The sequence below is a fragment of the Streptomyces sp. TSRI0281 genome (assembly GCF_001905125.1).
Taxonomy (GTDB): Bacteria; Actinomycetota; Actinomycetes; order Streptomycetales; family Streptomycetaceae; genus Streptomyces.
Window position 1 is genome coordinate 1 of record NZ_LWLE01000018.1, and the last position, 56152, is coordinate 56152.

55 protein-coding genes and 5 pseudogenes (1 of these 60 cut by a window edge) are annotated in these 56152 nt (G+C 67.4%); 17 read left to right on the top strand and 43 right to left on the bottom strand.

Going from position 1 to position 56152, the window contains the following annotated elements; all coding sequences use genetic code 11:
* The 17 genes from A6A29_RS23420 to A6A29_RS44215 form a co-directional block, all read right to left on the bottom strand.
* On the bottom strand, window positions 1–1240 hold a 1240-nt coding region (locus A6A29_RS23420; protein WP_198953158.1), incomplete at its 3' end, for a class I tRNA ligase family protein.
* Window positions 1241–1388: 148 nt separating this feature from the next.
* On the bottom strand, window positions 1389–2393 hold the full coding sequence (locus A6A29_RS23425; protein WP_073722565.1) for a GNAT family N-acetyltransferase: 1005 nt from the start codon (window positions 2391–2393) through the stop codon (window positions 1389–1391).
* The gene (locus A6A29_RS23430; protein ID WP_079182967.1) at window positions 2374–3105 is read right to left on the bottom strand and encodes a PIG-L deacetylase family protein; all 732 of its coding nucleotides are present in this window, start codon (window positions 3103–3105) and stop codon (window positions 2374–2376) included. The genes A6A29_RS23425 and A6A29_RS23430 overlap by 20 nt, the downstream gene beginning before the upstream one ends.
* Entirely contained in the window at window positions 3102–4259 is a 1158-nt protein-coding gene (locus A6A29_RS23435) for a diaminopimelate decarboxylase family protein (protein ID WP_073722567.1), read from the bottom strand. Before A6A29_RS23435 ends, A6A29_RS23430 begins: the two co-directional genes overlap by 4 nt.
* Window positions 4260–4263: 4 nt before the next feature.
* On the bottom strand, window positions 4264–6240 hold the full coding sequence (locus A6A29_RS23440) for a hypothetical protein (protein WP_073722568.1): 1977 nt from the start codon (window positions 6238–6240) through the stop codon (window positions 4264–4266).
* Window positions 6237–7478, bottom strand: coding sequence for a class I SAM-dependent methyltransferase (locus tag A6A29_RS23445; protein ID WP_143197053.1), 1242 nt, complete (start codon window positions 7476–7478; stop codon window positions 6237–6239). The genes A6A29_RS23440 and A6A29_RS23445 overlap by 4 nt, the downstream gene beginning before the upstream one ends.
* 22 nt (window positions 7479–7500) lie before the next feature.
* On the bottom strand, window positions 7501–9000 hold the full coding sequence (locus A6A29_RS23450) for a hypothetical protein (protein WP_073722570.1): 1500 nt from the start codon (window positions 8998–9000) through the stop codon (window positions 7501–7503).
* Between the two features lie 145 nt (window positions 9001–9145).
* The gene (locus tag A6A29_RS23455; RefSeq protein ID WP_073722571.1) at window positions 9146–10129 is read right to left on the bottom strand and encodes an NAD-dependent epimerase/dehydratase family protein; all 984 of its coding nucleotides are present in this window, start codon (window positions 10127–10129) and stop codon (window positions 9146–9148) included.
* Window positions 10126–10467: a Rieske (2Fe-2S) protein gene (locus A6A29_RS23460; protein ID WP_073722572.1), complete on the bottom strand. Its 342-nt coding sequence runs from the start codon at window positions 10465–10467 to the stop codon at window positions 10126–10128. The genes A6A29_RS23455 and A6A29_RS23460 overlap by 4 nt, the downstream gene beginning before the upstream one ends.
* Entirely contained in the window at window positions 10464–11510 is a 1047-nt protein-coding gene (locus A6A29_RS23465; RefSeq protein ID WP_073722573.1) for a DUF6687 family protein, read from the bottom strand. The genes A6A29_RS23460 and A6A29_RS23465 overlap by 4 nt, the downstream gene beginning before the upstream one ends.
* A gap of 21 nt (window positions 11511–11531) precedes the next feature.
* On the bottom strand, window positions 11532–12299 hold the full coding sequence (locus tag A6A29_RS23470; RefSeq protein ID WP_143197055.1) for an ABC-2 family transporter protein: 768 nt from the start codon (window positions 12297–12299) through the stop codon (window positions 11532–11534).
* Between the two features lie 62 nt (window positions 12300–12361).
* Complete coding sequence (locus A6A29_RS23475; protein ID WP_073722575.1) at window positions 12362–13189, bottom strand: ABC-2 family transporter protein; 828 nt, start codon at window positions 13187–13189, stop codon at window positions 12362–12364.
* On the bottom strand, window positions 13186–14172 hold the full coding sequence (locus A6A29_RS23480) for an ABC transporter ATP-binding protein (protein ID WP_073722576.1): 987 nt from the start codon (window positions 14170–14172) through the stop codon (window positions 13186–13188). The genes A6A29_RS23475 and A6A29_RS23480 overlap by 4 nt, the downstream gene beginning before the upstream one ends.
* Window positions 14160–14918 carry a sugar phosphate nucleotidyltransferase gene (locus tag A6A29_RS23485; protein ID WP_073722577.1) on the bottom strand — a complete coding sequence of 253 codons (759 nt, stop codon included), beginning with the start codon at window positions 14916–14918 and terminating at the stop codon, window positions 14160–14162. The genes A6A29_RS23480 and A6A29_RS23485 overlap by 13 nt, the downstream gene beginning before the upstream one ends.
* A gap of 52 nt (window positions 14919–14970) precedes the next feature.
* Window positions 14971–15831: a radical SAM protein gene (locus A6A29_RS23490; protein WP_073722578.1), complete on the bottom strand. Its 861-nt coding sequence runs from the start codon at window positions 15829–15831 to the stop codon at window positions 14971–14973.
* 55 nt (window positions 15832–15886) lie between these two features.
* Window positions 15887–17611 carry an AMP-binding protein gene (locus tag A6A29_RS23495; RefSeq protein ID WP_073722579.1) on the bottom strand — a complete coding sequence of 575 codons (1725 nt, stop codon included), beginning with the start codon at window positions 17609–17611 and terminating at the stop codon, window positions 15887–15889.
* A 128-nt stretch (window positions 17612–17739) separates the two neighbouring features.
* A complete protein-coding gene (locus A6A29_RS44215; RefSeq protein WP_107468299.1) occupies window positions 17740–19056 on the bottom strand; it encodes a condensation domain-containing protein in 1317 nt (438 codons plus the stop codon).
* An 856-nt stretch (window positions 19057–19912) separates the two neighbouring features.
* Between A6A29_RS44215 and A6A29_RS23505 the strand changes: the two genes are divergently transcribed.
* The gene (locus A6A29_RS23505) at window positions 19913–20410 is read left to right on the top strand and encodes a hypothetical protein (RefSeq protein ID WP_073722581.1); all 498 of its coding nucleotides are present in this window, start codon (window positions 19913–19915) and stop codon (window positions 20408–20410) included.
* A 599-nt stretch (window positions 20411–21009) separates the two neighbouring features.
* Here A6A29_RS23505 and A6A29_RS23510 read toward each other — a convergent pair.
* Window positions 21010–21186 (bottom strand): hypothetical protein, encoded by a 177-nt coding sequence (locus A6A29_RS23510; protein ID WP_241838621.1) that lies wholly within the window; start codon window positions 21184–21186, stop codon window positions 21010–21012.
* A 1074-nt stretch (window positions 21187–22260) separates the two neighbouring features.
* Between A6A29_RS23510 and A6A29_RS23520 the strand changes: the two genes are divergently transcribed.
* The 6 genes from A6A29_RS23520 (at window position 22261) to A6A29_RS23545 (ending at window position 26431) form a co-directional block, all read left to right on the top strand.
* A complete protein-coding gene (locus A6A29_RS23520; protein WP_241838622.1) occupies window positions 22261–23160 on the top strand; it encodes a CPBP family glutamic-type intramembrane protease in 900 nt (299 codons plus the stop codon).
* A gap of 394 nt (window positions 23161–23554) precedes the next feature.
* The gene (locus tag A6A29_RS23525) at window positions 23555–24016 is read left to right on the top strand and encodes a hypothetical protein (RefSeq protein ID WP_073722584.1); all 462 of its coding nucleotides are present in this window, start codon (window positions 23555–23557) and stop codon (window positions 24014–24016) included.
* 246 nt (window positions 24017–24262) lie between these two features.
* Window positions 24263–24880, top strand: a complete 618-nt coding sequence (locus A6A29_RS23530) for a hypothetical protein (RefSeq protein WP_241838623.1) — start codon at window positions 24263–24265, stop codon at window positions 24878–24880.
* Between the two features lie 49 nt (window positions 24881–24929).
* Window positions 24930–25142, top strand: a complete 213-nt coding sequence (locus A6A29_RS46820; RefSeq protein ID WP_079182971.1) for a hypothetical protein — start codon at window positions 24930–24932, stop codon at window positions 25140–25142.
* Entirely contained in the window at window positions 25142–25384 is a 243-nt protein-coding gene (locus A6A29_RS46825) for a hypothetical protein (protein ID WP_241838624.1), read from the top strand. The genes A6A29_RS46820 and A6A29_RS46825 overlap by 1 nt, the downstream gene beginning before the upstream one ends.
* Window positions 25385–25456: 72 nt before the next feature.
* The gene (locus A6A29_RS23545) at window positions 25457–26431 is read left to right on the top strand and encodes a transposase family protein (protein ID WP_241838625.1); all 975 of its coding nucleotides are present in this window, start codon (window positions 25457–25459) and stop codon (window positions 26429–26431) included.
* Between the two features lie 65 nt (window positions 26432–26496).
* Here A6A29_RS23545 and A6A29_RS23550 read toward each other — a convergent pair whose 3' ends face one another.
* Together A6A29_RS23550 and A6A29_RS23555 are read right to left on the bottom strand one after the other, a co-directional pair.
* Window positions 26497–26706, bottom strand: a complete 210-nt coding sequence (locus A6A29_RS23550; RefSeq protein WP_073722648.1) for a hypothetical protein — start codon at window positions 26704–26706, stop codon at window positions 26497–26499.
* A 138-nt stretch (window positions 26707–26844) separates the two neighbouring features.
* The gene (locus A6A29_RS23555) at window positions 26845–27333 is read right to left on the bottom strand and encodes a hypothetical protein (protein ID WP_241838626.1); all 489 of its coding nucleotides are present in this window, start codon (window positions 27331–27333) and stop codon (window positions 26845–26847) included.
* Window positions 27334–28017: 684 nt separating this feature from the next.
* On the opposite strand from A6A29_RS23555, the gene A6A29_RS23565 reads away from it, so the two are divergent.
* Window positions 28018–28371 (top strand): sel1 repeat family protein, encoded by a 354-nt coding sequence (locus tag A6A29_RS23565; RefSeq protein WP_241838627.1) that lies wholly within the window; start codon window positions 28018–28020, stop codon window positions 28369–28371.
* A gap of 120 nt (window positions 28372–28491) precedes the next feature.
* Window positions 28492–28678 (top strand): annotated as a pseudogene (locus A6A29_RS44220) (hypothetical protein); the annotation flags it as partial.
* 195 nt (window positions 28679–28873) lie between these two features.
* Here the strand turns inward: A6A29_RS44220 and A6A29_RS44905 are convergent.
* Both A6A29_RS44905 and A6A29_RS46830 read right to left on the bottom strand, forming a co-directional pair.
* Window positions 28874–29143 (bottom strand): phiSA1p31-related protein, encoded by a 270-nt coding sequence (locus A6A29_RS44905; protein WP_073722590.1) that lies wholly within the window; start codon window positions 29141–29143, stop codon window positions 28874–28876.
* 11 nt (window positions 29144–29154) lie between these two features.
* The gene (locus tag A6A29_RS46830; protein WP_241838628.1) at window positions 29155–29475 is read right to left on the bottom strand and encodes a hypothetical protein; all 321 of its coding nucleotides are present in this window, start codon (window positions 29473–29475) and stop codon (window positions 29155–29157) included.
* A 389-nt stretch (window positions 29476–29864) separates the two neighbouring features.
* Between A6A29_RS46830 and A6A29_RS46835 the strand changes: the two are divergent.
* A pseudogene (locus A6A29_RS46835) lies at window positions 29865–30167 on the top strand (HNH endonuclease family protein); the annotation flags it as partial.
* Window positions 30168–30225: 58 nt separating this feature from the next.
* On the opposite strand, the pseudogene A6A29_RS23585 reads toward A6A29_RS46835, so the two are convergent.
* The 3 genes and pseudogenes from A6A29_RS23585 to A6A29_RS45390 form a co-directional block, all read right to left on the bottom strand.
* Window positions 30226–30773: pseudogene (locus tag A6A29_RS23585) on the bottom strand (DUF5753 domain-containing protein); the annotation flags it as partial.
* Window positions 30774–31228: 455 nt separating this feature from the next.
* The gene (locus A6A29_RS23590) at window positions 31229–31882 is read right to left on the bottom strand and encodes a cutinase family protein (RefSeq protein WP_073722594.1); all 654 of its coding nucleotides are present in this window, start codon (window positions 31880–31882) and stop codon (window positions 31229–31231) included.
* A 40-nt stretch (window positions 31883–31922) separates the two neighbouring features.
* Entirely contained in the window at window positions 31923–32084 is a 162-nt protein-coding gene (locus tag A6A29_RS45390; RefSeq protein ID WP_158074454.1) for a hypothetical protein, read from the bottom strand.
* A 1158-nt stretch (window positions 32085–33242) separates the two neighbouring features.
* On the opposite strand from A6A29_RS45390, the gene A6A29_RS46840 reads away from it, so the two are divergent.
* Both A6A29_RS46840 and A6A29_RS23600 read left to right on the top strand, forming a co-directional pair.
* Window positions 33243–33428 carry a hypothetical protein gene (locus A6A29_RS46840; RefSeq protein ID WP_241838629.1) on the top strand — a complete coding sequence of 62 codons (186 nt, stop codon included), beginning with the start codon at window positions 33243–33245 and terminating at the stop codon, window positions 33426–33428.
* Window positions 33429–33520: 92 nt separating this feature from the next.
* Window positions 33521–34246 (top strand): dienelactone hydrolase family protein, encoded by a 726-nt coding sequence (locus A6A29_RS23600; RefSeq protein WP_073722596.1) that lies wholly within the window; start codon window positions 33521–33523, stop codon window positions 34244–34246.
* Between the two features lie 150 nt (window positions 34247–34396).
* Here the strand turns inward: A6A29_RS23600 and A6A29_RS23605 are convergent, their stop codons facing one another.
* Window positions 34397–34792, bottom strand: a complete 396-nt coding sequence (locus A6A29_RS23605; RefSeq protein ID WP_073722598.1) for a DUF3307 domain-containing protein — start codon at window positions 34790–34792, stop codon at window positions 34397–34399.
* 413 nt (window positions 34793–35205) lie between these two features.
* Here A6A29_RS23605 and A6A29_RS23615 point away from each other — a divergent pair, with 413 nt between their 5' ends.
* Both A6A29_RS23615 and A6A29_RS46845 read left to right on the top strand, forming a co-directional pair.
* The gene (locus tag A6A29_RS23615) at window positions 35206–35769 is read left to right on the top strand and encodes a DUF4158 domain-containing protein (RefSeq protein ID WP_274535826.1); all 564 of its coding nucleotides are present in this window, start codon (window positions 35206–35208) and stop codon (window positions 35767–35769) included.
* A complete protein-coding gene (locus A6A29_RS46845) occupies window positions 35766–36023 on the top strand; it encodes a hypothetical protein (protein WP_241838631.1) in 258 nt (85 codons plus the stop codon). Before A6A29_RS23615 ends, A6A29_RS46845 begins: the two co-directional genes overlap by 4 nt.
* A 53-nt stretch (window positions 36024–36076) precedes the next feature.
* Here the strand turns inward: A6A29_RS46845 and A6A29_RS48160 are convergent.
* From A6A29_RS48160 to A6A29_RS23630, 3 genes and pseudogenes are all read right to left on the bottom strand, one after another.
* Window positions 36077–36640, bottom strand: a pseudogene (locus A6A29_RS48160) (MFS transporter); the annotation flags it as partial.
* Window positions 36526–36855, bottom strand: a complete 330-nt coding sequence (locus tag A6A29_RS44910) for an MFS transporter (protein ID WP_143197056.1) — start codon at window positions 36853–36855, stop codon at window positions 36526–36528. The gene A6A29_RS44910 and the pseudogene A6A29_RS48160, both read right to left, overlap by 115 nt.
* A 118-nt stretch (window positions 36856–36973) precedes the next feature.
* On the bottom strand, window positions 36974–37825 hold the full coding sequence (locus A6A29_RS23630; RefSeq protein ID WP_073722606.1) for a recombinase family protein: 852 nt from the start codon (window positions 37823–37825) through the stop codon (window positions 36974–36976).
* 380 nt (window positions 37826–38205) lie between these two features.
* On the opposite strand from A6A29_RS23630, the gene A6A29_RS23635 reads away from it, so the two are divergent.
* Together A6A29_RS23635 and A6A29_RS48165 are read left to right on the top strand one after the other, a co-directional pair.
* Entirely contained in the window at window positions 38206–38895 is a 690-nt protein-coding gene (locus A6A29_RS23635) for an SMI1/KNR4 family protein (protein WP_073722608.1), read from the top strand.
* Between the two features lie 237 nt (window positions 38896–39132).
* The gene (locus A6A29_RS48165) at window positions 39133–39813 is read left to right on the top strand and encodes a transposase (protein WP_079182974.1); all 681 of its coding nucleotides are present in this window, start codon (window positions 39133–39135) and stop codon (window positions 39811–39813) included.
* A 23-nt stretch (window positions 39814–39836) separates the two neighbouring features.
* On the opposite strand, the pseudogene A6A29_RS23650 reads toward A6A29_RS48165, so the two are convergent.
* The 8 genes and pseudogenes from A6A29_RS23650 to A6A29_RS23685 all read right to left on the bottom strand — a co-directional run.
* Window positions 39837–40453: pseudogene (locus tag A6A29_RS23650) on the bottom strand (transposase); the annotation flags it as partial.
* 479 nt (window positions 40454–40932) lie between these two features.
* Complete coding sequence (locus A6A29_RS23655) at window positions 40933–41739, bottom strand: SDR family NAD(P)-dependent oxidoreductase (protein ID WP_073722610.1); 807 nt, start codon at window positions 41737–41739, stop codon at window positions 40933–40935.
* A gap of 44 nt (window positions 41740–41783) precedes the next feature.
* On the bottom strand, window positions 41784–42473 hold the full coding sequence (locus A6A29_RS23660) for a GntR family transcriptional regulator (RefSeq protein WP_158074456.1): 690 nt from the start codon (window positions 42471–42473) through the stop codon (window positions 41784–41786).
* 72 nt (window positions 42474–42545) lie between these two features.
* Window positions 42546–43331: an acetoacetate decarboxylase family protein gene (locus A6A29_RS23665; RefSeq protein WP_073722613.1), complete on the bottom strand. Its 786-nt coding sequence runs from the start codon at window positions 43329–43331 to the stop codon at window positions 42546–42548.
* A gap of 237 nt (window positions 43332–43568) precedes the next feature.
* Window positions 43569–44321 (bottom strand): amino acid ABC transporter ATP-binding protein, encoded by a 753-nt coding sequence (locus A6A29_RS23670; RefSeq protein WP_073722615.1) that lies wholly within the window; start codon window positions 44319–44321, stop codon window positions 43569–43571.
* A gap of 3 nt (window positions 44322–44324) precedes the next feature.
* Window positions 44325–45425, bottom strand: coding sequence for an amino acid ABC transporter permease (locus A6A29_RS23675; RefSeq protein WP_079182977.1), 1101 nt, complete (start codon window positions 45423–45425; stop codon window positions 44325–44327).
* 2 nt (window positions 45426–45427) lie between these two features.
* Window positions 45428–46300: an ABC transporter substrate-binding protein gene (locus A6A29_RS23680; protein WP_073722617.1), complete on the bottom strand. Its 873-nt coding sequence runs from the start codon at window positions 46298–46300 to the stop codon at window positions 45428–45430.
* A gap of 860 nt (window positions 46301–47160) precedes the next feature.
* A complete protein-coding gene (locus A6A29_RS23685; RefSeq protein WP_079182981.1) occupies window positions 47161–48774 on the bottom strand; it encodes an MFS transporter in 1614 nt (537 codons plus the stop codon).
* A gap of 231 nt (window positions 48775–49005) precedes the next feature.
* Here A6A29_RS23685 and A6A29_RS23690 point away from each other — a divergent pair, with 231 nt between their 5' ends.
* The gene (locus A6A29_RS23690; protein WP_073722621.1) at window positions 49006–49866 is read left to right on the top strand and encodes a TetR/AcrR family transcriptional regulator; all 861 of its coding nucleotides are present in this window, start codon (window positions 49006–49008) and stop codon (window positions 49864–49866) included.
* Between the two features lie 963 nt (window positions 49867–50829).
* Here the strand turns inward: A6A29_RS23690 and A6A29_RS23695 are convergent.
* The 6 genes in view from A6A29_RS23695 to A6A29_RS23725 are tightly spaced (at most 46 nt apart) and all read right to left on the bottom strand, a layout consistent with a single transcriptional unit that may run on beyond the window.
* Complete coding sequence (locus A6A29_RS23695; RefSeq protein ID WP_073722623.1) at window positions 50830–52182, bottom strand: serine hydrolase domain-containing protein; 1353 nt, start codon at window positions 52180–52182, stop codon at window positions 50830–50832.
* A 46-nt stretch (window positions 52183–52228) separates the two neighbouring features.
* Window positions 52229–53143 (bottom strand): ABC transporter permease, encoded by a 915-nt coding sequence (locus A6A29_RS23700; RefSeq protein WP_079182978.1) that lies wholly within the window; start codon window positions 53141–53143, stop codon window positions 52229–52231.
* 9 nt (window positions 53144–53152) lie between these two features.
* Window positions 53153–54100, bottom strand: a complete 948-nt coding sequence (locus A6A29_RS23705) for an ABC transporter permease (protein WP_073722627.1) — start codon at window positions 54098–54100, stop codon at window positions 53153–53155.
* Window positions 54097–55116 carry an oligopeptide/dipeptide ABC transporter ATP-binding protein gene (locus A6A29_RS23710; RefSeq protein ID WP_073722629.1) on the bottom strand — a complete coding sequence of 340 codons (1020 nt, stop codon included), beginning with the start codon at window positions 55114–55116 and terminating at the stop codon, window positions 54097–54099. The genes A6A29_RS23705 and A6A29_RS23710 overlap by 4 nt, the downstream gene beginning before the upstream one ends.
* Window positions 55113–55967 carry an ABC transporter ATP-binding protein gene (locus A6A29_RS43280; protein ID WP_079182979.1) on the bottom strand — a complete coding sequence of 285 codons (855 nt, stop codon included), beginning with the start codon at window positions 55965–55967 and terminating at the stop codon, window positions 55113–55115. The genes A6A29_RS23710 and A6A29_RS43280 overlap by 4 nt, the downstream gene beginning before the upstream one ends.
* Window positions 55964–56152, bottom strand: partial view of an ABC transporter substrate-binding protein gene (locus tag A6A29_RS23725; RefSeq protein ID WP_158074457.1) — the 3' end only. Its footprint extends 1224 nt past the window's final position; 189 of the gene's 1413 nt are visible here — the last part of the coding sequence; its start codon lies beyond the right edge, outside the window; its stop codon occupies window positions 55964–55966. The genes A6A29_RS43280 and A6A29_RS23725 overlap by 4 nt, the downstream gene beginning before the upstream one ends.

The following is a 56152-nucleotide window of genomic DNA, read 5'->3' on the forward strand; positions in this document are numbered from 1 at the left end:
CCATCAGGACGTAGTCGGCGATGAAGACGGGCACCTTCTCGCCGCTGACCGGGTTGGTCGCGTACGCGCCGGTGAAGACGCCGGTCTTGTCCTTGGCCTCGGCCTGCCGCTCGACTTCGGACTTGGCCGCGGCCTGCTTGCGGTACGCGGTGACGGCCTCGGCCGGAGTCGCGTGGCCGCCGGTCCACACCGGGTGGGTGCCCTCGGGCCAGGCGGCCGGGATGATCCGCTCGATCAGGTCGTGCTCGGGAGCCAGCACCATGTACGTCGCGCCGAACAGGGTGTCCTGGCGGGTGGTGAACACGGTGATGCTGCCCGCGCCGTCGACCGGGAAGTCGACCCGCGCGCCCTCGGACCGGCCGATCCAGTTCCGCTGCTGCAGCTTGATCGCCTCGGGCCAGTCCAGCGGGTCCAGGTCGTCCAGCAGCCGGTCCGCGTAGGCGGTGATGCGCATGTTCCACTGGCGCAGCTTGGCCTTGAACACGGGGAAGTTGCCGCGCTCGGAACGCCCGTCGGCGGTGACCTCTTCGTTGGCCAGGACGGTACCCAGGCCCGGCGACCAGTTGACGGGCGCGTCGGAGGCGTACGCCAGGCGGTACTCGCCCAGGACCTCGGCGCGCTCGGCGGCGCTCAGCGCGCTCCACTCACGGCCGTCGGGAGTCGCACGCGACCCGCTCTCGAACTGCGCGACCAGGTCGGCGATCGGCCGCGCCTTGTCGGCCTCGGTGTCGTACCAGGAGTTGAAGATCTGCAGGAAGATCCACTGGGTCCACTTGTAGTACTGCAGATCCGTGGTGGAGAAGGAGCGGCGGGTGTCGTAGGACATGCCGAGAAGGCGGAGCTGCTTCCGATAGCGAGCGATGTTGGCCTCGGTGGACACCCGCGGGTGCGTGCCGGTCTGCACGGCGTACTGCTCCGCCGGCAGCCCGAAGGCGTCGAAACCCATCGTGTAGAGCACATGGTGGCCGGTCATCCGCAGATAGCGGCTGTACACGTCGGTGGCTATGAAGCCCAAGGGGTGGCCGACGTGCAAACCCGAACCCGAGGGGTACGGGAACATGTCCATGATGAACTTCTTCGGCTTGGCGGCCAGCTCCGGGTTGCCCGCCAGATCGCCGGTCGGGTTGGACGCCTCATACGTGCCTTCGGCCTCCCAGAAGTCCTGCCAGCGTGCCTCGGTCTCCGTCGCCATGGCGGCGCGGTAGCGATGCGGTTTGACGGTCTCGGTGGACTCGCTCATGTCTTTCTGAGCTCCATATGGTCGTAGCAGGATAAATGTCCCCCGCACGGGAATCATGCGGCGGGACGACGGCGGCAGGACGGCGAGAGCGGCGGGCAGCGGCGCGCCTTGCTCGGGCACGCTGTTCACGCAGGTGTGTGACGGCGGGTCACAGGACGAGGTGCCACTCCGTCCAGCGCCTGCTGACGGTGAACCCGAGCGAGCCGTTGACCCGCCGGATGCCGTCGTTCGGTTCGGCGTTCCATGTCGCGATCGAGTGCACGGAGGGCTCCTTCTCCCTCAGCCATGTCATGAGGTCCTTCTTCACTCCCAGGCTCAGCCGTCTGCCGCGGTGCTCGCCGAGGACGACCGTGTCCCCCTGACTCGCCCAGCCTTCGTGGGCGGCATCGACGTAAGCGGTCGACAGTGCCACGAGACGGCCCTCGGACTCACAGAACGCAGCGACCGAGTAGGCACGCGTACCGCGTGCCGCACATCGCTCGTCGCGGGTCCGCACTCTCTGCACACTCCATGGGACACCGTCGCGGTCCACGTCTCCCGACGGTGCGTCGGATGTGGCCGTCGTGAGCGCCGCGACATCCGACTCGTATCCCCGGGGAGTCCGGCCGCACCATCTCACCGGTGAGTACCCGGGCACACCTGCCGCCGCGGTCACCTCTCCGGGCCGGGGGGCCTTCGCCCGGTCGAGCGCGCAGACCTGGCGCAGGAACACCAACGACGGCTTGGCCCCGGTGCTTCGGGCGAGCGCCTCACCGGGCGATCCGTTCAGCACCATGGCCGTGCAGCTCGTGGCTCCCGCCGCACGCATACGAGCCCGTGCGTGCTCGAACAGCCGGCGTCCCGCTCCGCACGACCGGGCCTCAGGATGCACGACGAGCAGCAGACTCGCCACGCGGTGAGTACCGGTGTCCGGCAGTTCCAGCACATACCCTCCCGCCGCCGGGCCCGTCCCACGGTCGCCGTCGCCGTCGCTGTCGCCGAGCCAGACTTCACGCGGCTCGTCGGACCAGCCATGAGCGGCCCAGTCGCAGAACGACGGCGCGGGAAGAATGGGCCCCTCCGGTGTTTCCGCCGCCTCTGCGGCACGGTGAATCCCGTAGAGCGCCCGTACCGCTTCCCGGTCGCCGGCCGGATCAATCCGATACAGATGCATTGCCTGCCTCCCGGCTCCGGACGAGGGAATCGGTGGGCGGGCGCCCGATGTGGGATGCGCGAGCCACGGTGAACGCCTCGGCATACCTGCCCACACCGGAGGTCACCCCGCGGTAGCGGTTCAGTCCGAGGGATCCTTCGTCCCAGGCTGTTTCCTCGATCTGCGAGTGATACTGACGCAGCGCCCTGCGCTTGCGGTCCGCGTACGCGGTGATGTCCACATGGACCGCAGGGTCGGACAGTGGCGTCCAGACCTCGTACTCGTACACCTCGCGGGCGGGTGAGGACACCGGCGGTCCGGCTTCCTCGTACACGGCGTACGCGGCGACCCATCGCGCTTCGTGTGCGAGCTTCGCCGCCACCCGATGCGTCGGGTCGTCCTCGTCAGCGTGCGGAACGTACAGGACATCGGGCCGGAATCTCCTGAACGCCCCCACCAGTTCCAGGAGCAGGCGCCGGCTCGGGGCCACCTGGACCGGATCCCCCGACAAGCTGACGATCTCGCTGACGCCCAGCACCGAGGCAGCCGCCCGCGCCTCGCTCTCGTCGGCACCACCGGTTCCGCACAGGTGCACGACCGCGACGAAGTCGCCCCGATCCGCATGCGCGCTCAGCGTGCCCCCGCAGCCGATCGTCTCGTCGTCCCTGTGCGGGCTCACACACAGCACGCGCATACGTGCCTCCCCCTGGCCGTCGTGTGTCACACGATTCATCCCGAAGCCTCCGTGTCGTCCCGCTCGTTCGTGTTGTCGCCGGGCGGTTCCGCTCCGGCCGGCAGGAACTCCACCCCGGGGGCTTCGTGGTAAAAGGCGTTGACCCCCGCCAAGTGGTACGCGCCGGCCCGCGTCAGCACGATCCGGGAGCCCACATCCGGCTCGCCCTCCACCGGGCGTTCGGGGAGCAGGTCCTCCTCCATGCAGGACGGGCCGGCGAAGGCAGCCCTCCGGTCAGGCCCGCCCCCGGATACCCGGTACCGCCCCAGCCAGGAGTCGTAGCCGGACAGCAGACCCACTCCGGCATCCAGCACATGCAGGCGCCGGCCCGCGCTGTCCACGGCGTCGACGCAGGTGGTGTGGAGCGTTCCGGCGTGCTCCGTCAGGAAGCGGCCGGGTTCCAGTACGGCTCCCAGCGAGGGCAGTCCGTACATTTCCCCCAGCCTCTGCGTCTCCTGATGGACGAGCCGGATGACCTCGCGCGCCGCTTCGGCGAAGTCGTCCGCGGCCGGCGTGTCCAGGTCCGGGGCGACGATGCCGCCGCCCCAGTCCAGGTGGCGGACGTCGCCGCGCGCCTGTCCGAGGTGCCGCAGCCCCTCGCCCAACGTCTCGGCACGGCGTTGCCAGTCCCGGGCGGAGGCCCCATGGGGCAGTTCCGAGCCGTGGACGTGCAGCCCGCTGATCCGTATGCCCGCGTCCCGGAGCCGGCCGGCCGCCGGGGACAGTTCCGCGAGGGGCAGCCCGAACCTGGACGTCGGCGCTCCGGGAAGCTGGATCCGCAGACCCACGCGCGCGGCTCTGCCGCCTCTCAGCGCGATGGCCCGTTCGATCTGATGATGCGATTCGAGATGGAGCGTGGCGCCCGCCTCCATCGCTTCGACCAGGAGCTCATCGGGCTTGGCAGGTCCGTTCACGATGATGCGCCGCCCCGGAAACCCTGCCGACCGCGCGAGGTGCAGCTCTCTTCGGCTGACCACCTCGACGGCCATGCCATGCGTCAGGACGGTTTCCAGCACCCGCGGATGCGGGTTGACCTTGGCCGCGTACGCCATCACGGGCGCCGACTCGTACGCGTCGAGGACCGACCGGATCCCTCGGGCCGCGGCACTCACCCGGGCCAGGTCCAGCAGGAAGAACGGTGTGACTCCGTCCATGGCGTCACTTCTGCTCTCTGTCCGCACGGTTCTCTCCTGACATCTCTCCGCCGAAGGCTCCTCGCAGTGGGTACGAGGGTGCCCACCGCGCTTCTTCCCGGGCATCCGGTGCGGGCGTGGCACCTGTCGGCTCCACCACCAGACCTGCCCATACGCCCAGTTGGGCGGCGTACTCGTACAGCTCACGCCGGGCTTCCCGCTCCAGGAGCGTGTGGTAGTCACTCCACGCGGCGGTCTCCGACGCCCCCGATGTCCGGCCGAAGCTCCGCCCGTAGCCGGCTTTCCGTACCGACCCCGAGTGCTCCAGGGCGGCGAGGGCGTGACGGTCCTCAAGCCAGAGGGAGTGCGCCAGCGCGGTCGACACCACGCCGCCCCGGTCGGCACGAGCACGCAGCGCACGGGCTGCCCCGGAGAGCCACGTCCGGTAGCAGGGCTCCGGGGCGAGCTGGGAGAACTCCTCACGTACACGGCTGAGAAGGGGCCACAGCAACTCCTCACGGGCGACGAAACCCGCGAGTTCGCCGCGCCCCGAATCGGTGACCTGGGACCGCCGGTGCTGCAGGGCCGTGCCCGCGACGCAACCCGGTACGCCGCGCGCCTGGAGGAGGGCGCCCACGGAGAAGTCCATGAGGCGGACCTTGGTGGCCCACATGAGCGGCGGCTGCGAAAGATGGCGGCCGGACAGCCCGACGACCGTCCCGAAGGCCGATGTCCATCGCTTCATGGAGACGGCGGGGGGAGCCTCGGAGAAGACCCGCCGCAGCGGAAGGTCTCCCTCCAGCAGCATGCCGAGTTCCGCAGCCGTCACCCCGTCGTTGAGGACCGCCTGGTGTCCCATTCTCGCGCGGAAGTCCGGATGGCCGCACGTGTGGAAGTGGACCATCCCGGCGTTCCCGTGCGGGACCCGCCGCACTCCGTCGAACTGCTCGAACCCGGAGTCCTCGTAGCCGGCACGCTGCGCTTCGACCGGCAGCGCCTCGGCATCGGTCGCATGCAGCATCCGGTCGACGATGTGCAGGATGTCCACGGGGTGCCGCTCGATCTCACCGCGGGCCTCGGCCGCCTCGAAGCTCTCCTCCCGCTGGTCCTTCCCAAGCGCCACACGCAGGGGCTCTCCTTCGCGGACGTCGTAGGAGAGGGAGGAATCGTTCCGGCCGGCCCCCGCGCTCCGCGCGTACGCGTAGGGGGAGGCGTCCTGTTCGATCCACACCACATCGCGTCCGGCGAAGCGCAGGAAGAGGGAGTTGGCGGTACCCGGCAGCCCCGGGGCGAGCACCCTGCTCAGTACGGCGGTGTCCTTCGCTCCGCCCCGGGCGGCGGCACGCGCCAGTATCCCTTCCCTGAACTCGCGTTTGAGCCCGGGCCGGGTGGAACCCGCCCATTCGGAGAAGCGAACGATCCTGCACGCGTACTCACTCCCGAACCGGGCGAGCAGGGCGTCCAGCGAGGCGCTCCGCTCCGGGGACGCGTCATCGGCCACGATCAGCGTCAGATCGCTGTGCCCGTATTCGGTCAGTACCGGAAGGTGTGCGGCCAGGGCCGTCTCGACCTGCTGCGGGTCCCCCGCTGTGGGCAGCACCAGCACGGGAGGCCCGGGGCCCAGCCGGCGGCGGCGTGCGGGCCTGACGCCCGCCAGCAGAGCATGCTCGTGCGTCGCTATGGGCCGCACCCTGCGGCTGGGACCGGGGCCTTGATCGCGAAGGGCACCAGTGTTCACCGCCGTCGGCCCGTCGGCTCCCGGGTACAGCTGGATCCCGGCGCCGAGGCGGAAGTTGAGTGCGCGCGCGAGGTCCCGCATCACGTTCCCTGCGGTGGCGCTCCTCAGGGCCAGACTGGTCCGCAGGCCGAGCAAAAACTCCAGGACCTGCTCCTCCGCGTGATCCGGGAAGCCCGACGTCGCCAACGTCCTGGGGGCGATGCCCAACTGGCGCAGCGCGTTCGCCCGCCCTTCCGCCACGACGTCGGTCCAGTTCCCGTTCACGAGCCGCCCACGGCCCGGGCGATCACCAGAAGCCGCTCGCCCATTCCCTGCTGCCTCAGCGATTCGGCCTCCTCGTCGTCCACCAGCCGGTCCGCCCGGAAGTAGTGGTCGTGTTCGGTCCAGCAGCCGAGGACGGAGAAGCCGGCATGCCGCAGCATGTCCTGGATGCTCTGGGGCGTGTAGAAGAAGAGGTGCTCCGAGAAGAGGTAGCCGGCGCCCAGGACGGCGGCGTCGAGACTCCCCTGGTTGGGCAGCTCCAACGCCAGGATCCCCCCGGGAGAGAGCATGCCGCGCAGCCGCTCCAGCTCACCGTAGGGGTCCGAGAAGTGCTCGAACACGTCCATGAGCGTGACAGCGTCGAAGGTCTCGCCCTTCAGGTCAGCAGCGGTTCCGACCTGCCATGTCGCCTGCGGGTACTTGCCGCGCGCCTGATCGATGCACCAGCTCGACAGATCGACTCCGCTCGCCTGCCAGCCGAGTCGGCCGAATGCTCCGGCCAACTCGCCGCTCGCGCAGCCGATGTCGAGGGACCTGCGGGCGCCGGCTGCCGCGTGGCGGGCGATCTGGCGCGCACGCCGGTCGAAGTGTGCGGTGCCGAGTATCACTCGCACCCACTCTTCGTAGTCCTCATAACCATGGGCCGAGGCGGCTCCCGGCCCGTCCGGGTCCGCCTCCAGACCGGAGAAGTAACTGCCCGACGGGTCCGCGTAGATCCCGCTCCATTCCTTGTCCTGCGCGCCGATACGTTCGATCAGGCCACAGGTGCCGCACCGCACCAGGGCCCCGGCCGGGCCGGTGTACGTCACACCCGGGCCCGCGCACGCCGGGCATGCCTGCCGCTCCGCGAGCTCCGGGGAGGACGACGCGGTGATGAACTCGTACGCGGTACGCAGCGCCGCCACCGGACTGTCCCGCACCCGTGCGCGGAAGGGTTCCGATCCGAGCATCGCTTCCATGGCGTCATAGGCGGGATGCCGGATCTCGCCCTTCGTGCCTGCCACGATGCCGCCCTCGTCGATCCGCACGGGGATGAGCGAGGTTTCGAGTTCCACGATGGCGTACAGGGTGCCGTCGATCACGGGCGAGCGATGGCTGAGCCGTTTCACCTTCACGCCCCCGATCTCCAGACCGTGGGGCGGGCGGTCGGCCGGACCGGCCAGAGCGGTACGGATCTCCTGAAGGTGGCCTGCGAGCGTCCGCTCCACCCAGGCCGCCTCCCGGGCCGTCGGTGCGCTCACTCTGACGGGGAAGACGGACAGGTCAGTTGCTGTGGGCCGATTCACCCAACACCTCCAGGGCAGATGCGCCGTCCAGAAAACAGGCGGAATAGGACATGACTTGGCGGGTGGTCTCCGTCACCGCCACCTCGCTCGGGGAGAGTTCACCGCCTGGACACAGGACATCGGAGAGATCACGGATGGCGGACCACAGCAGGAGGCCGTGGATGACGTCGGCCGGCTCCGGATGAGCCGGCCGGACATCCCCGGCCAGCAGCTGGTGCACACGGGCCTCCTGAGCAAGGTCCTCGACCGTTCCGGAGCCGAGGAGCCGTACCGCGTGCGTGGCCGCGTCGGCGAGCGACCAGTTCGCGAAGCGGCGCTGCAGCGTGCTCCAGGCGGGCGTCCGCTCTTCACGGGCGCGGTCGGCCGCGGCCCGGACCCCGGCCACCCGCGACGCCACGTCCGCGTCGAGACGCTCGCGGAACAACGGGGTGAGCCCTCGGCCCGCGAAGCCCGGCGGGGCCGCCCGGCCGGTTCTTCCCTTTTCCGGTCCGCCGCCGTCCCTGCCCGTGCTGCCGGCCGGCAGCGCCGCGACGGAGGACGACAGGAGGAACAGGCGCCGGACGGTACGGTCCAGCAGGCTGGGCCGCTCCTCCCCCAGCCGTCCCTGCACCTCGGCGACCAGCTCGGGCGTCCAGCCGTCGGTACTGACCAGAGCGACGATGCGCGCGTGGTCGTCCACCAAGGCCGCGGAGCCCGCCGAGGCCGACCGCAGAAACCATTCCTCCACACTGGACATGATCAGGTTGGCCTCCAGCAGCCGCTGCGGGGCCTTGTGGAGCAGTTCGCGGTGGGCCAGGAGTATGCCGGCTTCCTGTGTGAAGTAGTAGGCGAGGGACAGCAGGTTCCGCGGATCGAGCGGCAGGCTGTCGGCGACATCGGCGCCGTACAGCGTGGGGGCGACGGCATAGGTACATCGGACGGCCGCCGCGACGGTGCTCCGGCGCAGGTCGTAGGGGTATGCGTCGCCGTCCTCGAAGCACCATTCGTCCAGGTGTCCCGCCGGGTCGGCGCCGGCGATGATGCGGCTGTCCACCACCAGGAAGTCGAAACCCTCGATGCCGCCGTCGACCCCGCCCCCGGCCGGTGTGATGGCCACTTCGGGATGGTGTTCGAGCACGAGCTCCCGTCCGGCCGGTACGTCGACGATGACCCCGAAGTCGACCTCGCGGGAGGGGAACGCCGACCAGAGGAAGGACCCGTTGGCAACAACGGAGCGGACGGTCAGGCCGGGGCAGGAGAGCTCCACCACACGCAGCAGTTGAGGCACGACGGCTTCCGCCCGCGAGAGCCGCTCGTCTATCCAGCCCCGGGCCCCTGGCAGATGCCTCAGCCACCAGTTCCGCTCGCGCCATCCCTTCGGAGGTCCGTTCCCCGCTTCCCCTCGGGGAGCACGGAATGCGAATTCGGCGTGCCTGGGCGGCAGGAGCCAGCTCAGAGCGGGCTGCACCAGCAGGGCCGTATCCGTCTTGTCCAGCACCGTCCACCCTCCCGCAGCAAGTGCCGGGGGGCTGGAGTCCGCTGTCAGCCGCAGTGTGTGACCGGCTATCGCCCGGGACCAGAGGGCACGTGCCGAGCCGGCGGTGTTCACGCACGGTGGTGAGGGGATCTCGGGTGGGGGGAGCTCAGACATCGTAGACGCCATGGAGGTCCCTTCCCGAGACGTTCTCGATGACACGTGCGAGGCCCGTCTCGAAGGGGGTCGGGGAGAACGGACCGACCAGCCCGTGCAGCTTGCTGCTGTCCGCACGCAGGAGCGTCACCTCACTGCGCTGCGGACGCATCCTGGCAGGGTCCCGGCGCACTACGAGCTCGGTTCCCAGCAGTTCGCCGATCAGGACAATCGTTTCGTCAATGCTCCTGGCCTGCCCCGTCCCGATGTTGACCACCTCGTTCTCGGCCCCTGGACAGCACGCCAGTTCGACCAGAGCCCGTGCCGTGTCCGTGACGTAGTTGAAGTCCCGGCGGGTGGAGGTGTCGCCCATGTGAAGGACGGGCGAGGAGAGTGCCTGAGAGATGATCGAAGGGATGACGGCCCTGGTGCTCTGCCTCGGCCCGTAGAGGTTGAACGGCCGCACCACCGTGACAGGCACGCCGAAACTGCAGGAGAAGCTCTCGCACAGCTTCTCCGCGGCGATCTTGCTCGCCGCGTAGGGCGACTGAGAGACGAGCGGGTGCCGCTCGTCGATCGGCTCGTACTGCGCCGAACCGTAGACCTCGGAGCTGGAGATGTACACGAAACGGTCCAGGGGCAGGTCCCGGCACGCCGCGAGCAGGTTGTGCGTTCCGTGGACGTTGGTGGTGAGGTGGGCCTCCGGTTGCTCATAGCTGTGCGGTACGGAGATCAGTGAGGCGAGGTGAAAGACGATCTCGGCGCCTTTCACCAGGGCCGTCGCGCACTCCCGGTCGCGTACGTCCCCGTAGACCAGCTCCAGGTCCGGGTTGTCGATATGCGCGAGCCAGCCGGGGTTCTTGCCGGAGGTGTAGCGGACCAGGGCCCTGACCCGGGCTCCCCGCTGGAGCAATGCCTCGACCACATGGCTTCCCAGGAAGCCGCCCGCGCCCGTGACGACGACAGGTCTGCCGGCGAGCGGCGTTGGTGACGTCATGACCTCTCCCCCTGCTGTTCGATGAGTTCCAGCCCATCCCGCTCGATGAGCAGGTCGTCCTGCTCGAAGGAGGCGGCGATCACGGGCAGTGCGTGTCCGGTGGGCCCATGCATCTTCCGGCCGTCCACGCAGTGGAAGACGGAACGGTGCCACGAGCAGACCAGGGTGCGGCCGATGACATAGGCGTCGTCGAGTGGCGCGCCCCTGTGGGGGCAGAGTCTCCGGTGCACCATGGGTTCACCGGCCACCAGACGTGCTACGTAGGGACCGTCGTCCGACGCCAGGAGCAGCAGGCCCCCCTCGGCCAGTCGGCGGCGTACGTCCTTCAACCGCGTCATGCCTGCTCCTTCGAGGGCGGGGCGATGGGGGCCTCGGTGAACCACTGCGCATGGGACGCCCAGCGCAGCGCCGGCTGCCGCCGGGCCCTGGCGAAGAAGTCGACGGCGATGGCAGCCATGGCTGCGGGCGGCAGGGCGCTGGGCGCCGGTACCGCGTCCTCGCCGTACATCAGAAGCATGGGCGTGGCCGTCGCCGGCGATTCACAGAACCAGGTTCCGCTGTCCCCGCCCTCGTTGAGCTCATCGGCGAGGATGTCGCCCCGGACGCGCGGGCCCGGCGTCCTGGTCTGGAGGTCGACGAAGGACTCGTACCGGAAGCGGAGGCTGTGGCGTCCGTCCGGCCGTGTACGAAGTACGTGGAAGCAATCGGTGCGGGAGTTCACCACGTAGTCGTGGAGCGGCACTTCGGTGTCGTGGAGGACCGCGAGGTCGAGCTCGGGGAACTCCTCCATGGCATCGGGGCGGGAGTCCAGATACGCCCTGGAGCGATTGATGTCAGCCCATTCCTCGCCCCAGCTCTCCGCCCAGCCTCCCGGGTCTGCGAGGCACTCCTCGACCAGACCGAGCATCCCCTCGAAGAGCAGCGCGGTCGCTCTCTCCACGGAGTGCGCCGCGGGGCCTGACAGGATCTCGCGCTGCACCGACTTCTCGGCGGCGAGCAGGGCCAGACACGACTGCACGGCGGAATCCCGCGTGTCGACGTCGAAGTCGCCGCATATCGCGGTGTGTTCCAGCACGGAACGGTGCCGCAGGGCCTTCTCGGGCTCGACCAGGCACCACAGGCTGAGAATCCCGTCGATGTCGTAGTGGTCGCAGGTGACCGCACGCGCCGAACCGATGAGTGCGTCCCTGCGGGCGTCCTCCGTCGTGAGCAGCGCCAGAGCGGCTTGCGTGCTGACGTCACCCTTCAGATCCGGAGGCGTTCGATTGCCTGGCCAATGACTCAGCTCCAACACCGTGTCGTGAGTCCGCAGTCCATCCACGAATACGTTGGACACGCCGTCGAGCGCCTGACCGAAAGGGATATAAGGAAGAGACCGCATCAATGCCCTCTTTCGCAGTTCTCACAACTGAGCACCCGCCGCGCTGCCCGACTCGTAGCGACGCAAGCCGCGGTAGAAGATAGCCCTGGAGATCACCAGAGCACCTAGCGAAACCGCTATGGCGACAGCGGCGTAGGTTGCACTGAAGTCGCCTATCAGATGCACGGGGGCGAGATTGATGTAGGCCGCTGGAATAATCGTGAAGAGAACTCCCCGCCAAACCCCCTGGAATATGGTGCCGGGATACGTGGAGCATTGGAGGAGCGCCCCGACCAAGTACCCGCCGAAGCTGTCCATGCCCTTGAGCCAAAAGCTCAGCGACCCGACTATCAGCACGAAGGAGGCGACGATGGCAGCGGTTATTCCGGCAGCCAGAAGCAATTGCGCAAACCCTAGCAGGGTTGCATTACCGAATACCAGGTAGGCGAAGAAACCGAACCCTATGTCCGCAAGATAGGAAGTCCCTGTGACACTTGTCAACAACGGGAGCAGGGGCGGGCAGGGCAGCAGCAGGAAGACATCGATCTTCCCCTGATAGACCAGCGAAGGAAGGCTGTGGATGTTCCCGAACAAAAGGAAGACCGAGCCGAATCCGATGGTGGTGCATGCCCAGAGTTCCACCATGTCCTGCGTCTGGAAGCCTGACACGGGTGAAATACGGGAAAGGAAGACGCTCCAGAAAGCCAGGAACATCGAGTTGCTTGCCACCGCAGTCATCATGCTGACCAGCAAGGGGCCGGGGGACTGCATGTCCCGCGCGATGCTGGACCGCACGAACGCTCGCAGCACGGCCCAATGGCGACGACCGTCCGAGATGAGGTCCCGCCTTACAGATCCGTCGGGAGACACTTTCAGCTCCCCCCCAATTTTCCGCCGGACAGCGACATACGCAGGGAAACGCCCGCCAGGACGGCCAGCACGAAGATCCAGCCGGCCTGCGCCGACACGATGCTGAGCAGTTCACCGTTTTCCACCCCGAACACCAGTCGCGCCGGGTCGTAGAGGGACAGCCGGAACGGCAGCCACTCGGCGACGCGCTGGATCTGGTCCGGATAGAAGTCCAGCGGCAGAAGACCGCCCCCCAGAAGCAGGGTCAGCCGGTGCCAGGCCATGTCGAGCGGCCCGGAGGTGCCCAGGACGAGGCTGAGGCACCCGATGTTCAGGGCGACCCAGAAACCGATGAGCAGACTCAGCCCCATGACCACCACGAGGCCGGACACCGTGCGCCAGGACAGGTCGGGGAGGCCGGCACCCGCCGAGGCGGCCAGTGCCATCGCCGCTCCGGTGACCACAAGAGTCACCACGGCCTCGCCGAGATAGGAGGCCAGGCGGGAGAAGACGAAGGGCATGGGCTGCAGGAGCCGGTACCCGACGGTGCCGTCCTTCAGCTCTTCGCTGATCTTGCCCGCCAGACGCAGGCTGGGACCCAGCAACGCCTGGGCGATGACCAGATACCACACGAGCGAGATGAAGTCGTACTTTCCGTTGCCGCGGAATGTGCTGTCGGGCAGGACCACCGACCACAGCGTGATGAGGATTCCCATGCTGAGCGCCACGAACACCGCGTTCAGCAGCAGACTGCGCGGATGGCGCAGGGACGACGCCGCACCCACGCGGAAGAGGGCGCCGCCGGCCGCCGCGTGCCGTCCCAGGGTGGCGAGCCGCAGACGTTCGGTCATGACCGCCCTTCAGTGGTCGGGTGCCCGGCGGCGCTGTGCCTCCGGTAGAACCCGGCGATCACTTCCTCCAGCGGAGGCTCAGTGATCTTCAGGTCCGCAACCGCGTTGACCTGCAGCAGTTCTGCCACGACCTCGTGCACCGGTGTGAGGGACACATTGACGCCCAGGCACACCTTGCGGTCCTCACGGAGCACCTCCGTGACGCCCGGAAGACGGACCGGCCGATAGGGGCTGACCAACTGGAGGTGGATCTGCCGTTCCTCGACGGATCCCGACGTCAGCTCGTTGAGCGAACCGCCGAAGATGCTCCGGCCGTTGTCGAGGATGAGCACCCGCTGAGCCAGCTGCTCGATATCGGCGAGATCATGACTGGCCAGCAGAATCGCCGTGTTCTGGGTACTTCCCAGACGGCCCAGGTGGTCGCGGAGTTCCTGTTTGGCCAATATGTCCAGACCGACCGTCGGCTCGTCGAGGAGGAGCAGGCCCGGGGAGTGGATCAGGGCAGCCATGATCTCGCAGCGCATGCGCTGCCCCAGCGACAGCGAACGGCCGGGCTGGGCAATGAAGTCCGCTGCGGAGAAGAGCTCCGTGAGTTCCCCCACCCGGCGTTCGACATCACGCCGGTCCATTTCATACATGCGGCCGATGAGACGCAGACTCTCCAGCGCCGAGAGGTGATACCACAGGCGGGAACGGTGGCCGAGCATCACACCGATGTGCCGGCTCAAGGACCGGCGTTGTTTCCACGGGTCGAACCCGCATACACGTATCCGGCCCTCGGTCGGAGGCAGCAGCCCGGTCAGCAGCTTCACCAGTGTGGACTTACCGGCACCGTTCGGGCCGATCACTCCGAGCGTCTCAGTGCCCAGCGTGACGCTGAAGTCCTTCAGGGCACGGATCTCGCGCTGTTTACCACCTCTCCACCGCGAACCCTCCCGCACCACATAGACCTTGCTCACCTCTGCGACATCTATGACCTGCATGCCAGCCCCGTTTCACTGTCCGGCGCCGACATGCGTGCGGCCAGCGTCTGCGCCTCCATGAAGCGATCGGGTTCACCGATGTCACAGCACACGGACCCGGTCGGCAGGAGGTACTGGCGAACGCGCAGCCCCTGGCCTATCGCCCGCTCGATGAGGTTCGGCATGTCGTCCGCTCCCTGGCTCCGTATGCACATGCGTGCACTCGGAGCCAGGAGGTAAATGCCGACCGCGACAACCTTTCGGTCCACCGGCTTTTCTTCCAGGCCCCACAACACATCGTCGTCGTCGGCGTGCAGGACCGCGAAGGGAGAGCTCGTCTCGGTCACGGCTCCGGCCACCGTGACGTCCGCCTCACCGCGGAGATGTTCGCCGACGATCTCGCCGAGGTCGACATCGGTGAGGAGATCACCGTTGAGCACGAGGAGGTGCGCCCGGTCCTCGTCCAGCTCCCGCAAAGGAGCCGCGGTACCCAGTCCGCCGGTATCCCGCCGTGGCGTGATGACGAGCGAGGGCCACTGCCCGGCATGGCTCGCCACGTACGCCTCGACCAGGCCCGCGTGGTTTCCGAGCAGAAGGCTGACGCGGGTGAGGCCTGCCTTCTCGATCGAGTCGAGGACATAGTCCAGGAGTGCACGACTGCCCACGGGCGCAAGGACTTTGGGCAGTACGCTGGTGACAGGCATCAGCCGCGTGCCGAGTCCTCCCGCCATGATGGCGACGTGTACGTGCTGATCGTCTGTTCTCATCTCTCACTGCCTCGTTGGACGTGGTGAATACCAAGGGCTCCGGCCGGCACCCTCAGGACCGGCGTGTGCGTACACGGACTTCGTAGTCGGCGTCGAGCTGGCCGCAACCGGCTCCTTCCTTCGATCCGAGCTGAACGGAGTAGTCCGTGTGCAGCCCCGCCCTGAGCAGGCGTCTGGCGAACCCCAGAACAGCGCGCGAGGTCGGGCTCTTCAGGAGCAGCCGGGGATCCGGATTGGCCGGGACGAGCTGAACCTGGAACCACTCCGGGTCGATCAGATCGACCAGCTGCTGTGCGTGGTCCGCCGTGTCATTCACGCTCTGGATGAGGATGTAATTCAGGTTGACCCGGCGACCGGAAGCCTTTGCGAACTCCCGTGCCGCTACCAGCACATCCGTCAGCGGGTACTTCCGGTTGATGGCCATGATGCTCGTGCGCAGCGGGTCGGTGGGCGCATGGAGCGAAATCTGCAGCTTAATATCAGGCGCTTCTCGAATCAAACGCTCGATACCGGGAACGATGCCCACCGAGGAGAGCGCGAAATCCATCTCGGGGTAGCGTCCGGTGAGCAGCTCCTTGGACTGCAGCACCGCATCAAGGTTCATCAGGGGCTCGCCCATCCCCATGTAGGCGACTTCATGTGCACGCGTCGGCGTGAATTCTTCACTCGCATACACCGCATCGACCTGCCCAGCGATCTCCTCACCGGTCAGGTTTCGCCTGAAATCAAGGAGACCGGTGACGCAGAAGGTACAGCTCAGGGTGCATCCGACCTGGGAGCTTATACACATGGCATCTTTGTCCCGGCCGTCGTTCATGCGGAAGAATACGGATTCCACCCTGCTGGCATCCGAGGTCTCCAGCAGGTACTTCACGGCGCCGTCTCCGCAATCCAGCCGTTCGATGATCTTCATATTTGCCTCCGCGGCTCTGCTCGAAGTGACTGGCGTGCTGAAGGATGTCCCGCCCTCAGAGCTGAGTGATTGCTGTGGCGGGACGCCCCGCGCTCCTGACCAACTCGGCCATGTCTCGGAATGACTCGCACTGGAGGCAGTCATTGACTTCCAGCTCCACACCGATGCGGGCCTGCACGGCAGCCACCAGTTCCTCATAGCTGAGGGAGTCTCCCCCCAGGTCGAGGAAATCGCTGTCGTCACTGACCTCGGATTCCGGTTCGAGGATCTCCTGCCAGATCTTGCGCAGCTCCTCCGCTGCCGATCCGTACGACAGGGCTTGTGCTGCGGGCATCGGTCGCTCACGAAGAGCACGCTTCAGGACCTTGCCCGACTGACTCCGCGGGATCTCGTCCACCAGGATGAAGCGCTGAGGAACCGATGGTCCGGGCAGCCGCTCGCCGAGGTAGTCCCGGAGTTCGGAAAATTCGATGTGCCGGTTCAGCTTCACTGCTGAGATCAACAACGTACGGTCGTTCTCCGCCAGCTTCCCGTACACTGCCGCATCCTCGATTGCGGGGTGCTCGAGAAGCACTGCTTCGACCTCCAGTGTGCCCACTCGATTTCCGTCAATATTGACGAGATCCGAATCCCGGTCCACCAGGACAAGTGAGTCTTTGTCATCCAGATAGCCGAAGTCTCCGGTGAATATCCAGCCGTCCCGGGACTCTTCTTCCTTCCACTCGGGGGCCTGCGAGAAGGTTCTGCCCTGTACGCCGGCTGTACGCAGCCACACAGGTCCCGTCTCACCCGGACCGGTGTCCTGTCCTGGCTCGCCGATCCTGATCTCCGTGGGTGGCACAGGCGCACCCAGCGACCGTGGCCGCGCCGGATCGAATTGAGTGAAGAGGGCGGCGGGATACGTTTCCGTCGAGGCGTAGTAGTTGTAGATCCCGGCCCCGGGGAACGCGTCGACCAGACGCCGGAGCAGAAACGGACTGCTGTTGTCTCCGGTCACCACCACGTGGGTCAGTGACGAGACATCGTGCGTATGGACGGAACCGGCCACCCTCTTCGCCAGATGTGGCACCAACGTGACTTCTTGCACTCGATATTTTTCGATCGCCCCCGCGATGCCGGAATGATCGCCCTCGGGAGCGACGACGCACATCGGCCGCATGTGACCGAGGGGGCGCATCAGGGCGAAGAGCCCGAGCTGCGTGCCGATGACCGGTGCGTAGAGCTGCACCGGCCGCTGCCCGGCTCGCCGCACACCCTCCGTGAATGCGGAAAGAAGATTCGCGTGCGGAATATGGACGACCCGGTGCTTTCCCGAGGTTCCGGAGGTCGGAATGAGTACGGCTGTGCCGTGGGGATCCCGCCCGAGTCCGGGAAGGCCGGCGGCGGGTTCGGATCGAAGCAGGTCGGAGTACTCCACTGTGCCGTCCGCGAGGCCTGGCCCCTCCGACACCGTCAGCTTGATGCCGAGACGCTCCATCAGCAGTCCCACCTGCGCGGCAGGGAGCGTATCGGGCAGCGGGACCGGTACCGCTCCCGCACGAACCACGGCGAAGAAGAGCCGCATGAACTCGAGCCACGAGTCACGGCGCAGCCTGATACCGACCCGGTCGTCGCACGCCACGCCGACGGCGATCAGCTGGCCGGCCAGCCGCTCGGCGTCCCGTCGCCATGCGTCATAGGTGAGGGACGTCCCCCACACCGTCGTCACGGCTGTCTCTCCTCCGTCCTCATCTGCGGCTGCATCAAGCAGATCAAACAGATTGGCATACGGGGCTGCCAAGGCATTCTCCTGTCCTGAGTGAACGAATTACCTGATGGAGAAAGAATGGATCGGACGTGGGTTATCGCAAGGTCATTCTATTCACCGGCACAAGGCGTCCGAATACCCGACGCATTGAACGACCGGTTCTACTCCAGTGCGGATTCAAAGGTGTCCAGAATGCGAAGCACATCCGGCTCCCCGACCAGGGCCTCACTCACTCGCCCCATCAAGGAAACGCACTCCTCTGACACCGTCACGTGAAGAGCGTTCGACCCGATCAGGGGATTGTCGCCGAAGAGATGCGGTGATTTGTGCACAGGATCTGGCTGGCGCGAGATCTGCACTTCTCTGTCCGCTGCGGGCGAATCCGGAACAGCCGTCGGATTCTGACCTGACGTAGAACTCGGCTCATGAATGATATTCAATCGAAGTACGGCGAGGCCTTTTTTGGCACCGAATCGCTCGATGGTGATCCGATCCCGTTCCCGCTGATCAAAATGACCATGACGAATTCCTCGCTCAATCGCATTCCGAGATTGCGCCATCAGCCCCTTTATGCCCAAGGACGAATCCGTACAGAGCGATATCAGACTCATCTGGCTCAGCGAACAGATCGAGCGCTGCATGCCTGAGATCTGGCGATTGGAAACCGTCAGGAAAAACATCATGTCCGGTTGTCCAGTAACCGATGAGAATCCCTTGGCCAGTGCGGCCAGCAACAGCGTGGCCGGAGTGACCCGATTCACCAGTGAATGTTTCCTCAGTCCGGCACGAAGACGCGTCGAACGCAGGGAGTACATGATCTGACTGTCATCGGGAACTGGAGCCCGACGCCAGAAACGAGGAAGGAAATCTTCCGCAATATCCAACTGGGAACTGTGGTATTCGATCGCCAGGGCACTATTACTCGCCCCCTTCGAGGACTGTTCATAGGAGGCGACTTCGATCGGCTGCATCACCGTTCCCGGCAGGCTCGCCTCATCATCCTCAAGCAGTCGGCCAAGCTCATCGACAAGAGTGTGAAAGCCATGAAGATCAGTCGCTACATGATGAACCGACAAAGCCACTTCAGGAAGGCCGGAGGGTTGTGGAACCAGAGCGCAGGCCAGGGGAAGGTCGACCGTCATGTCGTGACCGGGGCTCAGTAGCAAAACAGCGCCCGCGACGGATTCCGCACCCTCGGGGAATTCGCGCAATACATCCCGAACGAGACCGTCCGCCTGCCAGACGACTTGCCGGGCAGAGCCATCCGGACCGGATTCGCACGTCGTGCGTAAGCCTTCGTGCCGCGTGATCAATCGATGAAGGGCACGCGCCAAGTGGTCTCGGCCCACTACCCGCGTCGGCCGAATTCTTCCGAAAATTTGCTCCGGCTCGCAGTGCCTTCGTTTCCAGTAGACCCATTGGCGCCAGCAGAGCGGCCCTTCACGTTCCCGTATTCTCTCCATCTCTCCGTCCCCCATAGCGTTCCTCGATCCCGCATGATTCCATCCGCCCGACAGCCCATTCCCCGGTGCGGCAACGCCTCGGCCCCGGGCGAGGCTCCGGAAGAACAGGAAGGAGACTGCCCGGCGGCAGCTCTCGACCGCTCTCGTGGCGTCCTGCTCAAGGGCTGTGCGCCGACTATTTCCCAGTGCGCACAGCCCCTCCGGAGCAATGCCGAAGAGCGTGGGACAGCCCTAAGGGCCAGGAGCTGTCACGTGATCGCGAGGTTGGATCCCCCTTGGCGGACACACGGGCTCCAGTGAAGAGGCACCCCGCGGTGAGGCCCGCCGTGGCACTCCTGTGGAACAGCCGTGTGGGCCGCGTAGCTGCACCGATGCACCAGCACCGAGCAACCGAACCATCGCTCGTCCCCCTCCCCACTTGTCCCCGAACAAGGCCAGTACTGAGTGGTAAATCGATACACTGATGTTAGGAATCCCGCTGGAGCGGCGTCAACCGCTTGTAGCCTTTAATTTCAAGGAAGTTAACGGACGTAGTGGTAGACAAAGTGCAGTGCATCGATACACAGATACGCTCAGCGGCTCCGAACCGGACGTGTCCGACATACCCGCCGGCAAGCCAAGAAGCCTCGTCAGATGCCGGAACCGGAGGCATCGGGCCTCAACGGCATCCCGGTTGACGCCGCTCCGGAGGCCACATCGCCATCGTTGCGACAGCCTGCTCAGTTGTCCGCCGGTGTGCGCACGGCGCCGGACGCCGCGACCGCATCCGTCGCCCCGTCAGCCCAGAGCCGGTCTCGACTACACCGCGGTGCCCCTTGCCGGGACGACGTATCTGCGCGGTGTCCTCCCCGGGCGGGAAGCGGTCCGAATCGTGACCGGCCCAGCCGACGCGGCAGCGGCCGGAGAACTGGTCGCCTACGAGATCCCGCTCACGGACGAGGACGACGAACCGGTCGCAGCCCCTCTGATCCTGGGCTGGACACGAACGCTCGCATCCGGCGCTCTCCCCCACGTGAACACGTCCGTGATGGGCATGGCCCTGGTCCCGGTGGACACCGCCGTCCTCGAAGCCGCCGCCCCGACCCGCACGGACCGGGCGCTGCGCGTGCTGCGGACGCTGGCCTGGCCATATCTTGAGACACCGCCGAGCCCCGCACTCTGCGGCTTCCTCCTCACCGGACAGGACAGCATGCGCCTCTACGTCGCGGTCGAGGAAGCCGTCGGCCTGATCGCGGCCGACGTACGGCTCACCGGCGCGCTGACAGCCCTGCTGGCCGCACTCCCCGCACTCGTCCACGAGAAGGAACGCTGGGAGAAAGACACGACCGACCCACACTGCGTACACGCCGTCGACCTGACCGCCTGGTGACGGGCGGCCGCACGGGAGCACCGCACGGGCAGTCACCCCGGCCAGACCGACGCGCCGCAGGCCCGACTCCTGTTCGTCCTGATCGACGCTCTGCACAGGGGTGCGTGCTGCCCGTACGCGGCCAGCAGCGCCAGGCAGCGGGCGCTCGCCTGCACCGCCCGCCAGGATGGCCAGGGCGTCGTCGTTCCCGACGACAGCCTCCAGCGCGGCCAGAGCCCGCAGATGCTCGTCTTCGGTCAGCGCACCTGCCTCAGCGCCACTTCGTGGACCGGAAGTCCGCCACCGCCCGGTTGAGCAGATCGCGCTGGGTGAACCGGTACCAGCCGTCCACGTCGGTCCCTGACGCTGTCGGATTGGGGCCCGCCTTCTGGCCCTGTATGCCCGCGACGAGCGGAACCTGGACCTGCTGCGGAAGGCCGGGTGCTCGTGCTACCGGCGGGGCGGGAGGAGGTCGAGGCGGTGGTGCTGAACTGGCAGCGACACCTGCACGGCCCAGCCGGGGAGCCGGTGACGGTTACGGACCCGGCGGGACGTTCCGGGTGGGTCCAGCAGCCGATGAGTCTCAGGCTGGCGCTGGATGTGTGGTCAGCCCTCCCGGGTCAGCTCCTGCCGAAGGGGCGGGCGTCCAGCGTCGCACGCAGGCGCCCCGCGATGGGCTGGTACCGCTGGACGAAGTTGGGGTCCTTCAACTGGTCGGGCTCGGGCAACTGCTTGTACGGGTCAGGCTGGCGCCCGGCGAGCGACCAGCCCAAGGGGCGCAGTCCGGCACGGTCCATGTCCCGGTCGACGCCCGCCAGGTAGTCCGCGTCGAGTCGAGGTACTCCGCCTGCCGGCCGTCAGGATGCCCGCGTCGGCGCCTTGCTTGATGAGCCCGTGCAGCGGCCTCTTGCCCGCGTCCGGGATGCGGTCGCGCAGCACGATCTCCACCGCGATCAGGGAATGCATGACCGCCACGGTGGAGAACTCGTAGCAGTAGTACGACTGGCGCAGCAGCTCGCGGGCGGTGCGCAGGACCGTCGCCGCGGCCGGGGCACGCCGTCGGGCACGACCAGGTCCTCAACGAGGTCGTGCATGTCGGCGTAGCTGTCGACGAAGAGGCGGGCACGTTCGTCCGGGACCGGGAACGGCAGCCGCTGCGTGGTCATCCGCGAAGTCTCCCAGCGGCGTGCCCCGGGCGGCAGCGGCTTTCCCCCGGCTGTCGCTCAGCGTGCCGGGACGGAGATGTCTCCCCCGTCGTAATGGGCGGTATGTCGCACTTAGCGAGCGTGGTCCAGGGAAACGTGGCACGCGGCTGTGACCGGGCTCCACAGATTGCGGATCTTGGTTGGTTCCGCAGCAGGTCAGAGGCAGGCAGGGGAGTTCAGTTTGCGGATCTTGGGGATGTTTGTCTGTGGATCAAGCACCGGCCGCCTCGGCTCGAGAGCGCGTTGCCGCAGGTGGGCGCACTGAACGTCAACCGAACTCCAAGTGTCGTCTGCCACGAGAACGTCAGTCGCTCTGCCACGGGAAGTGTCAGTGCCTCGTACGGGGTGAGGGCGGGGGCCGTCACGCTCCCTGCCCTCACGTACGAGTTGCCGGTTCCGTGGTTAAAGAGCGTGGACCATCCTCCGAGCCGCATTGCCCCGTCGATCGTCCAGACGGTGGCGCGGCAGTCGCATGAACGCGGGCACTCAGCCCCTGAGTGTTCCCGGAGCCGGTGGCCACGACCAGTCGACCCCTATCGTCCACTGCGCCGAAGGATGTACAGGGGGGTCGTCCGCGCGCACGACGCCCCTGACCGATGGTCGGGCGAGCCTGAAAAGCACACGGGGTTGTCGATAGGAGTCGGCCCTACCGTCACCTGGAGCGCCATGACCGAGCTACACATACGACAACCCGCACCCTCACCCACGGCCGCCGGTGCCATGGGCCGCGCGTTGACCGGCGGCCTGATCATGGCGGTGGCGCTCGGTGTCGGCAACGGCCTCGGACCCGTACTGGCGGGCGCCACCGGAGCCAGTGGCCTGGCCGCCCGGCTGATCGCTGCGGCCCTCGTCACCGTCGTGGCCGTGCCGTTCGTCCTGCGCCTGTCACACCCCCGGGCGGTCGGCTTCGGCAATCCGGGCGCGAGCCTACGGGCGTTCCTCACCGGCGTTGGGGTGACGGCCGCGGCAGCGGCGCTGGTCCTGGGCGCGGGCACGGCCGTGGGGTTACTCGTCTGGCAGCAGCTGGACCTCGTCACCCTGGTCGGCTTTCTCGTCACCAACACCGCCGTCGCGTTCCTGCTCGAAGCCCTGCCCGAGGAGACGACGCTGCGCGGCTACACCTGGACATCGCTGCGCGGACGGTTCGGGCCCGCACTGGCGGTGCTCGGCACCACGGCAGTCTTCCTGCTCGTACCGGGCACCTCGACGGTGGTGACGGTTGGCATCGCCCGGCTGGCCGGTGACGAGCCGGGCCACATCGGCATCGCCCCGGTAGGGCAGCACCCGGTCGACTACCTCATCCTTCTGACGGTCTTCAGCCTGGCCCTGATCGCCGCCCGTGCGGCCGTGGGGCACGCGCCGCTGTGGGCAGCGATCGGCACTCACCTGACCGTCCTGACCGTGAACCGCATCATGCTGCAGGGCGAGGACCGCGACGCGGGCGTGACGGTGGAGCAGACGTCCGGTGACGCGGTGCTGCTCGTACCGCTGTACCTGCTGGTCGTCGCGATCGCATTCCTGGCGTACCGCCGGGTCACGCGTCGGCACACGCACGGCGAAAAGTAGGCGGTCACCGTCACCGGTCTGCTCGATGCCGGGCTCCCGGTCCGCGCCGCCGACGGCACCTCCGTACTGGCCGACGACGTCCGGTACAGCCTCCGGCTCACGGACTCCGACGACAGCACTACCCCTATGGATGGAGACGTGTAGTCGCCGAACCGACGAGAGTGCAGTTCTCGCGGCCAGGTTCCAACTAACGTGTCACGGCTCAGTCCTCACGGCAGACGACACCAAGATCCGCAAGGTAGCGATCCCACCCGCAACCTATGGATCCCCGTCACAGCGGCGGGCAGACGGCTGTTCACCCTCGGTGCGCGGACTCTGTCCACAGTGCCGCGATCAGAGCATCGGTTCTGAGGCCGCCGCGAACAGCGGGGCGGCCCGTACGTGAGGAGCCGTCGTGCCCGACACCACGCCGCTCGCCCCGATGGCCCCGCACGCGGCCATCAGCGCCTTCAACTACCTCCGGGCCGTCCAGGCCGACGACGTCGACGCCGCCCGCGAGTTCGCCGGCGCCGAACCGCGGATGCCGGAGCTGCTCGTCGACGTCGCGACGCGGATCATCGTCCCGGTCACCGCGCTGCCCGGCCCGGACGCGGGCGAGCCGAGCGAGGACACCTTCGCTCTGGAGGCTCTCGGACGCGTCTTCGTGACTTCCCTGCGGATCTGGGCGCAGGCCGGGCCGGACGCGGCGGGAGGCGTCGCCCGCGCGGTCATCGACTTCGCCGCGCAGTTCCTCACCGAAGACCACGAGGACGTCGCCGACACCCTGCGCCAGCTGGAGGCCGTCGGCGTGGGCCAGGCCCTCGGTGCGCACCCCGCATCGGCCGGTGCGCACCCGGTGCGCCTCACAGCCGTGTAGTGCGCACCACCTGATGCCGGTAGTGTGCATCGCGCGCACCCTGCACCGCGCCGCGCGCATCGGGTGCGCACCATCGTCGGGTGGTGCGGCGCACCGGTGCGGTGGCGCGCCATCGCGGTGCGCCGCGCGGTGGCGTCCGTCGTCATCCGGCGCACCAGAGTGAGTTGCCGTCAACTTGAAGGGCCAGGTCAAAGGGCTGGCGTGATCGGTCCTCCGGGTACTCGTGCTGGTCGTGGGCATGAGTCCATGGAGAAGATCATTCGTCAGCACGGTTGGGTCGAAGAGATACACGATGCAGCGACGTCGGCGGATGTGCGAGCCTTCCTGTCCCAGATGCCGACCGAGAAGACTCTGATGACCCACGATGACGCCCTCAAGCAGCTCAGCCACATCGCGCGCGAGCGGGCATTCGGTAGGCACGTCGGGTCCGACCGGCTCATCCAGGCAGGGCTTGACGCACTCATGGCCCAGGTCGAGAGTCCCTCCCTCGCAATGTTGGCCGGCCTCCTCCGCAGCGAGGAACCCGAAGCGCCAGCGCTCTTCGACCAGGTACGGGAGGAGCTGGGACTGCTCTTCATCCCGCCCGCTGATCCTCGGGCCGCAAGGTGGGCGATGGCCCACTGGATCGCCGGTCGGATAGCCGACGGAACCCTGGGCCCCGCCACTGGCACCCACCTCATCTGGGCAGACGTCGCCTACGACCTCGGCTACCCCGAAGAGCTGCAATCCCTCGTCTCATGCCATTTCAACCTGGACGAATGGGAGGAGAGCTGGGGAGTCTCCGTCGAGGAGCTCAACAAGGAAGCAGTCGAGGCGGCGCAACAGTTCTTGATCAAGCGGCCGGCGGCAGAGGCCAGGAGCTGACCGCCGGTTCTTGCCCGCGGTGGCTGGGCGGTCTTCTACGATCCGGTGCATGTGGGATCCCGAACTGCTGGAACGGATCTCCGCACGGCGCGCGGAACTGGGCGAAGTCGAAGAGCAGCTGGCCAAACAGCTGGCGGAAGTGCGGGCCGAGCGGGACGAACTCGCCGTCGCCGAACGTGTCCTTGAACGGATGGCGGGGCAGCTTGCTGAGGAACGGGCCTCGGCCGCGCCCATGCCGGGCAGGTGGCCGGACGAGCGGTAATGCTGATTCCGCACCGCGAACCGGGTGTGGAGGAGGGCTCGCTTCCGTGGGACTACCAGCGCATCATCAGCGCCGTGCGGCAGGCCGCCGGACCGGTCATGGCCCGCGAGGTCGGTGAGGTGGTGGGGGTGGACGTCAGCGTGAAGGCCAAGCTGGAACCGCTGCGGAGCAAGCTGGTCAGACTCGTCGATCGCGGCTGGCTGCGGAAACTGCCCGACGGCCGGTTCACCACCCGCCTGTGACCAGGAGCACCGCTGCTGGGAGCTGCTCCGAACGGGCGTAACCGGGTTGCCCCCGATGCCCGTTGGGATTGTGTGACGAATGCCAAAGCGCTCCCCGTGGACACCTGCTCGCTTGTCTACCAGTGCCGTCTGCCGCTGTCCACGCGCGCCGTCAACCACCTCGCCGATCTACTCAGGCGCCATCTGAAGGCGATCCCGTCCCGATGGCGGATCCTGCCGCCGGGGAAGATCGCGGTGACCGTCCTGGCCGTACTGCGCCACGACCAGCGGTTGGCCGACATGGCCGACGGCAACGACGTGTCCGAGTCCAGCGTCCGCCGCTGGCACGACGAGCTGATCCGACTGCTCGCCGCCCAGGCGCCGCGCCTGGACCGCGCCCTGAAGAAGGTTGCCAAGCAAGGTGGGGAGCTGGTCTTGACCGACGGCACCCTCATCCGCACCCGGCGGCGCACCGGCAAGGCCGACCGGCGGAACTACTCCGGCAAGCACCGCAGCCATGGCCCGCACTTCCTCGCCCTGACCGACGAGACCGGGCGCGTGATCTGGATATTCGCCGCCCGGCCCGGCCGCACCCACGACAACACCGCCGCCCGCCACGACCACATCCTGGCCCACCTGCGCGCCGCCGGCCTTGGGGCACTGGCCGACCTCGGCTTCCGCGGCCTGGACAACAACATCCGCGACCCGTTGATCCTCACCGGCTACGCCGCCACCCGCACCCACAAGCTCACCCCAGGCCAGAAGGAAGCCAACCGAGTCCTCGCCGTCGGACGCGCACCGGTCGAGCACGGCTTCGCTCACCTCAAGAACTGGCGGATTCTCACCAAACTCCGTGCCGATCCCGCACGCCACCCAACTCCTGCGCGCGTTGCTCGTCCTGACGAACCTCGAAGCCAACCGCTGACGAATGATCTTCTCCGTGGACTCACGCCCACGACCAGCACGAGTACCCGGAGGACCGATCACACCAGCCCTTTGACCTGGCACTTCAAGTTGGCGGCAACTCACCCACCCGATGCGCACCACCGTGGTCTCCACTCCGAGTAGCTCCACTCCCACCCGGCCGCCGCCGGTCCGTGCACCGGGTGCACGGTGGAGTCCACCGTGCCCGCTTATCCCCGGCGGCGGCGCGGGCGCGCGGGACCCCACGCGGGAGGCCGGCCCCCGGGGAACTGCCACGTACGGGATCGGCGCCGAACGTGCGGCGGCTTCGGTGCCGGGTACAGCGCCGCGCGCAGTCGGCTCGCGTCGGCGAGTTCCTCCAGGCGCTCCAGCCGCTCCAGCCGCTCCAGCGAGATGTACGTCGGGATCGGGGCAACCATCGAGGCCTCCGCGCTCAAGGGATCGGTCCGCCGCACACTCGCCTCTCCCTGCCGGGCCCGAGGCTGGGCAGCCGGTTGCGTCCCGCCTGCTGGCGCGGCGACTTCGTCCTCCGTCCCGCCGGACGGGTCCGCGGCGCATCACGGCTGGAGGCCCTGGCCTTGGCCGGGGCCTGGCTGCTGGTGCTGCTGCTCGTGCTCCTGGCGGCGCCGGCCGACCGGTCCGGACGGGTCGGCGGCCGGGGCCGGGATCTCCCCGTCCCCGAAGGCGCGGCGGCGGGCGTTGGCCGCACGGGTAGTGGCCGCGAGCCGGTCCAGGTTCTCCGGCGTACGCATCCATGTCGCCGGGTCGGTCGTACAGCCCTCCAGGTACTCCTCGGGCATCGCGGCCTGCTGGTGGGCGTAGATGGCGGCCCGCTGCGCCGGAGTTCGAGCGGCGTCCCGGTCCGGGTGGTCGACGGCATGCGGCGCGTCCGACATCTGGTCGTGGTGGTCGTCGGTGTGCGCGGCGGCGGGCGCGGAGCGGGCGGCGCGGATCGCGTTCTGCACGGTGAGGCTGGCGACCCTGGCCCGCTCGTACCGGCTCGGCTCCCGCGGCGGCTTTCCGTCGGTCCCGGTGATCAGCCACACTCGAGGCCCCCGTGCCGCATCCAACGGGCTAGCCCGCAGGCCAATGCAGGTTCGGCATGCCGTCATCGCTCATGTGCGCCCGCTGCCAGATCCCTTCCCATTTGAACGGGGTCTCCGGGACAAACCGGTGCCGCTTCCCGCACGGACATGGCGCCAGCACCCACGCGCACCCACGGCACAGCTCCATCCAGCCGTGCCCGGTCGAGCTCAGTTCCCGCGGTCCTTCATCCCCGCAGGCAGAGCAGCCGGGCGGCTCGGCGCCGTCCAGAATCGCGTTCTGTCGCCGGACGTACTCAGGCAGTCGTAGTGACGGGTGGCGAGACGGGTCTTCGTGCCAGGCGCGGTCCGGGCCGTCCCACCTGCTCCATAGCCACCACGGTCGCGGGTTCACTACAGCCCGCCGCCCGGCCCGCTTCTCTACCCGGCGTTGCGCGGCGTACTCCTCCGCCCGCGCGAGCCACAGCACCCGCGCCCCATGCAGTTCCTCAACCGCCCGCACGAGCGCGTCCGGGTCCGCCTCCTGAGGTCGGTGCGGCAGCTGATCGAGTCGAGCAACGACACTCAGGGGCACGAGCGGGTGGGCACGGGTACCGGGCCCACGCCGCTGGCCGGTTCCGCCCTCGGCAAGAGGAACGAAGGGGGCCTATTCTGCCCCTGTCAGGATGGGCGGAAAAGGGGGTCGGTGTGGCCGGCATTGCACTGTTCGTTGCCGCGGTTCTGAGCATCATCGGTGTGACGACGGACCAGGACACGCTCACCCAGGTGAGCTGGATCCTGTGGGCCTTGGGCATCCTGCTCCTGGTCAACGGGGCCGCCCGTAACAGACGGAAGATGTCGGTCGATGAACTCCGTGTCGCCGCGGCGGCGGGCGATCCGGGTGCGCTGCGCGGCCTGGCGATGCTGGCCAAGATCCAGGACGACTTCGACGAGGCGGAACGCCTGCTGCGAACGGCCGTCGACAACGGTGATGTCGAGTCGATGTGGGAAATGGGCAGGCTCGTCGAGCAGCGCGACGGACTCGCGGAGTCGGAGCCCTGATTCCGTATGGCCGCCGAGCGCGGCCACTTCGGCGCCAAGCGGTTCTTCCGCCCGGGGAGCGCGCTCAACAGGGACGGCAGCACTCCCCTCAAGAGCCCGTCCTGACGGAGGTCCGGGGACAAGGCGCACGCGGAGGAACGCGCACGTGCCACAAAGCCCACGGGCCGAATCGGGCCGGGCTCAGTCGCGACGGTACGCACTATGACCGACCGCATCGCAGACATCCGCGACGAGCCGCGCGGCGGCCAGGCTGATGGCAGCGGCCTTCCTCATCAGCACCGTCGCCCCTCACCTGCGGGCTCAGGCTTGGGTGCCCTACCGGCGAGCAGCAGGGTGTTCGGCTCGCACGGGCACGGGTGGGCTCTGGAAGACCTCTTGGCCGACGACTTCACCGTCCGGCTCAAAGGCCACGCCGACCTGGTGCCGGTGCGCTGTGGCAAGTAGATCTCCGATCGCGTTCAACACCTCGGGCGGATACGTGTTGGCCTCAGGGCTCAGGCCGTCACTCATGGTCGTGGTCCTCACTGCTCAGTGGCTGGGCCGGCGACGTGGTGGGGCGACGGCCGTAAGCCTTGAGAGGCCCCCACCACAGGATGACGTCGGCGAGCGAGTACGCCTCGCAGTCTGCCGAGCTGCGCATCTCCCACGTTCCGTCCTCAGCGCTGATGGTGTCCTCGAAGAACCACACGTCACCGTCGCGGTCAACGTACGAGGAGTTCAGGTCGTAGGTGACATTGGCGAACGTGGCTGGGGAGGTGTCCGTAGTCGCCATGGTCGTGGTCCTCACTGCCCGGTGGTGGGGTGGTACTTGCGCTTGTGCTTGGTCATGCTGGCCGGCGCGCCCCGGTAGCCAGGTTGGGTGTTGCACTCGGTGCACTCCTCCCAGTCGGTTTTGCGGACCGCGTCTCCGGTGACGGAGTGCTGGGGCCCGTACCCGTGGGCATGGAGGAAGTGAGGGACGCTGCTGTCGTATTCGAGGGCGATGAGCGCGGACTCGGCCCTCTTGTCGTGCCCTTGGGTGAAGAACTTTCCGAGGCCGGTTTCACGCCTGCAGCCGCACCAGCAGGTTCCGGTCGGAATGAGTCGGGGCTTCTCAGTACTCATGCAGTCAAGATAGGTACTCAAGACTGCAAGTCAAGGCTTTGCACCAAGAAGGGTCCACTGGTAGGGGCATCAACTACCGTCACCAGGCGCTCCCTTGACCTATGAGTACCAACCAGGACAGCGACACCACATCGGCACCCAGGAACGGGTAGGCGTGAGGAGCGGGCTGAAGGTCGCCATGTTCAACCACCGGACTACGCATCGTTCGAGACGCGGACCGGACGTGGGACATCCCGTCGAAGCAGCGATGACGTTCCGCCCGGCACGTCGAAACGGATGAATCCTCCGGAAATCCGTCAGGAACGATCCTAAGGATCGGGTCGTTTCGCCGACCGACTCACAACACACGTTATGCGCGTCTGAGAGAGCGATCCTGCCGAGTGGCCCCCTGGGACAGCGGGGCATCGCAGTGGACGGCCACTCGCCGGGAGGCATACGCGAACGATCTGGGAGCCGACCGCTCGTTGGTGGCGGTGACCGCGAAGACGAACCGCAGCAAGTCTGACCAGGACCCGGCGGCCTGGCTGCCGCCGCTGGCGGACGCCCGTTGTACGTACGCCGCAGACTGGGTCTCAACGAAGCTTCGCTGGAGCTTGACCGTGGACGCCCCCGAAGTTGCAGCATTGTCCGTGCTTGCAGAGTCCTGCGGGCAGCAGACCGTCGACCATCAGCCTGCCCCCGGCGCCCTGTAGCCGACGGTCCGTGCCCCCTTCCGCCATGTGCGGGAGGGGCACTTTCGTGTGTCTGGGGTCAGGCGAGGGCTTCGATGGCCTTCACCACGAGGGCTCTCGCCGCTGCTCCATATACGGCCATACCGCGCAACTGCTCGAACGCCCGGACATACATCTCGACTTCGGACGGCTGAGTAATGTTGACCTGAGCGGACAGCAGCTCGACAGAGACGACGTTGTCGTCGTACACATGGAAGATCTCCTGCGGCCACATGCCCTGATCACGGGACACCGACGACGGGACGACGCCCAGCGACACGGAAGGAAGCGCCCCTGCGCTCAGGAGGTAGCCGAGCTGTGCGGCCATCGCGTCCGCGTCTCCAACCCGGTAGGTGAGCGCGGCTTCCTCGATCAGAAAGACGAACCTGCGCCCCGGCTCGCGGATGATGTGGGACCGGTCGACCCTGGCGGCTCCCGCTTCCGCACCGTCGTTGACCGGGATACCGCGGAACCTGCCGATCGAGGACAGCAGGGCGGCTGCGTATCCCTCGGCCTGCAACAAGCCGGGGATCAGCGTCGGAGAGTACACACGCGGAACAGTTGGGTGGACCGGTAGAAATCCACCCAACGAGCAGCGCGTTACCCCCGCCACCGGTGCCGCGTACGCGTGGTTCCCCCGCGAGTGTGTGGATGCCCTGGCGTGCTCGGGGCAGAGGGCGGCCCGATGATGGCATCGACGCAGCAGCGGACCGCGTTCCCGCCGCCTGAGCTTGCGTATCCGGCGTATCTCGGGCACACCCTGGCATGCGATGCCTGCCGTACGGGGGCACAGTGCGCGACCGTCGTACGGCTCGGCCGCGCGTGGAAGAAGGCACGGCGGTGAGCGCGCCAATCGGGCACGGGTACTGCTGGGCGGAGCGCCCCGATTCGTACGCTCGCTGCACCCAGTACCCCGGCCACACTGGGCCCCACTACGACTGGCGCGCCCCCAGCGACCACAGGAAATGGCCGAACACTGGAGCGCAAAGCCCGTCACCTGCCTGCGGCCGGAACGGATCGGCCAGCAGGCAGGTGACATGTGACTACGCGGGGTACCAGGCGCCGTTGTACCAGACCTCGTTGGCGCTGTCGTTGTGGTGATCCATGTTGAAGTCGTTGGGGTAGTTGTTGATGTGGTTCTGCGGGTAGGTCCAGATGCCGGCGGACTCGTCGCAGACGTAGTCCCAGTGACAGATCGTCTTGACCGGCACGTTGCCGAAGAACTTGTCGGCGCCCGCGAGCGGAGCGCCGATGACACCGCCGAACGGCACCGCGCCGCCGTTGGCGCCGGGAGGGCCCTGGCGCTTGGGGTCCGAGACGAGGACGGCGTTGACGTTGCCGAAGGTCTGCCAGTTCTCGGTGACCCAGATGTGCACCACCGCAGCGCCCAGGGAGTACCCGCCCATCTTGACGTGCTGGCCCGGACACGCGTTGCGCTGGTCGCGCACCAGCCGATTCAGTTCGTTGACGCCCGCCCGGGCGCTCGCGCCGTTGGGGATCTGGGTCGGGTAGCCGACGTGCTGCTGGATGTTGCCGGTGAATCCGTCGTTGTTCCACGAACTGCCGGTGCCGCCGACGACGATCGTGTAGGTGCCCTCGCACGAAGCTGCCGCTTGTGCGGAGGACTCCAGTGCCACGGAAAGTCCGGCCGTCAGCAGAAGTCCGCCCAACGCGGCCGTGGTCCTTTTGGCCCGCATGGAATTCTCCTCATCTAGGTGGTACTCGATGCTGGATGCCCTAGGGGCACGACACCTGCGGGAACGCCCCCACGGGCGCCATCCGCTCCTTGCCCCCGTGGTCCCGGGCGACGGAGAGAGCGTGCTGATCGGCCAGAGCACGTACCGGTACCAGCTTCTCGTGCTCCTGGTGCACCTCGTGTTCCGTCTGCGCTTCGCCCACCGGCCCCCTCGCTCCGAGCCCTCCCCTGCTCTCCGGAGGCGGGCGGAACGAGTATCGCGACAGCCGCACGGTCCCGCTGGATCTTGACGAAGGATGGCGCGATCTCCTCCACCCGACCTCCGTGTCTGCACCCGCATTGGCGCGAGTGCCGTGCTGACGTCGTCGGCCAGGACGGCGGTCCCGTCGTCGGCGCGGACCAGGAGCCCGGCGTCGAGTGCGCATCTTGCGGGTGACGCCACCGCCACGGCTGGCTCCGGCCGGCCAGAAGCCGTGGCGCGCCACCCGGCAGCGCCAACAGCCCTCCAGGCGGGCAAGCTCCGGCGACTACGCAGGGGCGCACATTCGTTCCAGCTTCGTGTTGAGGCCTGGCGTTCTGTGCCAGTGGTCGTGCTGCCCGCTATGCTGAAATTGCAGGAGCCCCTTGGCGGGCTGCCGGGACAAAGGCCTGAGCCAGGAGACTGGATCCCTCCTCCCTCAGAGGTGGTTGTGGCCCCCGGGAGTCCCCCAGGGGGCTTTGTGCTGTTCAGGCCTTCCAGTCGTCCCACCAGACACGATCGGTGACGAATGCCGGGTCCCCAATAATTTTGACTCCGTAGCCGAGCAGCGCGCCGCGTGGAGACCTGCGGAGCTGGTGGCCGCACACGAGAAGGTTCTGAGCGCACGCCCTGTCCCGGCGGCGTATCGGCTCCAGGTTCCGCCGGTCTCGTTGAGCAGGCGGGTGGTGGTCTTGTTGTGGTAGCCGAGATCGTCTGCGACGACGGGAGCGGGCATCTCCAGGAGTTACTGCCGGATGGCGGCACCGCGGGCAGCAGCCATTGGGACACCGATCTCGTTGAGGAGCGCGGACAGGTGATCGGGGCGAAAGGGCTGGCCCGAGCGACGGCCGGGAAACAGTTATCGACAAGCTGGCCGCGGACGGCGAGGAGATCACCGTCTCCTCCGTTGCCCGAGCCACCGACGTCCACCGCAGTCTGATCCACCGGCACGGTGACCTGCACGCGGCCGTTCTCGCCCGAGCGGGCGAGCCGCCTCCCGGCGCGACGGCCGGAACGCAGGTCAGCCGCCAGTCGCTGCTGGCCGACATCGCGAACCTCACAGCCCGCAACGGCCGTCTGTCCGCGCACATCACCCGGCTCGAACGACGTCTGTCTGAAGCGCTTGGGCAGGCTGCTTGGGAAGCCCCCGGGCTCGGTGCCCGCGCCGACGTCGAAACACTCACCCGCCGCATCGGCGAGTTCGGAGCAGCGGATCCTCGACCTCCGCTCCGAACTCGCCGAGCACGACGAGGACCTCGCCGCCGCATGGGCCGCGAACCGGGACTTGATGGCGCAGCTGCACCGCTGACGGGGCGGTTCCGGAATACGCCAGAGACCTGCCTTCTGCCAGCAGCAGAACACCGGCCCGACCGAGCCCGGCGATCACTACAGTCCAGGCTCATGACGACGGTTACGACGCGCACGGTCGAATACGCGGCTGACGGCCTGACGATGATCGGGCACCTCGCGCTCCCGGCCGGTGTCGACCGCCGGCCCGCGGTCCTGGTCGGGCCTGAGGGGATGGGGCTCAGCGACGTCGAGCGCCGCCGGGCCGATGTACTCGCTGAGCTGGGATACGTGGCGCTGGCCTTCGACCTCCACGGCGGGCGCTATTTGGGCGACCCTGAGGAGATGCTTGCCCGTTGCATGCCGCTGCTCGCCGACCCCGACCGGATGCGGGGCATCGGCCACGCGGCGCTCGACGTGCTCCGCGTCGAGCCGCGGACCGACCCCGATCGGATCGCCGCCGTCGGCTACGGCACCGGGGGCGCAATCGCGCTGGAACTCGGGCGCGACGGCGTCGACCTGCGCGCGATCGGGACTGTCAACGCACTGACCACCGGCCGACCGGGCGAGGCGGCGCGCATCCGCTGCCCGGTGTGGGCCGGGGTCGGGTCGGAAGACCCGATCATGCCGCCCGCGCAACGGGACGCGTTCACCGCCGAGATGCAGGCCGCGGGCGTCGACTGGCGCCTCATGGTCTACGGCGGCGCCTTGCACGCCTTCCACCACCCGCCGGTCGACCACACCGTGGTTCCCGGCGTCGGCTACCACCCACGGCACGCGCAGCGAGCGTGGCGTGACGTCGTCGACCTGCTCGCCGAGTGCCTGCCCATCACGGAGTGATCTGGTCGACAAACGCGATTCCGGACCGCAAACCAAGCCGGTCGACCGTCACGACGCACCAAGCTCGGCCACCCACCACCGGTGCTTACCGGTCGCCACGGCAGGTTTCTGGCGCATTCCGGTCCTGTTCCCTGCCCCAAGTCGTCGCCATCACCCCCAGCACGCCAGGGCGGCGGCGTTAATCGCCAGGTGCACAGTGTTGTCAGCAACGCTGACCAGGGCGTCCGCCAGGCCGGACGGCACGGCCACGGGCGATCCCTGGTGCTTCTGCGCGTCGGCCCAAGCGACCCGACGCGCTCGCACTTGCGGTGATCGTGGCGACGCACGTTGTCCTGGACCGCTACCGGGCCGTGAAGTACCTGGTCTGGGTGCGGAACCTGCTGGCCCCTGCGTCGGGGACTGCGTGATCAGCAGGAACGGCGGCCCATACGTGGTGCCATGCACGATCGCGGGCCACCACCGCTTGGCCTTCTCCATCGCCATCCAGTCCGACTGGATGAGGTAGTCGCCGGCCAGATGTGCCAGCAGGCTCTCGAAGAACAACATCAGGAAGCCACCGCCTCGGTCCACGACACCTGTCGCTCACCCAACGACCGCGGACACACGCGCCTGAGCTGCACGATCATCGTGCTTCCCGGACTCGAACTTCGAGCAACCCCGAGAGAAAGGCAATGGGGCAGGCACGCCCTGCGGCCATCGGTGCCGTGGGTGGACGTCGTCTTGGTGGTCGGGTCCTTGTAGGTGACCGGGTGGTCGTCGGAGGCGCCCTTCACCTGGGCACAGAAGTCCGACTGGATCCAGAAGTCGCCGAGCTTGCTGGCGGTGCGGGTCAGTCCGGGGTCCCGTCGGTAATGCTCCAGGATTGAACGCTAAGGAATGATCATGATCTGAGGGGTCTCGGTTCGGTGACCCCGGGGGTTGGCGGGGCTTCCGTTGCCTAGCGTCACCGCATGTGACTGTTGAGTACCTGCCAGAAGAGCAAATGGCCCGTTACGGGCGTTTGTTGGAGAGCCGTCGGTCCAGGAGTTGGAGGAGTTCTTCCGGCTGGACGCGGCTGCGATGGAGCAGGCGGCGGCCAAGCACGGCCCCACAACCGGCCTGGCTGGGCGGTGCAGTGGGGCACGGTGCGGATGCTCGGCACCTTCTTGTCTGCGCCGGCCGATGTGCCGCCGGGGGTAGCCACGTTCGTCGCGGAACAGCTGGGGATCGACGACGCCTCGTGTCTCAAACTGTATCCGGAACGACTGCCGACCCAGCACGAGCATGCCCGCGAGATCCGCAAGCTGCTGAGGATCCGCGATTTCGACGACGGTGACCTGCAGCTGCGCCAGCACATAGCCGGGCGGGTGTGGGTGTCGAACGACGGGCCGCGGGCACTGTTCGACCGGGCGGTGACGTGGCTGCTGCGTAACAGGGTGCTGCTGCCGGGACTCACACCGCTGGGCTACCAGGTCGCCGAGGTCCGGAAGGGCGAGCAGAGGCCGTTGACAGCAAGGATCGCGCACGCGCCCACTCCGATGTGACCGATCAGCGCTGCGGCCATGGCGGGACCGAGGGCTGTGACCTGGGCCAAGACAAGATAGCCGAACCCGAAGAGTGCCAGAGCGGCTCCGGCTGCGTGCAGTCTCCGGCGCATCGACCCAGCGACGAGCCGTCGGCCGAGAAAGGGACCGAGTACGGCGCCGAACCCTTGTGCCAGATAAAGGACCCCGACACCGGCGTCGCCGACGTGAAAGCGGTCGAGGGCGTACACAGGCAACAGCCGACCATGCCGTAGCAGAGGCGCAGTCCCACGGTCAGCCACAGAAAGGCGGACACTACCGGGGTGGACCGTACGAAGGTCCAGAGTTCGGCCGTATCGGCCCGCATCCGGATCCGACGAGTCGTCATCGCCTTGGAAAGCGGCTGCCTGACCCTCGCAATGAGGAGTGTGGAGATGGCGAAGGACGCACCGTCAATAACGAGGGTCGCCGAGGCGCCCCATGCCGCGGAGACGACGCCTCCCAGGCCGGCTCCCACCAGCAGGCCCGCCGAGTACAGGCTTCCGAGCGCGGTTTGTGCCAGTGGGAGTTCACGGGAGGTGACGAGGTTCGGCAGGGCGGCCTCGGGGATGGGGCTCGCCATGGCGGCGGCGATGGACAGCCCTGCCAGGCGGCCAAGGGCTAGTGGGACAGACTGGGTGTGAAAGGCAACCAGCAGGCCAACGACCGGAATGATCGCGCCCAGGTCACACGCGATGCGCAGGCGTTGCCGGTCGAACCTGTCGGTGAGCGGACCGATCAGTGCAGCAGCACAACTCCGGGGAGGGAGTTGACTGCGAACAGCAGCGCTGTCCAGCCTGCCGAGCCCGTATGACGGTAGACGAAGCTGCTGAGGGCGACAAAAGTGAACCAGTCACCGGTCAGGCTGAGAGCGGAAGCGCAGAAGAGGCGTCGGAAGTCGGCGTTGTCACGCAGGAGCGCGACAAAACTTCCGTAAGGACGGCGTCGAGCGAAGAGCACCAGTGACTCCAGCAGTGTGACGTCCCGGACGATGACCGGGACGAACGACGGGATGACGTCGTGTGTGCCCCGCAGCTTGCGGAGGGCCACGGAGTGATCGCTGGTCAATCACAGAGGTGATGCATGACGGGCATCGTACGGGTGATGCCTCGTTCACGGCCGGAGACGGCCAGAACGGGGTCCCAGTTGTTCTCGCCGAAAACAACGCTAAGGACTGAGTCGCAGGTCAGGCAGTGGGCTCCAGGGCGGCCGTGGCTGTCTGCTCGTCGTGCTCGCGCAGCATGCGCATGACCGTGGGCGGGGCCGGGTGCTGGCCTCGCTTCCTGCCGGTGCGGGTGACGAGGCGGGTGGCGATCTCGCGCAGGGAGAGGTGTTCGTCGTCGCGCAGGCGCGGGGCGGTGGCGAGCATGTCCTCGTCGGAGACCTTGACGCCGCCGATCGTCTTGCCCTTGGTGCGGGCGGTTTCCTGGCCTTCGAGGGTCTTGTCGCGGATGTAGTCGCGTTCGGATTCCGCCATGGCGGCGAAGAAGGCGAACAGGGCGGCGCCGTGGCCGGCCGGGTCGTGCTTGCCCGCCAGGGGGCCGGTGAAGAACTCCAGCTCGATCTCGCCGTCCCGCAGTTCCTCTGCGACTTTCAGCAGTTCCAGGGCGCCGCGTCCCAGGCGCTTCATCTCGTGCACCACAGGGGTGACCTTCGCGCCCAGTGAGCGGTACTCGCGGGCCTCAGCCAGGGCGGCCTTCATCTCGGGGCGTTCCCGGGCCCGGGTGCTGATCTGTTCCTGGAACAGACGGTGCACGCCGGAGGCTTCGAGGGCGTCGATCTGGGACTGGATCTCCTGTGTGCGGCTGAAGACGCGGGCGTACGCGAGGCGGACCTCCATCGGCATGGCCGGCGCCGCGAGTTTCTGCACCGGCAGGGCCGTCCAGGCGGCGCCGGGGTGCCGTACGGCCGGGATGGCGACGTGGAGTTCGGAGCGGAGCGCGGGGACGAGCTGGAAGCGGGCAGTGTGGTACTTGAGTGCGACCTTGCCGGACGTGGTGCGGCAGGGCGAGCCCGCTGGGGCCTGGCAGGTGGACATCGGGCAGGCTTACGACTCGACGAGCCGGTACGGATCGGTGATCACGCCGAGATCGTTGCAGGAGTGCGTTTCACCGTTCAAGGGGAAGGAAACGACCGGTGAAACAAAATCACCTGCGGCGATGCCGTCGGCGCCCGGTGTTGAAACGGGGGTCACCTATGAAACACGCTGTACTACGACGAACGCCGCCAGAACTCCGAGTTCGAGGTCGTGGTCATGGACGCGGCAGCCTGCGGCGAGCTGACGAGCAGGCAGCACCAGGGGTCGTCGGGTGACCCTTGAGCGCTTGAGGTGGCCCGGCTCAGCGTTCTGGGTGGCCCACAGGTCACGCGGAGTCCTTGGCAGGGTCCGCTGTCACTGGCTCCGCTTATGGTCTGGGCATGATTGATCTGCAGTGGAGCGGTGTCCGTCAGCGAGTGGGCGCCTTGGGCGCCCTACCGGCGAGCAGCAGGGTGTTCGGATCGCACGGGCACAGGTGGGTTCTGGAAGACCCCTTGGCCGACGACGGGCTCGCCGAGCTCGAAGCACAGATAGGCGTGCGGTTGCCGGATGAGTACCGAAGCTTCCTCATCTGCGTCGGTGCCGGCGGCGCGGGTCCCGCATACGGCCTCTTTCCCGTTCGCCGCGTGCAAGGCCGCTGGCGCTGGGAAGGGGACGGTGCCGACCTGGCCGATCTATCCATGCTCGCCCGGCCCTTTCCCGGCCACGGACCGGATCCCGGAGACCGCGACGCACTTCTCGCCGTACGCCCTGAAGAAGAGAACTTCAATGAGATCGAGGAATTCGACGACGCCATCGAAGCGTGGGACGAACACTGGGAAGCCCTGCTGTTCGCCCCCGAGCGCACCGCCGGCGCCATCGTGATCTCCCACCTCGGCTGCGCCCAGAGGGAGTGGCTGGTCATCAGCGGCATCCATCAGGGCACCATCTGGTCCGACTGGCGGGCAGACGACGGCGACCTGGTCCCCCTCCGCGACCAGGCCGACAAGCCGGTCACATTCACTCGCTGGTACATCGACTGGCTGCAGAAGGCCGAGCTCACCGCCCACCAAACATCTACGAACGTCTGACCTCTGCATGGCGTGCAGAGCACTGTCGTAGACAGGATCTCGCTGAGCTGGCCGCCCTGCAGTCTCACACGCGGTCAGATCTCCGAAGCCCGCGCCAGACCGTGCGCGACACCGCTTGCGCGCCTACCCCAAACTGTCCCTCTGCGACACGAGAAACCCTGATTCCGCCAGCTGCAAGGCCGGGGCTGGATTAGGACGTGTTTGAGATGTCGATCAAGGTCGTGAAACGATCTTCAGATGTCTCGTGGCGATCTGACGGTTGCACAGTGGGAGCGGCTGGAAGCGGTGTTGCCGCTGATACCGAAGATGGGCCGGCCTCCGAGGGATCGGCGGCAGGTCTTCGACGGGATCTGGTGGCGGGCCCGGACCGGCTCGCCTTGGCGGGACCTGCCCGAGCGATACGGCCCCTGGGAGACGGCGTATGCGGTGTTCCGGCGATGGCAGATCGACGAAACATGGGCCCGCGTCCTGAAGAAGTTGCAGGTCAAGGCAGACGCAGACGGGATCATCGAGTGGGAAGTCTCGCGGACCTCGTCACCGACGCCCTCGCGGCGGCAGTCCGCACCCGTGGCAGCCTCGCCGGATCGATCATGCACACCGACCACGGAGCCCAGTACACGAGCAGAGCCTTCGCCCGAGCCTGCAGGTCAGCAGGTCAGCAGGGGTTCGACGAAGCATGAGCACGGTCGGGTCCAGCGCGGACAACGCACTCGCCGAGCCTTCAACGCAATCTTTAAACGCGAGACCCCGCAAGGGCGAAAGAGCTGGCCAAACGAGCGTGAGGCCCGACTCGACGCCTTCAGACGGCTCCACCGCTACAACACCCGACGCCGACACTCCCGCCTCGGACAACGATCACCAATCGCCTTCGAGAACGCCTTCCACCTCGCGCCAACTACGCTGGCACCAGCCGCATAACCCGTGTCCAGGATTCGGGGTCAAGGCCAGTCCGCGGCCTGTCCAGCAGTCAGGACGAACCCAACGGGCGGCACTTGCGGTCGGCGGCGAGGTGCACCTTGCTTGTCAGGCGGCTCCTCGGTCGTCCGGTCAACGCGACTTTCAGTCGGAGCTGGCGACGGCGCCGGACTTGTCGCCGTTCCTCTCGTGCCGGACCGTCTCCGGTGTCCAGCCCGGCTTGTTCCTCCGGACCGCCCCCTTTTGCCGGGCCTTCTCCTCCTCGGCTGCGGCCTTCTCCAGGGCGGCGGGCGTGTCGGATTCGAGGCGCGTCCCAGCAGCGTCGTGGTGGGCCCTGGCGGTGGTGGAGTCCACGCTGACCAGGGACAAGTCCACCTCGCCCCGCGTCGCGGCTTCAGCGATCAGACCCTCCAGGAGGGCCTCGAAGACTCCGGCGTCCCTCCACTGCCGGAAGCGCTTGTGGACAGTCGACCAAGCACCGAACTCCTTCGGCATCTCCCGCCACTGCCCCGCCGTCCTGAAGCGCCGGATCACACCCTCGAACTGCTGACGCAGCCGCCCGGGGAGTACGGGCCGTCCCGCCGACCGGAAGGTACGGCTCGATGAACTCCCACTCCGGGTCTGTCAGCTGCACTCGCGTCACGCACGACGATCTACCCGATCAGGCTCCGCCAAGAAACCGAATCCGGCAGATTGATCACAACCCGATACGCGCCCGAGACGACCCTGCAGCAGCCCTCAGGGTCAAGGTGGCCTTGCTGCCTGAGGCGCCGGGGCCGCCCTGCGGATGTCATGGCGCGGCCGGCCCCGGCGCGTTCGGACACCGCCCGGACGGCGGAACGTCATTCATCCGCTACAAGCACCGCGCGGGGAGCGTGATCGAGTCTGCAGGAGGCATCAGGTCGTCACGCTCAACGTCGAGTGCGCATCGTTCGACGAGATCGTGCAGCAGGACGAGCTGTGCGGCGTGTCCGACGTGGATGGGGCTCGTCCGAGTGTTCGGCGAAGATCGCGACCATCATCCCGAGACCCGATCGAGCGCGCTGTCGGCTCCCGGGACCGCGACCAGGTCCTGGGAGCCGGCGTCCGGACTGGGCGCGAACAGACCGGCGATGCACACTGCTACAGCGCCACCACCCAGCCGCCGTCGACCGTCAGCGTGTGGCCGGTCACGTACGCGGACGCCGCCGAAGCCAGGTAAACCACGGCACCACCGAGATCACTGGGCTCACCGATGCGCCCGAGCGGGATGTGGGTGTCCACGAGCCGGTGCTCCTCCGCCAGATCGGGCACGAGGTCGGCGGTCATTGCGGTACGCATGTAGCCGGGTGCGATGGCATTGACCCTGATGCCGTGCCGCCCCCATTCGTACGCCATATTCTTGGTGACCTGGACAACGGCGGCTTTGGACGCGTCATACACGGAAGAACGTTCACCGTCGACCACGAGGCCGCCGATGGAAGCAAGGTTGATGATCCGTCCGCCTCCGCGTTTCCGCATGGCACGCGCCGCGCGTTGCGCGGTGAAGTAGGTGCCGCGCAGGTTGACGGAGAGCATGGTGTCGAACTCTTCGAGAGTGGCCTCCAGGGCGCTGTTGCGCAAGGAGACGCCCGCGTTATTCACCAGGACGTCTGGGCTGTCCCCGCATGCTTCCAAGGCGTCGAACGCGGCATCGATACTGCTCGATCCCGCGGCGTCGAGTTCCAGGGGGGAACAGTCGATCGCATGCTCCCTGAGGGACACGCACGTCTCCTCGGCAGCCTCGGGGTCGAGGTCGGAGACGATGACTCGGGCGCCCGCCGTGCCCAGTGCGAGGCACTGGGCACGGCCCAGTCCGCCGGCGGCACCTGTGACGAGGGCGGTCTGTCCGGCCAGTGAGAAGCAACTGAATGGGGTAGCGGAGGGGAAGGTGATGTGATCGGCCGGCATGGAAACGCTCCTCGCATTGGGCCGGGCGAGACGGTGGGAGCTGGCTACAGCCCGTAGTCGGTCAGGATCCGCACGACCTTCTGGGAGTCGTGCAGTACGTGGTCACGGATGTGCGCGGAAGCGGCCTCGGCGTCCTGCCGGATGATGGCCTCGGCCAGCGGTCGGTGGTCGACGGCGGTACCGCCGGGAGACTTCACGACCTTCGAGCAGAAGTACCACTGCCGCAGCGCGAGGTTGAAGTGGATCTCGGCGGTGGCCGAAAGGTCCTCGTTGCGGGTCATCGCGTACATCGCCCGGTGGAACGTGGCGTCCAGGTCGATGCGCTCCTGGAGGTTGGTGGTCTCCGCCTGCTGCTCGGCAAGGGCCAGCAGGTGCTGTTTCTCCGCGTCCGAGCCCCTTCGGCAGGCCAGAGTCGCGGCGAGCCCTTCGAGTTCCAGCCTGAGTTCGGTCACGGACCGGGAGTTCTTGAGGGCGATGTCGGTGGCGTAGGTTCCGCTGCGGGGGTAGACCACCACGAGCCGCTCGAAAGTGAGTCGTCTGATCGCCTCGCGCACGGGCGTTGTCCCGAAGCCGAGGCTTCTGCGCAGTTCCGGCTCGCTGAGTCGGTCCCCGGGCATGATCTCGCAGAGCACGAGGCGCGAGCACAAGGTGTTGTAGGCCGAGGCGCTGAGCAGATTCGGAGCGGATGCCTCGCCGTCGGCCGTTGAATCGCCGACGACTGTTACAGAACGCACCGGGCAACCTCTCTGTGTGTGTGGCGTCAACGGCAGGACCATTGACGCCGTGGGCAGTTGGCTGTGAGCAGGCTACGCGTTCACCACTGGGGCGGCGCCGGACGCCCCTGGGTCCGCGAGCAGATCATCGATCACGGTGGATATGCCGTTCTCGACCGTGCAGGCGTAGTCGCCGACGGAGTACTCCCCGCCGAGGACTTCCACGAGCTTGAGCTCGACGCCGTTGACAGCAAGGGCCGAGGACAGCTCGACCTCGGCCGGGCCGAAGGACTTGCGCTTCAGGACGAAGTCCTTGGAGGTGTCGCGCGAGATGATCTCGAAGGTCTTGAAACCCGGCCCGTTCGCCTCGGGGAGCGCGTGGACCTGAAGGTGCGGATACAGGCGCATGTCCGACCAGGAATCAGCTGAGTACCCGTCCTGCGCCGACATCGCGATGCGGAAAATCTGGGAACCCGCGCGCGTGACCGTCCCACAGGCACCGCTCTCGCCGTCCGTCAGCTCGATCTCGGCGTACTGCTTGGGGTACCCCCAGACCTCGCGGCCGAAGGCCACGCTCCAGGGCTGATCCTCGAACTCGAAGAAGTAGGTCACCGCCGTCGTGTCCTTGTAGCGGACCGGGATGACGACTCCGGAGTCGTAGAAGGCACCCGGGGTCGCATTGCCGAAGTCCGCGATCTGGACGACGAACCGGTCGTCGGCCGGCTCGAAAGGCGTCGGCTCCAGCAGGGAGGCGAGGTTCGCGGCGTCTCCCCGGCAGTAGACCGAGAGCGTGCGGAGGTTCTGCGACCAGTACGGCTGGTCGCCGCCGGGGTAGCCGAGGTACTTGAAGAAGTTCTTCACGTCGTAGTGCTGCGGCATCGTCAACTCCTGTACGAGGTGGGGCGTTGGGGCGATCTGGGATGTGAGCGGTAGGTGGCGAGGAGGCCTCCGGCTAGTGCCGTGACCGGAAATGTTTGCCCCGTGAAGAGCGTCGTCCGGTGTATGTGATCGCAAGGCGGTCGGCAGCCCTTGCAGCGGAGGCGCCAGGGTTCTTGGCCAACACGGGGAATGTGCGTGCCGGGCGGCACGGCCCGGCAAAGCTTGCCGGTAGGGATACTAGGTTCTTCCCGCTTCGTGAATCCGGCGGAGGAACGTCTGCAGTTCGGGCGTGCGCGGGTCATTGAAGATCTGCTCGGGCGGCCCTTGTTCGAGGATGGTTCCTTTGTGCAGGAAGCAGAGTTGGGACGAGACCTCCCTGGCGAAGGGCAGCTCATGAGTGGTCATCATCATGGTGATGCCGTCGTCCGCCAGTTCACGGACCAGGTTGAGCACCTCGATCACCAGCTCGGGGTCCAGGGCCGAGGTGATCTCGTCCAGCAGCAGCACCTCGGGGCGCATCAGCATGGCACGCGCGATCGCCACGCGTTGCTGCTGTCCGCCCGAGAGCTGCTCGGGATAGGCGTCCGCTTTGTCCTTGAGCCCCACGCGTTCGAGCATGACGCGTGCGTCGGCTTCCGCCTGTGCCTTCGAAGCCACCCCGGCGCGGACCGGTGTGAGGGTGCAGTTCCGCAGGACCGTCATGTGCGGGAAGAGGTTGAAGCTCTGGAACACGATGCCGACTCTGCGGCGCAGCCTGACCAGATCGACACCGTCGCCGGAGACGACGTCGCCGTTGAGCAGGATCTGTCCGCCCTGGATCGGTTCGAGTCCGTTGACGCAGCGCAGGAGGGTCGACTTCCCCGACCCGGACGCGCCGATGAGGGTGACGACCTTGTTGCGTTCGACGCCGAGATCGACACGGTCGAGGACCGTGGTGTCGCCGTACTTCTTGGTGACCTGCTCCAGGGCCACGTGTGCGGTTGTCGTCATGGTTCAGGCTCTCTTCAGCTTTGTCCCGGAACGGGCCAGCAGGTAGTCGACGAAGCGGGTCTGCGGGATGGTGACGAGAACGAAGACGAAGCACACAGCGGTCACCGCAGAGAGGTTGAAGTCGTTGGCGGAGTAGATCTTCGCCTGGCTGAAGGCGTCGATGATGCCGACGACGATGACCAGCGCCGTGTCCTTCTGCAGCCCGATGAACTGGCTGAGCATGGGGGCGGCGATGTTCCGGGACATCTGCGGCAGGATGACGAACCTGAGGACGTCCGGCTGCGAGAGGCCCATGGAGAGCGCCGCCGAGGTCTGCCCCTGGTTGATGGACTCGATGCCGGCGCGGTAGAGCTCGGCGTTGTAGGCGCTGTAGGTGAGCGCCAGGGCCGCGATGGCGTAGACGATCGGATCGCCCTCGCTGAGTACGGGCATCTCGGTCAGGGGAAGACCGAAGCAGACCAGGTAGATCAGCACCACGGACGGGATGCCGCGGAATACGTCGATGTACGCGATCGCCAGCACCCGGACCGGCCAGAATCCCTTGCCCGGCAGCAGCCGTGCCACGGCGAGGGCCAGTCCGAAGAGCATGGCCAGGATCTGCGCGCCGACGGCGATCTCGATGTTGATGACGAGAGCCTTGAAGACGTCTCCCAGGCTCTCCGTCATGAACGACACGTTGAAGAAGGTCTTCTGCACCGCACCCTCGTTGGTGAGGACGAGCAGGCCGGCGACTGCCACGACGGCAACGAAGCCTGTCAGGCCCAACGAGGACACCGATGCGTTCCTGGAACGGGCGGCCGCGATGCGCGACTCGGTGTAGCGCTCGGCCTCCCACTCCTCGTCCGAGAGCCTGTTGCGCTGGTAGGCCAGCAGGAGCGGGCCGCCGAGGACGACCGCTGGCAGCACGACTCCGAACACGAGCCGGGGCATCTGTCCGGAAGTGAGAGTTCCGGCGAACTGGTGGCACAGCACGATGGTCAGCAGGGCGAGGACCGCAGCACCGCCGAGATATCCCGAGGTACGCAGCGGACGAGCCGGGACGAAGCTCTCTTCGCCGGGTGCGGGTCTGTCGGTGGAGTCCTTGTGGAGCGTTCGGGCAGCCATGGTCAGGCACTCCAGTCGGGGAGTGCCTGCGGGTCGCCGCCGAGGATCGGGTTGAGCCACTTATCCATGATCGACTTCAACGTGCCGTCCTTCTCCATGCCGGCGAGGATCTCGTTCACCACCTCGGCGTTCGGCGATCCCTTGGGGAACAGCGGGGCGACATCGCCGCCGACCGGGTACCTGCCGATGACTTCGAGCTTTCCGTCGGACTTGGCGGCGCGGGGCATGACGGTCGCGGTGTCGTTCAGCGCGGCGTCGAGCTGACCGGCGAGCAGGGCGTTGAAGAGGTCGTCGTTGGAGCTGAACACTCGGACCCGCTTGGGTTTCAGGGTGTCGTTGGCGAACTTCAGCTGGAGCGATCCGGCCAGAACGCCGACAGTCGAGTTCTTGATGGTGGACGGGGAGAGTCCGGAACCGCTCTTGGCGAGGACACCGGTCTCGTAGGTGTTGTAGCGGGTGGAGAAGTCGACGGCCTTGCGCCGTTCCGGAGTGACGAGGATGTCCCACACCGCGAAGTCGAAGTTCGACGACTTGGCTGTCACCAGCGCCTCGAAGGAGGCGTTGACCAGGGTGATCTTCTTGAGACCCGCCCGGTTGGCGATCTCCGCGTCGAGGCAGTACATGTAGCCGCCGTCGATGGTTTCCAATGTGTTGCCCCGGTAACCCGCAGGGAAGGGCAGCGAGGCGGCGACGGTGAGTTCACCCGCCTTCTTCGTCTTCAGCTCATGGATCTGAGGACTCTTGGTGACCTCGCAGTCTCCGAACGGTTTCGCCCGATGCGCGGAGTCCGCTCCGGTCCCGCCGGAACAGGCTGTGAGCACGGCGAGGGCGGTGGCAATGACCACTGCACCGCTGATTCTCAGTGACTTCTTCATGTGCGACCTCTAGGGAGAATGACCTCGGAGTACGAGGAGAGGAGCAGCCCGAGTCCACGCCATGCACTGCCGCGCGAACCCTGGAACATCATTGATATTTCAGTGATGTGGGACGCACGTTATACGTGAGGGTGCGTTTTTGGCCATACCTTTCGCGCAGCGGGATGCGAAGCCACGTCGAGGACGGACAGCCCGCCGTGTGCCGCGTATCCGACCTCTCCGGGGTCTCAGCAACCGGACCACTGCCGCCGAACGGTCGCCGCCCCCGGCCAGGCATCCTGAACACGGTGATGGCGGCCTGCAGCAACGGCGCCGGGCAGCAGACGCCCGGACAGCCCGGGATGGGGGACGCCGACACAGCGAACCCCGTCCCGAAACCGCCGCTGACCAGTAACAACCCACGGGGACTCTGGCCGATAAAGTCCGCAGGCTCACCGGGCTCGGCGCGGTAGTCGTCGCGGAATCCCGGGACACTTCCGGTCTTGCCCGACGATGGCCGACCCGGAGGGCAACCAGTGCGCCGTTGAGCTCAGCGAGGAGGATCTGCTCGACGAGGAGCTTCATCCCTCGGGCTGAGCACGTGGGCGGCCCACGCCGTGAGACGTGGGCCGCCTGCCTACTGGTGCTGTGCGTCAGCAGTTCGTGAACATCGCGGAACTGGCGACGACTTCCGTTCCGTACTGACCCTCGTACTCGATCCGCAGGGACGAAAACAACCTGTACGTGTGGGTCGGAACCCGCTGCGGGCACTTGTACCCGACGCTGTCACGAACAACCCGGTCATCCACACGTGCGACGTCCGTTCGTCATGTGCACGTTTCCCGGCGCCCACACCTTCCCACATCCCCCGGCCCGAAGGTCTATGCCGTGGGCGTCCTGGCAGGCAGTCCGTCGGCTTCGTCCCGTCGGCCCTGTCCTGCCGAGTGCTCCGCATCGTCTGCTGCGGCAGCCACGTGTCCGGACCGCTTGTGTGCGCCACGGAGCAGGGTGGCGATCAGGATCGCTCCGCCGGCTGTTACGACGACGCTGGCCACCGCGGCGATCCGCATCTCGTGGCTGAAGGCGTCGAATGCCACCCTGCGCAGAGTCTCTGCGGTCTGGTGCGGCAGGGCCGCAGCGGTTTCGGCTGCGGCTCCGAGGGTCTCCTCCGCCGCTGCCCGCTGCCCAGGGGTGAGGCCGACGGGCGCCTGGGACTCCATCTGCGAGCGATAGACGGCTGTGCCCATACTGCCCAGGACCGCGATGCCCAGTGCACCGCCGAACTCGGTGGAGGTCTCCGTCAGGGCGGAGGCCGCCCCGGCGCGCTCAGGCGGCGCGGCGGACAGGATCACCTCGGTGACCACGGCGGCCACGCCACCGATGCCGATGGAGACCACGGCCAGGGCGCTCACCAGATACACGATGCTCGAGTCCGTCCGGATAAGAGCCAGTGCGACGTAACCGGCGGCAGCCACCCCAAGCCCGATGGCCATCACATTCGGCTTGCCGATGCGCGGCGCCATCGTGGTGGCCAGGGCGATACCCACGGGCATCACGAGGAACGTGGGCAGTGACCACACGGCCGACTCGAACGGACTCATGCCCAGGACAAGCTGCATGAACTGCCAATTGAACAGCGAGAAGCCGACCATCGCGAAGGTAGCCAGGGCACCGACGAGCAGCGGCACGTTGAACAGGCGGCTGCGGAACAATGCGAGGTCGATCATCGGATGGGCGGCCGTGCGCTGGCGGCGGACGAACAGGGCTCCCACGCCGAGTCCGGCAGCGATGCAGACTGCACCGGGCCAGCCGAAGCCGTGCTCCGCCGTCGTCTTGATGCCATAGACCACGGCGAGGACAGCCACCAGGGACAGCAGGGCGCCGAGCAGGTCGAAGCGGCCCGGCTCGGGGTCGCGGTACTCGGGCAGCAGCTGCGGTCCGAGTACCAGCAGCAGGATCATCACGGGCACGTTGATCAGGAAGACCGAGCCCCACCAGAAGTGTTCGAGGAGCAGACCGCCGATGATCGGGCCGACGACAGCACCGCCGGCGAATCCGGCTGTCCAGATGCCGACGGCGGTGGCCCGCTGGCGTTCGTCGGGGAACATGTTCCGGATCAGAGAAAGAGTGGAGGGGGCCAACGAGGATCCGGCGATGCCCATGAGCCCGCGGGTCGCGATGAGCATCTCGGGGCCGGTCGAACAGGCCGCCAGAATCGAGGCGAGGCCGAAGGCCGCAGCACCGATCAGCAGCACCCGCCGCCGTCCGATCCGGTCCCCGAGGGTGCCCATCGTGATCAGCAGGCCGGCCAGCAGGAAGCCGTACGAGTCCATGATCCACAGCAGTTCCGCACTGCTCGGGTGGAGGTCGGCCGTCAGGGACGGGAGCGTGACGAACATGACGGACATGTCCATGGACGCCAGGACACACGGCAACACCAGGACGGCGAGTCCGATCCACTGCCGTGTTCCGGCTTTTGCGCTCTCTTCGGTCATGTCCTTCACTCACTCCTGTTTCCTCGGCTGGCTGCGGCCGGTCGACGATCGCAACTTCCGTCACCTTGCGCGTATCCTGTACGCGTCACTCGGCGTACAGGATACGCATGCAGCTCTCCTTCACCGCAAATGAATTCTCGATCGACCAATTTCCCAGTTCAAGACGTTCAATCCGCCGACCGGGTAGACTTTCGTCACACGGGCGAATGTGTGACGAAAAGGAGTGTGGTGATGTCGGATCAGTCGGTCTGCGCGTCCTGCGGAACGGTTCTGGAACCTGTGGAACGGGGGCGGCCGCGACGCTACTGCTCCCATGCCTGCCGGGCGCGGGCCTACCGGGCGCGAAAAACGGAAGCGCCGACCGGATTCCCGGAGGACGGCATCCTGGGAAGGGGCGTGCCGGAGGGCGGCGGCGCGCCTCATCTGACCGTCGAGCGCATCGTGCGGGCCGGGCTCGATGTCGCGGACGCGGAAGGGCTCGACGCTCTGTCGATGCGGCGCGTCGCCACAGACCTCGGCGCGAGCACTATGGCCCTGTACAGGTACGTGGCATCCAAAGACGACCTGGTGGCCCTGATGGTGGAGGCCGCGCTGAAAGGCACCCCGCTGCCCGACACGCTGCCGCGGAACTGGCGCCACGGCCTCGAACGGGCCGCCTACCGCGACTGGGAGCTGTACCACCGCCACCCATGGATCCTGTCGAAAGTCCTGGTGACTGCCTGGACGCACTCCAGCCCCGCACTCGCCGCGGACAGCGAGAGCGCCTTCTCCGCATTCGACGGACTCCGTCTCGAACCCGCCGACGCGTTCCGCTACATGTTCATGCTCGCCTCCTACGTACAGGGGGCGGCTCTGACCTACGTCAGCGACGTGGATACGGAGCGGCAGGCTCGAAAGACCGGCCGGCGAACGGCACACAAGCCGGACGACGAACGCACTTCGCCCTACGAGCCCGGCGCATACCCACGGCTCGGCCCCGCAATGCTCGCGGGCGCCAACCCCTGGGACCTCGACGCCCTCTTCGCCTCAGGCCTTGCCGGGGTCCTGGACGGCATCGCCGCCGACATCGCACGGCGTGGCATCAGGGCATGAGTTGGGGCAGGCGGCTATCAACAAGTGCTGGCCATCCGGCAGGGGCAGTACGCGCGCCGGCGCCTGATGCCGGCATGGCGTCCCTGCGGGCAGATCCACGGACCGAAGGGCCCGGAGACTCTGGTGGCCATGGTCGAGGCCGGGCGTATGGGCGCGGGCGGCGGAGCTGGTCGAACGGTCGACAGCCGTGCCGGAGAGGCTGGCCGGTGACGCCGCTCCTGGGTGGCGGGCCGAGGCTCAGGCCGCGGCGGCGGCCGTGCGGCAGGCTATGGAGCATCAGGCAGACGGCTTGATGCCGCCGCCCCCGCCGCCCACCCCTGGCCCGCGTCTCTCTCCCGGAGCCCGGGGATCCGGGAGTCCCACCACCCGCTGGGCATCGACTGGTTCGCGCCCCACCACCCTGCTCACTAAGGGATCCGATCATGGTCATCTCGCCCGACCGCGCCGCTGAGATCCACGGCCGGTCCACCGCCGACCTGCTCCAGCACATCGCCGACCTGCGGGCCCCGCTCCAGCGCGTCAGCCCCCTGCGCGCCTACTCGGCCGGGCGGGAGGCGGTCACCGGCCCTGAGTGCTCACGGCCGCCGGCCGCAGCCGCCGATGACATGACGGACATCCTGATCCGCACCGCGCCCGCGACCACCGGAGCACCGCCACCCGAAGCCGCTGAGTCGACGCCATCCTGGACCGCCGGAACCGCAACGCCCTCTGGTGGCACCAGCACCTCAACACCCCAGAGCCACGCGTGGCCCACAGCGAGCAGATCCTCGCAAGGATCGACTGGTCCCGGCGTCAACACGACCACACAGCCATCAATCGCGCTGTCTTCATGAACGCTCTACGCCAACCGAGATCGATCTCGGCTCTGCTGGGCTCGAATTACGGAAAGTGAACCCATCACGGAATCTGCGCCAGAACCGCTACTGCTAAAGCCAACGGGCCATGGCCCTGCGTAAGAACTGCTCAGTCGATGCGGCGATCGAGGCGGCCGTGGTACCGGACGGCGGAGATGCTGCCGTTGGTCTCCTGTACGAATCCCACCAGCTCACCCGGCGTACCGTCCTCGGAAAGGACGACCAGTGAGTCGGGGCCGGCGAGGCCGACACGGTCGGCTCCCTCGAGCTCGATGACGTACTGTCCCTCGGCTGCGCGTGCGCCGTTGGCGGTGATCGCCAGCTCGCCCGGGTGGGCGCCCGGGCCGATCGAAATGGTGCCGTAGAAGCCGCAGTCGTAGGTTCCCCGCAGTGCCTCGGCAAGATCGGCGGGCACGGCCCACACGTGCTGTGGCGTGGTGTCGATGCCTGCGGCGCCGAGGATCATGCTCTCGATGTCGCCGACGATTTCCGCGCCGTGCAGGGAGTTGGTCAGGACGGTGTAGGCCAGGCCGCACGACGGGACGAGAACCAGACGTGAGGCGTAGCCGATGGTCAGGCCGCTGTGCGACATGGTCGGGTGCCCGCCGGTCTCGGAGAGATGCCAGGCGAGGCCGATGTCGTGGCCGGTGACGCCCTGGCCGGCCAGGGGTTCGAAGAGTCGCTTCGGTGCATCGGCGGAGGTGGACCAGTCTGCGTATCGCAGCAGATCCGAGACGTTGGACACCACGCCGCCGCCGGGCACGTCCCATCCGGGGAGCTGCCAGTGCCTCTGCCATCCCCGGTCGATCAGCAGCTCGGGGGAACGGGTCGCGCTGCGGCCGTGGGGCGCGGCCACCCGGTGGAAGATTGCTTCGTCGGCCGATGTGCAGGTCGTTGCCATGGCGGCGGGTACGATCACCAATTCGCGCAGCAGGTCCGCGTAGTGGCGGCCGGTGGCGCGCTCGACGGTGGCCGCGGCGACCATGATTCCCGGGCCGCTGTAGGTGAAGTCGCTTCCCGGGTCGAACATCAGCGGCTGTTCGATGAAGTGCTCCAGTGATGCCTGGATGCTGTCGTCGGTGTGCCCGGTCAGGATGCGGGGCGCGTCGGCGATCATGTTCTGCGCATCGATTCCGGAGGTGTGGGTGATCGCGTGCCGCAGGGTGATGCGCCTGTCGAGGCCCGGGACGTCGGGGAACAGCGGTGCCAGAGGCGCATCGAGTTCGAGACGGCCGTTTTCGAGCAGCAAGCCGATGACGGCGCCGAGGAGCGTCTTGGAGATCGAACCCACCTGGAACAGGGTTCGTTCGTCGACTGCGAGGGGGTGGGCGACGCTGGTGATGCCGTAGCCGAAGGTCAGGGTCTGTCCGTTCAGGGAGACGCCCACTGCGGCTCCGGGGATCTGGTGTTCTGCCATCAGTGCGGGAACGGTGGCGTCGAGTCGGTCGCGCAGGTCGTTCACGGGGTGGTTCTCCTTGTTCCGAGGATGTCGCGGACGAGAGGCCGTATCAGGCGCCGGTGACCGAGCGCGGGTCCATCCGGTCACGCAGAGCGTCGCCGAACAGGTTGAAAGCCAGCACGAGGGCGACGAACGCGAGCGCGGGGAACACCGCCAGCCAGGGTTCTGTGAGCATGTACTGCTGGGCGGTGGAGATCATGCTGCCGAAGTCGGCGTCGGGCGGTGTGACGCCGAAGCCCAGGAAGCTGAGCGCGGCGTAGGCCCCTTCGGCCGTGGAGAGGTTGATGGCGGTCATGACGATCAGTGGGGAGCTGATGTTGGGCAGGACATGCCGCCGGATGATCCACCAGCGTCCGCGGCCGCAGAGTCGGGCGGCGTCGATGTAGCTGCGTCCCGCCACCTCGATGGTCGCTCCTCTCGCGATCCGGGCGAATCGCGGGATGATGACCAGGCCGATCGCGAGCGCGGCGTTCATCATGCCGCTTCCCATGATCGCCAGTACCAGGATCGCCAGCAGGTATTCCGGGATGGCGAACAGCAGATCGGTGAAGCGGGAGATCACCCCGTCCGTGATGCCGCGCAGGAACCCCGCCGCGGTCCCGAGCGCGGTGCCCGCCACGATCGCCAGTGCGACCGCGATGAGGGCCGCCCCCATCGCTGGGCGCGCGGCGGCGATCACTCGGGAGAACTGGTCACGCCCCAGGGTGTCGGTGCCGAAAAGGTGGTCAGCCGACGGCCCCTGCAGCTGCGGGCCGACGTTGAGTTGATTCGGGGCGTACGGGGAGAGTATCGGTCCGAAGACAGCGGCGAGGACGTAGAGAAGGAGGACGGCCACGGCGGCGTTGGCGAAGACGCCGTGCACGGGCCATCTGCGGCGACGGCGTCCGGACGTGGTCGATTCGGCCGCCGGGCCGGGTTCGACGGGGGCCGGGGATGTCGGCTGTGCTGCCGAAGGTGTGGTCATGGTGGCCTCCTAGGTACGCGCGATACGGCGGTCGACAAGCGGAAGCATCAGGTCCACGACCAGGTTTCCCAGGATGAACGCAGCAGCCAGCACCAGGGCCTGACCGGTCGCCTGGCTGAAGTCACGCAGTTCGAGGGAGTCGAGGATGCCGCGGCCGAGACCCGGCAGGCTGAAGATCTGCTCGACGATGAACAGGCCGCCGACCAGCAGCCCGAAGATCATGCCAATCAGCGTGAGTACGGGCGGCAGCGCGGCACGCAGTGCGTACATGTACGTAATGCGCCATTCAGCGATACCGTTCGTGCGCGCGGTGGAGATGTGCGCGGCGGAGAGCACCTCCAGCATGGAGGACCGGGTCATCTGCATGATCAACGGGGCCGTCGGGATGCCCACGGCCAGGGCCGGCAGCAGCATCGTCTGCACATTGGCTGTCAAACCGTCGCTGATCGGAATGTAGTTGGGCGAGTACAGGTCCGTCAGGTAGTGCGTGGCGATGTACAGCGCGAACGAGCCGGAGACGAACGCCGGGAAGGCGAACGCGGCCAACAACGGCAGCCGAACGAACCAGACACGGACGCTCTTGGCACGCGTGGCGACGTACACGCCGGCCGGTATGCCGATGGCGACGGCTATGAGCAGGCCCATCAGAGCCAGTTCGAAGGAGACGGGGGCCTGCTCGGCGATCACATCGCGGTTGGCCTGCCCGGAGAACGGGGAGGTGCCGAGGTCGCCCTGCACGGCGCTGCCCAGCCAGTCCAGATACTGGGTGAACAGCGGCTGGTCCATGCCCAGGGCATGTCTGATGTTCTCGACGGTTTCCGCGCTCGCCCGCGGGCCCGCGATCAGCTGGGCCGGGTCTCCCGGGGTGAGCGCGCGGCCGGCCATGAACACCAGCCCGGAGAGGACCAGGAGGACGGCAGCCGCACCGGTCAACTTCCGTATCGTGTAGAGGATCACCGGGTTGCCTCCTTCACAGTCGGTCCGTTCACGGTGAGCGCACCGGGTTTGACGCAGCGCACGAAGTGCCCCGGGGATTCCTCCACGAGGGCGGGCAGCGCTTCTCGGCAGCGGTCTTCGGCCACCGGGCAGCGTGCGGCGAAGCGGCAGCCCTTCGGCGGGTCGATCACGCTGGGCGGTTCGCCCTGCAGAACGATTCTCCGGCCGCGCTCGCCCGTGTCGCCGGGCAGCTTCGCCTCGGTGGAGCGCAGCGCCACCGCGTACGGATGCAGCAGGCCCGCGTCGAAACGGCCGGCCGGGGCGAGTTCGACGAGCTGACCCAGATACATCACGGCGACCTGGTCACTGAACCCGCGGACCGCCCGCAGGTCGTGCGAGATGAACACGTAGGCCACGCCGGTGCGTTCCTGCAGCCGTCGCAGCAGCCCCAGCACCTGCGCCTGCAACGACGCGTCCAGGGATGTGACCGCTTCGTCCAGCAGGATCAGCTCGGGGTCGTTCACCACGGCGCGGGCGATGCAGACCCGTTGCTGCTGTCCGCCGGACAGTTCGTGAGGGTGGCGGTCGGCGTACTCCTTGCCGAGGCCGACCTCTTCGAGAGCCTCCAGCACGCGCCGGTCGCAGGTGGCCCGGTCCTGGCCGGGCAGTGCTTCGGCGATGCTCTGGCGGATGGTCATGCGGGGGTCCAGGGCACTTGCCGGGTCCTGGAACACAGCCTGGACGACACCGCGGGCACCGGGGGTGCCGGCTGCCGCGGACCGTGAGCCGACGTGCACTGCCCCCGCGTCGGGCCGCTCGAGTCCCACGATGAGCCGGCCGAGAGTCGACTTGCCGCAGCCCGACTCCCCCACCACTCCGAGGGTCCTGCCGGCATCGAGGGTCAGGCTCACTCCGTCCACGGCGTGGACGTGCGGGCGCGGGCCGCGCAGACTCGTCCGACGCATGGCGAAGTGCCTGAGTGCCTCGTCCACCCGCAGAACGCTGCGGGATGCCGCGGACGGTGTCGCGGTGGTCATGAGGCCTCCTGGGTGCGGGCGTTGTACTCGCTCGATTTGCCGCGGGCGGCGTCGAGCAGGGAAGCGGTGTACGTGTGGGCGGGATTACTGAGGACCTCACCGGCCGGACCCTGTTCGACGATCCGGCCGCGGTACATCACCACGACCCGGGTACAGAGTTCGCTGACGACGCCGATGTCATGGGTGATGAGCAGCAACGACATGTCGGCGGCCGTGACTCGTTCGTGGAGCAACTCCACGATCTGCGCCTGCACGGTGGCGTCGAGCGCGGTGGTCGGTTCGTCAGCGATCAGCAACTGGGGCTGGTTGATCAGGGCCATGGCGATGATCACCCGCTGGCGCATTCCGCCCGACAGCTCGTGCGGGTAGCTCCGCCGCTTCACTGCGACATCGGGCAGACCGACCTGACGGAGCACCTCCTCCGCGATGTCGATCGCTTCGGCCCTCGACACCCTGCGATGAGCCCGGACGACGTCGGTCAGCTGTCTGCCGATGGTGAACACCGGGTTGAGGCTGGCCAGCGGATCCTGCGGCACACGCGCGATTCGGGTGGACCGGAGGCTGCGCAGCTCAGTCTCGTTCAGCTGCTGCAGGTCGCTCCCACCCATGGTGATGGACCCAGAGCTGACGCGGGCGTTGGCGGGCAGTGTGCGCAGTACGGCGGAGGCCATGGTGGACTTGCCCGAGCCGGACTCTCCCACCAGGCCCAGCCGTTCCCCGGGCGGCAGTTCGAAGCTCACCCCGTCGACGGCGACGTGGTCCAGTCCGTCGCGCCGGTATGTGACAGTCAGATCTCGAACGGACAGGGCCGCAGGGCCCGCCGCGTCGACGGCGCTTCGCACGGCACTCATCGCTTCACTTCCTTGGTCACTCCGGCCAAGAAGGCGCGGCTCTGGCTCGGCGGGACCACCACGTGGTCGAGTCCGTCGCGATGGGCGACATACATGTTGCTGGCGAGCAGGGTGAGGGTCGGGTAGACCTGTTCCGCTTCGTAGCGGGAGATCTCGACCAGCTTGTTGTGGTAGGCCGCCTGGGT

What these genes read in the sequence shown, in the direction of transcription:
- A6A29_RS23425 (WP_073722565.1), bottom strand. Translation starts at nt 2,393, where the DNA reads ATGCATCTGTATCGGATTGATCCGGCCGGCGACCGGGAAGCGGTACGG.
- A6A29_RS23710 (WP_073722629.1), bottom strand. Translation starts at nt 55,116, where the DNA reads ATGACCACCGCGACACCGTCCGCGGCATCCCGCAGCGTTCTGCGGGTG.
- A6A29_RS23480 (WP_073722576.1), bottom strand. Translation starts at nt 14,172, where the DNA reads ATGCAGGTCATAGATGTCGCAGAGGTGAGCAAGGTCTATGTGGTGCGG.
- A6A29_RS23685 (WP_079182981.1), bottom strand. Translation starts at nt 48,774, where the DNA reads ATGACCGAAGAGAGCGCAAAAGCCGGAACACGGCAGTGGATCGGACTC.
- A6A29_RS23605 (WP_073722598.1), bottom strand. Translation starts at nt 34,792, where the DNA reads ATGTTGTTCTTCGAGAGCCTGCTGGCACATCTGGCCGGCGACTACCTC.
- A6A29_RS23485 (WP_073722577.1), bottom strand. Translation starts at nt 14,918, where the DNA reads ATGAGAACAGACGATCAGCACGTACACGTCGCCATCATGGCGGGAGGA.
- A6A29_RS23490 (WP_073722578.1), bottom strand. Translation starts at nt 15,831, where the DNA reads ATGAAGATCATCGAACGGCTGGATTGCGGAGACGGCGCCGTGAAGTAC.
- A6A29_RS23530 (WP_241838623.1), top strand. Translation starts at nt 24,263, where the DNA reads ATGGAGAAGATCATTCGTCAGCACGGTTGGGTCGAAGAGATACACGAT.
- A6A29_RS23455 (WP_073722571.1), bottom strand. Translation starts at nt 10,129, where the DNA reads ATGACGTCACCAACGCCGCTCGCCGGCAGACCTGTCGTCGTCACGGGC.
- A6A29_RS46825 (WP_241838624.1), top strand. Translation starts at nt 25,142, where the DNA reads ATGCTGATTCCGCACCGCGAACCGGGTGTGGAGGAGGGCTCGCTTCCG.
- A6A29_RS23630 (WP_073722606.1), bottom strand. Translation starts at nt 37,825, where the DNA reads ATGTCCACCTGCCAGGCCCCAGCGGGCTCGCCCTGCCGCACCACGTCC.
- A6A29_RS23460 (WP_073722572.1), bottom strand. Translation starts at nt 10,467, where the DNA reads ATGACGCGGTTGAAGGACGTACGCCGCCGACTGGCCGAGGGGGGCCTG.
- A6A29_RS23550 (WP_073722648.1), bottom strand. Translation starts at nt 26,706, where the DNA reads ATGGTTGCCCCGATCCCGACGTACATCTCGCTGGAGCGGCTGGAGCGG.
- A6A29_RS23430 (WP_079182967.1), bottom strand. Translation starts at nt 3,105, where the DNA reads ATGAATCGTGTGACACACGACGGCCAGGGGGAGGCACGTATGCGCGTG.
- A6A29_RS46830 (WP_241838628.1), bottom strand. Translation starts at nt 29,475, where the DNA reads ATGAGTACTGAGAAGCCCCGACTCATTCCGACCGGAACCTGCTGGTGC.
- A6A29_RS23675 (WP_079182977.1), bottom strand. Translation starts at nt 45,425, where the DNA reads ATGGCTGCCCGAACGCTCCACAAGGACTCCACCGACAGACCCGCACCC.
- A6A29_RS23680 (WP_073722617.1), bottom strand. Translation starts at nt 46,300, where the DNA reads ATGAAGAAGTCACTGAGAATCAGCGGTGCAGTGGTCATTGCCACCGCC.
- A6A29_RS23475 (WP_073722575.1), bottom strand. Translation starts at nt 13,189, where the DNA reads ATGACCGAACGTCTGCGGCTCGCCACCCTGGGACGGCACGCGGCGGCC.
- A6A29_RS23510 (WP_241838621.1), bottom strand. Translation starts at nt 21,186, where the DNA reads ATGGACCGTGCCGGACTGCGCCCCTTGGGCTGGTCGCTCGCCGGGCGC.
- A6A29_RS23655 (WP_073722610.1), bottom strand. Translation starts at nt 41,739, where the DNA reads ATGCCGGCCGATCACATCACCTTCCCCTCCGCTACCCCATTCAGTTGC.
- A6A29_RS23665 (WP_073722613.1), bottom strand. Translation starts at nt 43,331, where the DNA reads ATGCCGCAGCACTACGACGTGAAGAACTTCTTCAAGTACCTCGGCTAC.
- A6A29_RS23670 (WP_073722615.1), bottom strand. Translation starts at nt 44,321, where the DNA reads ATGACGACAACCGCACACGTGGCCCTGGAGCAGGTCACCAAGAAGTAC.
- A6A29_RS23590 (WP_073722594.1), bottom strand. Translation starts at nt 31,882, where the DNA reads ATGCGGGCCAAAAGGACCACGGCCGCGTTGGGCGGACTTCTGCTGACG.
- A6A29_RS23690 (WP_073722621.1), top strand. Translation starts at nt 49,006, where the DNA reads ATGTCGGATCAGTCGGTCTGCGCGTCCTGCGGAACGGTTCTGGAACCT.
- A6A29_RS23465 (WP_073722573.1), bottom strand. Translation starts at nt 11,510, where the DNA reads ATGCGGTCTCTTCCTTATATCCCTTTCGGTCAGGCGCTCGACGGCGTG.
- A6A29_RS43280 (WP_079182979.1), bottom strand. Translation starts at nt 55,967, where the DNA reads ATGAGTGCCGTGCGAAGCGCCGTCGACGCGGCGGGCCCTGCGGCCCTG.
- A6A29_RS23600 (WP_073722596.1), top strand. Translation starts at nt 33,521, where the DNA reads ATGACGACGGTTACGACGCGCACGGTCGAATACGCGGCTGACGGCCTG.
- A6A29_RS44905 (WP_073722590.1), bottom strand. Translation starts at nt 29,143, where the DNA reads ATGGCGACTACGGACACCTCCCCAGCCACGTTCGCCAATGTCACCTAC.
- A6A29_RS23520 (WP_241838622.1), top strand. Translation starts at nt 22,261, where the DNA reads ATGACCGAGCTACACATACGACAACCCGCACCCTCACCCACGGCCGCC.
- A6A29_RS23435 (WP_073722567.1), bottom strand. Translation starts at nt 4,259, where the DNA reads ATGGACGGAGTCACACCGTTCTTCCTGCTGGACCTGGCCCGGGTGAGT.
- A6A29_RS23635 (WP_073722608.1), top strand. Translation starts at nt 38,206, where the DNA reads ATGATTGATCTGCAGTGGAGCGGTGTCCGTCAGCGAGTGGGCGCCTTG.
- A6A29_RS23700 (WP_079182978.1), bottom strand. Translation starts at nt 53,143, where the DNA reads ATGACCACACCTTCGGCAGCACAGCCGACATCCCCGGCCCCCGTCGAA.
- A6A29_RS48165 (WP_079182974.1), top strand. Translation starts at nt 39,133, where the DNA reads ATGTCTCGTGGCGATCTGACGGTTGCACAGTGGGAGCGGCTGGAAGCG.
- A6A29_RS46820 (WP_079182971.1), top strand. Translation starts at nt 24,930, where the DNA reads ATGTGGGATCCCGAACTGCTGGAACGGATCTCCGCACGGCGCGCGGAA.
- A6A29_RS44215 (WP_107468299.1), bottom strand. Translation starts at nt 19,056, where the DNA reads ATGGGGGACGGAGAGATGGAGAGAATACGGGAACGTGAAGGGCCGCTC.